At 41.6% G+C, this 57671-nt stretch carries 52 protein-coding genes and 2 pseudogenes (1 of these 54 cut by a window edge); 19 read left to right on the top strand and 35 right to left on the bottom strand.

What is annotated here, in order from left to right; genetic code table 11:
* A protein-coding gene (locus R7Q46_RS13250; protein ID WP_025634163.1) for a hypothetical protein crosses the window boundary here: on the top strand, positions 1-15 show its end. 303 nt of this gene lie to the left of the window's left edge; 15 of the gene's 318 nt are visible here — the last part of the coding sequence; its start codon lies off the left edge, out of view; its stop codon occupies positions 13-15.
* Positions 8-451 (top strand): hypothetical protein, encoded by a 444-nt coding sequence (locus R7Q46_RS13255; RefSeq protein ID WP_025634162.1) that lies wholly within the window; start codon positions 8-10, stop codon positions 449-451. Before R7Q46_RS13250 ends, R7Q46_RS13255 begins: the two co-directional genes overlap by 8 nt.
* Positions 452-517: 66 nt before the next feature.
* On the opposite strand, the gene R7Q46_RS13260 is transcribed toward R7Q46_RS13255, so the two are convergent.
* From R7Q46_RS13260 to R7Q46_RS13285, 6 genes are read right to left on the bottom strand one after another with little or no spacing between them, the layout of a single operon-like run.
* Entirely contained in the window at positions 518-1294 is a 777-nt protein-coding gene (locus R7Q46_RS13260) for a prepilin peptidase (RefSeq protein ID WP_213899637.1), read from the bottom strand.
* 2 nt (positions 1295-1296) lie between these two features.
* Positions 1297-7461: a hypothetical protein gene (locus R7Q46_RS13265; protein WP_025634159.1), complete on the bottom strand. Its 6165-nt coding sequence runs from the start codon at positions 7459-7461 to the stop codon at positions 1297-1299.
* 9 nt (positions 7462-7470) lie between these two features.
* On the bottom strand, positions 7471-8955 hold the full coding sequence (locus tag R7Q46_RS13270; RefSeq protein ID WP_025767006.1) for a hypothetical protein: 1485 nt from the start codon (positions 8953-8955) through the stop codon (positions 7471-7473).
* A 2-nt stretch (positions 8956-8957) separates the two neighbouring features.
* The gene (locus tag R7Q46_RS13275) at positions 8958-10079 is read right to left on the bottom strand and encodes a hypothetical protein (protein WP_025634156.1); all 1122 of its coding nucleotides are present in this window, start codon (positions 10077-10079) and stop codon (positions 8958-8960) included.
* Entirely contained in the window at positions 10069-11094 is a 1026-nt protein-coding gene (locus R7Q46_RS13280; RefSeq protein ID WP_025767007.1) for a hypothetical protein, read from the bottom strand. The genes R7Q46_RS13275 and R7Q46_RS13280 overlap by 11 nt, the downstream gene beginning before the upstream one ends.
* Positions 11091-11720, bottom strand: a complete 630-nt coding sequence (locus R7Q46_RS13285; RefSeq protein ID WP_025767008.1) for a hypothetical protein — start codon at positions 11718-11720, stop codon at positions 11091-11093. Before R7Q46_RS13285 ends, R7Q46_RS13280 begins: the two co-directional genes overlap by 4 nt.
* 72 nt (positions 11721-11792) lie before the next feature.
* On the opposite strand from R7Q46_RS13285, the gene R7Q46_RS13290 reads away from it, so the two are divergent.
* Positions 11793-12299: a hypothetical protein gene (locus R7Q46_RS13290; RefSeq protein WP_025634152.1), complete on the top strand. Its 507-nt coding sequence runs from the start codon at positions 11793-11795 to the stop codon at positions 12297-12299.
* 90 nt (positions 12300-12389) lie between these two features.
* Here the strand turns inward: R7Q46_RS13290 and R7Q46_RS13295 are convergent, their stop codons facing one another.
* From R7Q46_RS13295 to R7Q46_RS13310, 4 genes are read right to left on the bottom strand one after another with little or no spacing between them, the layout of a single operon-like run.
* Positions 12390-13697, bottom strand: a complete 1308-nt coding sequence (locus tag R7Q46_RS13295; RefSeq protein ID WP_025767009.1) for a hypothetical protein — start codon at positions 13695-13697, stop codon at positions 12390-12392.
* Between the two features lie 2 nt (positions 13698-13699).
* Positions 13700-15019 carry a toprim domain-containing protein gene (locus R7Q46_RS13300; protein WP_213899638.1) on the bottom strand — a complete coding sequence of 440 codons (1320 nt, stop codon included), beginning with the start codon at positions 15017-15019 and terminating at the stop codon, positions 13700-13702.
* A 1-nt stretch (position 15020) separates the two neighbouring features.
* Positions 15021-15812 (bottom strand): hypothetical protein, encoded by a 792-nt coding sequence (locus R7Q46_RS13305; RefSeq protein ID WP_025634147.1) that lies wholly within the window; start codon positions 15810-15812, stop codon positions 15021-15023.
* Complete coding sequence (locus R7Q46_RS13310) at positions 15805-16323, bottom strand: hypothetical protein (RefSeq protein ID WP_025767011.1); 519 nt, start codon at positions 16321-16323, stop codon at positions 15805-15807. Before R7Q46_RS13310 ends, R7Q46_RS13305 begins: the two co-directional genes overlap by 8 nt.
* Positions 16324-16398: 75 nt before the next feature.
* Between R7Q46_RS13310 and R7Q46_RS13315 the strand changes: the two genes are divergently transcribed.
* The 8 genes from R7Q46_RS13315 to R7Q46_RS13350 all read left to right on the top strand — a co-directional run bounded on the left by R7Q46_RS13315 (position 16399) and on the right by R7Q46_RS13350 (position 23927).
* On the top strand, positions 16399-16722 hold the full coding sequence (locus R7Q46_RS13315; protein WP_025634145.1) for a hypothetical protein: 324 nt from the start codon (positions 16399-16401) through the stop codon (positions 16720-16722).
* A gap of 11 nt (positions 16723-16733) precedes the next feature.
* Entirely contained in the window at positions 16734-17882 is a 1149-nt protein-coding gene (locus R7Q46_RS13320) for a hypothetical protein (RefSeq protein ID WP_025767012.1), read from the top strand.
* Between the two features lie 2 nt (positions 17883-17884).
* Positions 17885-18505, top strand: coding sequence for a hypothetical protein (locus tag R7Q46_RS13325; protein ID WP_025767013.1), 621 nt, complete (start codon positions 17885-17887; stop codon positions 18503-18505).
* Between the two features lie 8 nt (positions 18506-18513).
* The gene (locus R7Q46_RS13330; protein WP_086484014.1) at positions 18514-21072 is read left to right on the top strand and encodes a DotA/TraY family protein; all 2559 of its coding nucleotides are present in this window, start codon (positions 18514-18516) and stop codon (positions 21070-21072) included.
* A 13-nt stretch (positions 21073-21085) separates the two neighbouring features.
* Complete coding sequence (locus R7Q46_RS13335) at positions 21086-22084, top strand: hypothetical protein (protein WP_083123145.1); 999 nt, start codon at positions 21086-21088, stop codon at positions 22082-22084.
* A complete protein-coding gene (rdgC, locus tag R7Q46_RS13340) occupies positions 22077-23090 on the top strand; it encodes a recombination-associated protein RdgC (protein ID WP_025767016.1) in 1014 nt (337 codons plus the stop codon). The genes R7Q46_RS13335 and rdgC overlap by 8 nt, the downstream gene beginning before the upstream one ends.
* 80 nt (positions 23091-23170) lie before the next feature.
* Complete coding sequence (locus R7Q46_RS13345) at positions 23171-23566, top strand: hypothetical protein (RefSeq protein ID WP_213899640.1); 396 nt, start codon at positions 23171-23173, stop codon at positions 23564-23566.
* 10 nt (positions 23567-23576) lie between these two features.
* A complete protein-coding gene (locus R7Q46_RS13350) occupies positions 23577-23927 on the top strand; it encodes a hypothetical protein (protein WP_042776347.1) in 351 nt (116 codons plus the stop codon).
* Positions 23928-24466: 539 nt separating this feature from the next.
* Here the strand turns inward: R7Q46_RS13350 and R7Q46_RS13355 are convergent.
* From R7Q46_RS13355 to R7Q46_RS13415, 13 genes are all read right to left on the bottom strand, one after another.
* A complete protein-coding gene (locus R7Q46_RS13355; RefSeq protein ID WP_025634132.1) occupies positions 24467-24964 on the bottom strand; it encodes a hypothetical protein in 498 nt (165 codons plus the stop codon).
* A 64-nt stretch (positions 24965-25028) separates the two neighbouring features.
* Positions 25029-26531, bottom strand: coding sequence for a hypothetical protein (locus R7Q46_RS13360; RefSeq protein WP_025767017.1), 1503 nt, complete (start codon positions 26529-26531; stop codon positions 25029-25031).
* A gap of 24 nt (positions 26532-26555) precedes the next feature.
* Positions 26556-27140 (bottom strand): hypothetical protein, encoded by a 585-nt coding sequence (locus R7Q46_RS13365; protein WP_025767018.1) that lies wholly within the window; start codon positions 27138-27140, stop codon positions 26556-26558.
* A gap of 102 nt (positions 27141-27242) precedes the next feature.
* Positions 27243-28331 (bottom strand): hypothetical protein, encoded by a 1089-nt coding sequence (locus tag R7Q46_RS13370; RefSeq protein ID WP_025767019.1) that lies wholly within the window; start codon positions 28329-28331, stop codon positions 27243-27245.
* A 3-nt stretch (positions 28332-28334) separates the two neighbouring features.
* Positions 28335-30158 (bottom strand): GspE/PulE family protein, encoded by a 1824-nt coding sequence (locus R7Q46_RS13375; protein ID WP_025767020.1) that lies wholly within the window; start codon positions 30156-30158, stop codon positions 28335-28337.
* A 7-nt stretch (positions 30159-30165) separates the two neighbouring features.
* Complete coding sequence (locus R7Q46_RS13380; protein WP_069489435.1) at positions 30166-30906, bottom strand: hypothetical protein; 741 nt, start codon at positions 30904-30906, stop codon at positions 30166-30168.
* Positions 30896-32458: a hypothetical protein gene (locus tag R7Q46_RS13385; protein ID WP_025767022.1), complete on the bottom strand. Its 1563-nt coding sequence runs from the start codon at positions 32456-32458 to the stop codon at positions 30896-30898. The genes R7Q46_RS13380 and R7Q46_RS13385 overlap by 11 nt, the downstream gene beginning before the upstream one ends.
* A 17-nt stretch (positions 32459-32475) precedes the next feature.
* Positions 32476-34101: a hypothetical protein gene (locus R7Q46_RS13390; protein WP_318077548.1), complete on the bottom strand. Its 1626-nt coding sequence runs from the start codon at positions 34099-34101 to the stop codon at positions 32476-32478.
* Positions 34102-34112: 11 nt separating this feature from the next.
* Positions 34113-34760 carry a hypothetical protein gene (locus R7Q46_RS13395; RefSeq protein WP_025634121.1) on the bottom strand — a complete coding sequence of 216 codons (648 nt, stop codon included), beginning with the start codon at positions 34758-34760 and terminating at the stop codon, positions 34113-34115.
* Positions 34761-35136: 376 nt separating this feature from the next.
* Positions 35137-36279 carry an ATPase, T2SS/T4P/T4SS family gene (locus R7Q46_RS13400; RefSeq protein ID WP_025634117.1) on the bottom strand — a complete coding sequence of 381 codons (1143 nt, stop codon included), beginning with the start codon at positions 36277-36279 and terminating at the stop codon, positions 35137-35139.
* Between the two features lie 8 nt (positions 36280-36287).
* Entirely contained in the window at positions 36288-37217 is a 930-nt protein-coding gene (locus R7Q46_RS13405; protein WP_025634116.1) for a type IV secretory system conjugative DNA transfer family protein, read from the bottom strand.
* The gene (locus R7Q46_RS13410; RefSeq protein ID WP_025634114.1) at positions 37214-37738 is read right to left on the bottom strand and encodes a DotD/TraH family lipoprotein; all 525 of its coding nucleotides are present in this window, start codon (positions 37736-37738) and stop codon (positions 37214-37216) included. The genes R7Q46_RS13405 and R7Q46_RS13410 overlap by 4 nt, the downstream gene beginning before the upstream one ends.
* Positions 37725-38279 (bottom strand): J domain-containing protein, encoded by a 555-nt coding sequence (locus R7Q46_RS13415; RefSeq protein ID WP_025767024.1) that lies wholly within the window; start codon positions 38277-38279, stop codon positions 37725-37727. Before R7Q46_RS13415 ends, R7Q46_RS13410 begins: the two co-directional genes overlap by 14 nt.
* A gap of 314 nt (positions 38280-38593) precedes the next feature.
* On the opposite strand from R7Q46_RS13415, the gene R7Q46_RS13420 reads away from it, so the two are divergent.
* A complete protein-coding gene (locus R7Q46_RS13420; RefSeq protein ID WP_213899642.1) occupies positions 38594-39085 on the top strand; it encodes a hypothetical protein in 492 nt (163 codons plus the stop codon).
* On the opposite strand, the gene R7Q46_RS13425 is transcribed toward R7Q46_RS13420, so the two are convergent.
* Positions 39082-39519 carry a hypothetical protein gene (locus R7Q46_RS13425; RefSeq protein WP_025634110.1) on the bottom strand — a complete coding sequence of 146 codons (438 nt, stop codon included), beginning with the start codon at positions 39517-39519 and terminating at the stop codon, positions 39082-39084. The two genes, R7Q46_RS13420 and R7Q46_RS13425, sit on opposite strands and share 4 nt — an antisense overlap.
* A gap of 3 nt (positions 39520-39522) precedes the next feature.
* Entirely contained in the window at positions 39523-39885 is a 363-nt protein-coding gene (locus R7Q46_RS13430) for a hypothetical protein (RefSeq protein ID WP_025634109.1), read from the bottom strand.
* Between the two features lie 178 nt (positions 39886-40063).
* On the opposite strand from R7Q46_RS13430, the gene R7Q46_RS13435 reads away from it, so the two are divergent.
* Positions 40064-40786, top strand: a complete 723-nt coding sequence (locus R7Q46_RS13435) for a hypothetical protein (protein ID WP_213899643.1) — start codon at positions 40064-40066, stop codon at positions 40784-40786.
* On the opposite strand, the gene R7Q46_RS13440 is transcribed toward R7Q46_RS13435, so the two are convergent.
* From R7Q46_RS13440 to R7Q46_RS13470, 7 genes are all read right to left on the bottom strand, one after another.
* Positions 40783-41940, bottom strand: a complete 1158-nt coding sequence (locus R7Q46_RS13440; protein ID WP_213899644.1) for a tyrosine-type recombinase/integrase — start codon at positions 41938-41940, stop codon at positions 40783-40785. The two genes, R7Q46_RS13435 and R7Q46_RS13440, sit on opposite strands and share 4 nt — an antisense overlap.
* 308 nt (positions 41941-42248) lie before the next feature.
* Positions 42249-42665, bottom strand: a complete 417-nt coding sequence (locus R7Q46_RS13445) for a hypothetical protein (RefSeq protein WP_025634104.1) — start codon at positions 42663-42665, stop codon at positions 42249-42251.
* Between the two features lie 245 nt (positions 42666-42910).
* Positions 42911-43558: a hypothetical protein gene (locus R7Q46_RS13450; protein WP_042776360.1), complete on the bottom strand. Its 648-nt coding sequence runs from the start codon at positions 43556-43558 to the stop codon at positions 42911-42913.
* Between the two features lie 260 nt (positions 43559-43818).
* Complete coding sequence (locus R7Q46_RS13455; protein ID WP_025634101.1) at positions 43819-44136, bottom strand: hypothetical protein; 318 nt, start codon at positions 44134-44136, stop codon at positions 43819-43821.
* Between the two features lie 105 nt (positions 44137-44241).
* On the bottom strand, positions 44242-45579 hold the full coding sequence (locus tag R7Q46_RS13460) for a hypothetical protein (RefSeq protein WP_025634099.1): 1338 nt from the start codon (positions 45577-45579) through the stop codon (positions 44242-44244).
* 11 nt (positions 45580-45590) lie between these two features.
* Positions 45591-45929 carry a hypothetical protein gene (locus tag R7Q46_RS13465; protein ID WP_025634098.1) on the bottom strand — a complete coding sequence of 113 codons (339 nt, stop codon included), beginning with the start codon at positions 45927-45929 and terminating at the stop codon, positions 45591-45593.
* 11 nt (positions 45930-45940) lie between these two features.
* On the bottom strand, positions 45941-46489 hold the full coding sequence (locus R7Q46_RS13470; RefSeq protein WP_025634097.1) for a hypothetical protein: 549 nt from the start codon (positions 46487-46489) through the stop codon (positions 45941-45943).
* A gap of 753 nt (positions 46490-47242) precedes the next feature.
* On the opposite strand from R7Q46_RS13470, the gene R7Q46_RS13475 reads away from it, so the two are divergent.
* Positions 47243-47527 (top strand): hypothetical protein, encoded by a 285-nt coding sequence (locus R7Q46_RS13475; RefSeq protein ID WP_138058896.1) that lies wholly within the window; start codon positions 47243-47245, stop codon positions 47525-47527.
* A gap of 86 nt (positions 47528-47613) precedes the next feature.
* Entirely contained in the window at positions 47614-47976 is a 363-nt protein-coding gene (locus tag R7Q46_RS13480; RefSeq protein WP_025634091.1) for a hypothetical protein, read from the top strand.
* Between the two features lie 894 nt (positions 47977-48870).
* On the opposite strand, the gene R7Q46_RS13485 is transcribed toward R7Q46_RS13480, so the two are convergent.
* A complete protein-coding gene (locus R7Q46_RS13485) occupies positions 48871-49383 on the bottom strand; it encodes a hypothetical protein (protein WP_025634090.1) in 513 nt (170 codons plus the stop codon).
* Positions 49384-49622: 239 nt separating this feature from the next.
* On the opposite strand from R7Q46_RS13485, the gene R7Q46_RS13490 reads away from it, so the two are divergent.
* Together R7Q46_RS13490 and R7Q46_RS13500 are read left to right on the top strand one after the other, a co-directional pair.
* Positions 49623-52640 (top strand): Tn3-like element IS3000 family transposase, encoded by a 3018-nt coding sequence (locus tag R7Q46_RS13490; RefSeq protein WP_213899645.1) that lies wholly within the window; start codon positions 49623-49625, stop codon positions 52638-52640.
* Between the two features lie 450 nt (positions 52641-53090).
* Positions 53091-53540 (top strand): annotated as a pseudogene (locus R7Q46_RS13500) (helix-turn-helix domain-containing protein); the annotation flags it as partial.
* Positions 53541-53968: 428 nt separating this feature from the next.
* Here the strand turns inward: R7Q46_RS13500 and R7Q46_RS13505 are convergent.
* Positions 53969-54625: a quinolone resistance pentapeptide repeat protein QnrVC1 gene (locus tag R7Q46_RS13505; protein WP_000415714.1), complete on the bottom strand. Its 657-nt coding sequence runs from the start codon at positions 54623-54625 to the stop codon at positions 53969-53971.
* Between the two features lie 325 nt (positions 54626-54950).
* Between R7Q46_RS13505 and R7Q46_RS13510 the strand changes: the two are divergent.
* Together R7Q46_RS13510 and R7Q46_RS13515 are read left to right on the top strand one after the other, a co-directional pair.
* Positions 54951-56183 (top strand): annotated as a pseudogene (locus tag R7Q46_RS13510) (transposase); the annotation flags it as partial.
* 2 nt (positions 56184-56185) lie between these two features.
* Complete coding sequence (locus R7Q46_RS13515; RefSeq protein ID WP_001381192.1) at positions 56186-57178, top strand: TniB family NTP-binding protein; 993 nt, start codon at positions 56186-56188, stop codon at positions 57176-57178.
* On the opposite strand, the gene R7Q46_RS13520 is transcribed toward R7Q46_RS13515, so the two are convergent.
* The gene (locus R7Q46_RS13520) at positions 57147-57647 is read right to left on the bottom strand and encodes a GNAT family N-acetyltransferase (RefSeq protein WP_000376623.1); all 501 of its coding nucleotides are present in this window, start codon (positions 57645-57647) and stop codon (positions 57147-57149) included. The genes R7Q46_RS13515 and R7Q46_RS13520 overlap by 32 nt on opposite strands.
* Positions 57648-57671 lie beyond the last annotated feature (24 nt).

A 57671-nucleotide genomic window follows, 5' to 3' on the forward strand; every position in this document is an offset into this window, starting at 1 on the left:
GATACTCATGTCTAATTCATTAAGCAAAAAAGTTAACATACGTGGGCCAAATAACTACCAGTTTTTAAAGTGGATTCTGGATGCTAACGATAATTTTTTGGCACTTAACCACTGCAATGACCCGGATGGTTTTCGTACAACATCTAAAGCAATTCAATCTCAGCTTAATAAAATTGATGAAACGGATGTACAGAAGATTCGGTCTACTTTCATGCAATTATTGGTTTTCTTTCCAGAGTCTAGAGTAGATAAGTTCGTCGGTTTGTTTCATGCTGCGAAATCTCGTGATAAAACTTCAACAACCACAATGGCACTGTCTAAGCTTACCAAAAAAAGGTTTGATTCCTTATGTAAGAGAGTAGCTAAGTCTTCAACGAATGATGAGTTTTTAAATCTGCTACTCGATTTAGCGGAGACAGAATATGGGTTGGATGAAAGTAACATGAGGTAGTGGTTTGGTAGGGCCCATATTACTATTCATATTAGAAAATAAAGCAGCTACGATAGCTGCTTTAATTTAAAAATTAATAGTTAAAAAACTGGGATTGTTGACTATGAATGCTATGTAAGAGCTTATCACTATATATGGCCCCAGTGGATACTGCCCTCTCGTTCCTCTTATATATGTTATGACGATGAACACAAACATAAAGAGTATTGTGAGCATTGTTATCTCTACGCCAGCCCAAGCCCCTATACCAGCCCCCAGCCTTAAATCACCATTTGCCATTCCAATATTTTTGTAAAGCACTTTATGCATAGTATTGAAAAGGTAAAGAAGCCCATACCCTAATAAAGCACCGCTAAGCGATTCTTCGGAAGATAGATAGCCATACTCTGTACAAGCCAGAACCAAACCAGACCATAAAATGAAATTTGTTAGTTTTTCTGGTAGAAATTGACTCGCTAGGTCAACCAAAAACGCCATTGCTGTTAGGCAAAAGAAAATGAGCATTAAAAGAAACTGCTCAAATGAAGTTGCTATTTGGTATAGAGTCACCGTTGAAGCGGCTACGGTAATTTCTAATACAAATACCTCTTTATAAGTTTGGTTGTTTCCCTTCAGGCCACCAGCAATGCAGGAGAAAGGTACCCAGTATCCAACACTTTTGCATAAGCTAGTGAAGTCAAACCGTCCTTCACGGTTACTTGGTTCTAAAGAGTATTCAGGATAATAGGTGATGAGATCATTTCTGATCTCATCTTCTTCAATTTGTGGCAGAAATCCAGCTATGACATAAGTGATCTTTGCAATGAGACTACCAGTAATTACCAGGAACAGATAAGAAATCATTGTTATCTTGTAATCTCCATAGTTTCTTGCTCTTTGGAGTTCATATCAGAACGCGAACCATCACCTCTTCGCAATGTTGCTCTCCATGGCTTATCTAAATCAATCTCCGTTTTTAAAGGAGTACTAATTTCAGTTAGATTCTCAAATGCTTTAGCTACGAAGTAGCTGTATGGCTCACGTTGATTCTTCTTCGCTGTTCGAGGCATTTCTTTTGCAGCTTGTATTTCACGTTCTGCTACCAAACCAGCTGCTGCAGATTTTAAACTTGAAATCTTTAAGGACTTTTGTGTCCCATCTAGTGGGTCTTCATACAGTAGATTTTGTCTACTACTAGGGTCATTCTCAATAATACCTTTCTCTTTAAGATCGTTAACTACCTTCCTTACTCCAGTTTCGTGCAGTCTGGTAGCAACTTTGTTGTAGTATTTAGATAGTTCACCTGTATTACCCACAGGGCTATTCCATATGCCGAAAAGAGCTTGCCTAAGCGTATCCTCAGGTATTTGACGTTTTTCAATAGCGTCCTTTAGACAAATTCGACTAAAGTATATAGGGTCATTAGCGCCCTTAATTGGGCTTGAAGGCGTGGTAAGATATTCATGTACCTTTGCGTGTAGCTTTTTATCAAGAGCAGAAAATTTCGTCACGTAGCCTTGCTCATTGCGTGTAGATTCGATCATCATCCCCACTCTAGCTTCAGTCGCCAACCAATTGCCTATTTCACTAGCTTTAGATGCATATTCTTGTTTAGCTAAGTTGTCTTCAGGTTTTTTTATTGATACCAATACTTCAAGTGCTTTTTGAGTTAGCTCTTTGGTATCTGATTCTGGAGATGTCTTTGATGCGTATAGGAAGGCTGCTTTCTTTTGTATAGCTGACTGTCCTTTGTCGCCTACAAGTTCATTAGCAAGTTTCACATAAGCTTTTACATCAGGATTATCATCGAAGTCGAAGTCATTAATATTGACCTTTGTTGTCTCCGAGAATGTTTTGGTTACAACCTGGATAGGCTCCTCTGATTGGTTAGTCACTTCTACTTTATGTGGTGTCTCAATTCTACTTGTAACGTCATGGACGTCTATGGCATTTTTGGCTGCACTCTCAGCTATGTTTGTAAGTAGTCCAGTAAGATGGGCCACACTCTCCTTATCTGAGGATTTGAGTGACTGAAGTACTTTTAAAAGTTCCTTTTCTATCTCACTTTGGTGTTGTCCATTTCTGGATTCATCCTTTATCTCGTTTGCAGGAGCTGTATTTTCTATGTCAGGGCTTGTTGTGTCTTTTGACGGTATCGCATCTGAGGATGTCTGTTCACTATTAGGGTTATAGGAAGAGGAAGTACCATCAAGGTCTGGTGCAACATCTAGGTTCGCATTAAAGTTTTGGTTCTCAGAAAGCGCAATTTCCTCAAACATTTCGACTTGCGCCTGGATTGAGTTTGCGGCTCGTTGTTCATTCCAAGCTTTCTGCTTAGATTTATCGAATATAGACGTTAATTGTTCTGTTGTTGGCACATTAACATCTGGAGCTTCTACGTCTACTAAAGGTAAATCGATTTCACTTCTAACATTCAAAGTAGAGGCTTCTACAGTGGTTGTTGATTTCCAATATTTCGAACTATCGGCCCAGGCACCTACCGTCGTAAAGCTTGAAATTCCAACAAAAGTATCTTTTGGTGTGAACTGGTCACTAAAGTTAATACTTGTAGCATTTAGTTCATCTAACACTAGCTGACTTAATGATTTTGCCCCAGTATTAGTTTTTATTACTTGTTCATCGCTGTTTGGTGGTCTTGTTGTAGAGTTGACAAGCACATCTGTCGTTCTATCAATCTTCTCCATAGATTGCTCAGCCAAGGAACGCTCGCCTACCCCTGTAGTTTTCTGATGCTTAAGATCCAGTCCATCGGACTTGGGGTCAACTTGACCCAATTCAATACTTACGTCATTGATTGTCGTATCTATACTGTGTCTTTCTGCTTGACTTACAGATGATGGCTGTTCGTTAGATACGGATTGGACTTCCACTTCTTGGTCAGCTAACTCAAACAAATCTATTGTGCCCTGGTTTTCAACATGTTCTGAGCCAGCAACACTAATGGTTTGCTCTTCCTCATCTATGCCGAAATCATCAAGACCCCATTCAACGTCTTCCATACCTGAAAAATCAGGCATATCGCTCTCTAATGGGTCGATTGTTGAGGGTTTAAACGATGGGGCGTCAAGTTCAGATAATTCATCCAACCAGTCATCTGCATTATCGAGTAATTCTGGGCTATCCGTTTCTGCCTCAACCTCAATGCTCTCTTCCAGGTTATGATTGCCGTGAGTGAGTTCATCGGACCAAGCGTCAGGGTTAGTCAGTTCTTGCTCGTGGTTTACAGGCTCGTTGTCTGTTTCTAGGTCAATAGCATCAACTATATTTTCTTTGAGCTGTTCTAACTGGGCTCCCTCTATTTCAGGTTCCAGTTCATTCATGTCAAGGTTAGCTAATGTGTCAATATCAAAGTTGAAATCATCGACAATGGGTTCTATTTCATGTGTGGTTTCAATAAGATCATGGTCCAAGCCTGTATATTGTTCTCTGAAATCAATATCGAAGCCACCATCGGCAGCAAGCTCTGCGAAGTTGGTACTATCTAAGGTTAATTCATTATCGTTATCTAAACCTTCTGTATGGGCGTTTTCGATGTTGTATAGCTCAATTAAGCTAAGAGTCTTTGTCGGCTCTCCAGTTGATGCATTAACCCAGCTACCCTCTTGGTTCAACATTATCGGGGTATCATTTGATATTGGGAGTTCGTACGTCCCCCAATCTGTTGAATCAATTTGTACTAAGCAGGTTTCTAGTTCTCGAGAAAGTTGACCAGGTTCCTCTTGCAGTGGTGCTTTTGGCTGCAATAGCGGTAAATCCACAGGGTCGATTGTTGTTGATATAGGCGTTTCACCATGCTTTGAAATATAGTAAACGGTTGTAGGTATGGTGAATTTAGTGCCATTCAATGCGTCAATTTTATTCTCTGCAAGAGCCAATGAATCGAACTCATAGTTACCGTTTACAGCTCCATTAGGTGCAAATGATTTAACTGTGTAAGGTTTTGACTGCCGCTCAGCGGGTTCGATATAGAAGTTTTGATCTGCACTAGAAAAAGCAGATGTATCGATATCAATAATGTTTGGTTGAGAGCTGATTCTGTCAAGCTCATAAGCAACTTCATTACTGTCAATTTCTAATTCAGTTACTGGTTCAAGTTCGTTTGTCGTCGTACAATTTATTTTGATTGTCTGATTTGAGTTTTCGAGCTTTGCTTGTATCGACCTTGGGTCCACTAATGTAGACATTACTTCCGATACGCTGAGGCCGAATTCTTCCTCAAATGTCCTTGAAGTAGTTCTGTCTGGCTTACCATCTGCATCAATATCTCGTAATACAAAGTTTTGATCAGTAAGCCACTGATAATTATTGTTACTAAAATATATTGATTCGACTACAGCGTTGATGTCTTGTGCAAGGTCTGCTCTGCTGTTGTATCTCGGTTGTTTCAGCCCTTTACTACCTCCGATAACAAGCTCACCATCTTCAGAAACTCTTATTGGTCTAGCAAATGTTCCCGTTTCATTCTCAACAAGCAAAACGACATCATGGGCCAATTGAATATCCCTAATATCGTTGTATGTATCTGCGGAAGTAAAAGGTACTTTTGATTCCTCGTCAAAGCATCTGTATGTTGAACCAACATATTCGAGAGCTTTGGTGTAAGCACTATCAAGGTTTTTTTCAGCTTGAGAAAACTTCTCATAAGCTATCTGAACTGCGTGTCCCTTTTCAATTTCTAGGTTTATTAAAATTTCTTTAGCGGTGTCTGCTTTCTCAATAGTTTGCCAATCTCCGTCGATGTGACGTTGTAGCGAATATGACACTATTCGTTCTATATTATGTTCATTAGGAGCTACGTTAGCTTCTTGAACAGGTAGCTCAGAGACTCGGTGATCTATTCGCTCTTGTTCTACGGATACTGCTTTTGGAGTTTCGAATTGCATTCCAACGGGAAAGCTAGTGGTTAGTAGGGTCCCATCGATGCCATATGCATCAAAGATATCAGTGAATTTATCTCTTTCTGCATCCAGAAATTTCCTGGGAGCGACATACTCTTTTGATGGTGTAGTATTGTTGCTTATTACCAGCTCTAACTGGTCTCCCATAACTTCTATAGCTTTATCATATTCAAAAATATCGAATAAATTATTGTAGTCTGTAGCCTTAATTGCAGTGGCTTCTGGAAGTACATCTAACTTTTCCCAATCAACGCTAAAGCTTTTTACCCCAAATTCGTCGTAAGCTTGAAGAGCGACCTTCGCGCCTGTATTCAAATTAAGAGCTCTAATCGAGTGTTCACTCGTAGGGGCTTTTAAAAAACAGTCATTATCTGAGGCGTTTAATAGGGGGTTGTTAGGGTAGTCCTGGCTGTACCGCTTTATTGCGTGAGAGATATTATTAGCAAACATCGCACAAACAACAGCAACATCTAAACCACGTTCCTTAGCGGCGATAAACAAAGACCCTCCATTAGCAAAGCCTTCACTCGTTATGATCGTTGTCTTAGGTGTAATATTGCCGAGTTGAACAAAATTGTTTTTCATGTCGTCATTCATGACTTCAAACATTTTGTTAGTGGGATTTTCTTTGTTCCAGGGAGAGCCATTATGGGCTAAGAACTGTAACCCTCTAGTCTCCTCCACATTAGGGCCCATTTGAATGCTAACCGCTGGTTGGTCGTATAAAGATGTTAGTCTCATCAGACCATGGAGTTCTGGATAGTTTAGTAAGGCCTCCAAATGTTTTTTTTGGATATAAGTGCCTTTTACGGAATCTTTAGTGAGTTCTGGTTTTTCGAAATTGGCATCAATTAAGGTTTTAACCTCGATCTCACGTTTAGCGTTAGCTTCAGCTATCTCTTGCATCTTCTGTTGATGCTTAAGCTCTGCTTCTTTTGCGGAGGCAGCTATTTTATCCGCTAGTTCTTTTTGACGAGTTTCGTGAGCAAGACGAGCTTGCTCAGCTGTTAGGTTTGCCTCGTTACCCAAAGGGGCACAAGGTAGACGTTCGCACCAGCCTTTGAAGTCAGGTTTAAAACTGATAAATGTAGAGTCTCGACCTATAAGCGAAATACCGACGGCAAGTGAGACCGTTGGCGTTATGTCACTCGGATTTTTGTCGTTGTAAAAAACCCTAATCCCAGCAGCAACCGACCATTCTGACTTTTTACCGCCTTTGTGGTGGAATTCCTTAGCGATACCTCCGACTTTTGCACCATTTTCACCAATAGTTGGAGAGTCAGCGTATGAGTTTAGGTCAATGTCAAAATCAACGCGCTTACCACTAGAGCTTGTGTACTTTTGACTATCTGCGTAACTTTGTATCTCACTTAAGTGCTCTTGAAACATATTTTTACCAAGAAGCTGCAGTGATTTAGTGTCTGCTTGATACGTTTCGCTCAACATTAGCTCATAAAGTTCAGCTTTGTGTTGATACATTTGAGCAGGATTAGCTAGTTCATTTTCATGAACCCCGTTATTTAGAGACTTTATGTTTTCTCTAACTAGCTTCTCTAATCTAAAAAGTGAAGAATGATCTATGTACCCAAGTTTAACTGCTTGGCTAGAGAACTCACTTAAAAGTGAATCTTGAGCTTTGTGAGTTTTATCTAAGATTGATGCTGAGTTGTGTTCTGGACTAAACCTACGTTGCCATGCTTCATATGCTTTGTTTTTAGCGGCCACATACTCAGGATTTTTATATACATCGTCTCCGGTAGCCCTGAGCTCACTTGCAATTTTTCCGAGCTTTTTACGCTCTTCAAAGAATTCAGAAATACCATTTTTTGAATAGACTTCAAATCCAGATGTTAGATGGATGGCCAATGCAGCGGCTTTAGCCCAATGAACTTCTGCAAATTCCCTCGAATAAGTTTCATTGAGACTTTTTGACTTTCCATTCACGTAATCGGAAAGCTTTAAACTAGCACCCATTGAGTTCTTGGAGCGTCCGAATGGATGTCCATAATCTCTCAAAATAGTTTTGTTACGGTCTTTTTTAGTGGCATAGACCGTGCCTCGGAGACTTGCTTCTAGTCTTTCTACAATGTTACTAGGTGTATTGTGATTCATAGTTCCCCCCTACTCGCTAGTTTCATGTTCAATTTGGATAGGTCTAACGAGTTGCCCAAGTGCATGAGGTTCGCTTTGTCTATAAATAGATTGTTTATACGTGAATTTTTTTAGTGCGCCTGACTCTGTGGCCGAATAAACCCATCCGAACACCATAAAGCCATTTTGTGCTGCAATCAGTGCAGTATTGGCAATGAATTCGCTAGAGATTTCTCCAATTATTAGGAACTGCATACCTGAAGAAGCGTACTGTGAGAGTAAACTATTGATATCACCTGAAAGGTTTGTGTGAACAAGATCTGTTAAGTAGATAGGAAATGAATCTTCATACGCTAGAAATGTATCTCCATTTTCTTCATTCAAATGCTCTCGTACGCTATTGATCATTCCACCAAGTGGATCTTGTTTAATACTCCCGAAGCTTAACTGAACAATTCCCTCTTGAATTTCAGGAGTGCTTGTCTGATTTGTCTCTATCTCAAACTCAGATGTGTACATCATGTCCAAAATTAGGGTATAGCCGCCAGGGATAGGGATTGAGTTTATTTTAATGCCGCATTCAAAGCTTTCATCAGTATGTTCTGATGTAAGCATTTCTATAACCGTGAAACCTGAATACGGGGTTTCATTTAAAGCTTTGGTAGGTATGCCGGATTCTTGCAAAAATAGCTTTAACCCCTGATACATACCTAGAGAAGTCCAATCAAAAGATTCAGTAACCATTTGATTTAGACAGACGACTCTATTGATAGAGTTATCTATAATATTGAAGTGGATCTTGTGTATCAGGTGCTTTTCCGCAAAAGAAAGAAATTCAATACACCCTTCGGCCTGATGTGGTAATTGGTCTTCATATAGCTTTTCATTAACTTTCGAGAATACACTGGAGTCTATCCTAGAAAGGTTACGAACAATCTCACTTTCAGGTGCTATGGCTATATAGTAGTTATTTGCCATGACTTGTTCTTGTATGGCGATCCCTGTACCGGGAGCCGATGATTCGGTGTCTGTTGTAGGTAATAAGCCAGCGCAATCAAGCCAAAAAACGATTTCGTTAGAGTGGTTTTTGCTACTAATATCGAGCTGTAGTTGATAGTAATCATTTTCGCTAGGCAAAAATATTATGGGTTTATTGTTTAGGTTTAGAACAATTGATTTACCATCAGTGCAATAGTCATAGAGGTCCTTATACTTGTAGGCTTCTTTGTTTATTTCTAGTTGATACAAGCCATTGAAGTAAGGTACTCCTGATTTCAAGATAGATAACTTTTCTTTACTCATATTTAGGTGAGGAAACTGAATGCATAGTTCTTCAAGCGTCATATTGTTAAGCAAACCTAAGTCAACGCTATCTTCAATGTATTGATCTAGTAAACCAATGTGCTTTGCGATTCCGAAGTGCGAAAGCTTGCTGGTCTCTTGATGGAATCCTAGAAGAAATTTAAAGTTTGTTGGTACGTTTTCACTTTCCATTAACTCAATAAAATTGCTCATCGTTAACCTCTTCCTAACCCAAGCATGTTGATGGTTGTGTTAATTGTATTTGTAATGTTTTCAACAGTTTTGTGCATGTTTTCCGCAGCTTTCTGGACAATCTTGCTAGTCTGCATACCTACTTCCTGAACGTTTTCTCCAGAAAGTAATTTAGTTGCAGTTTCAAGTGATTTTTTACATTGGGATAGCTTGTCTTGGCCTACGGCTTTGCCTAGTTGGTCAATCGCATTAGGACCAAGGTTGTCCAATCCCTTTTGAACTTTTGAAACACTTTTATTTAGGTCACTAGCTATCTTCTCGAAGTTTTTCTCAGCTTTTTTAAGTGTTGAAGCTGGTGCTCCTTCTGCAATCAGTCCTTTTAGGTCCAGGTAGGACTGTTGAAGATCTCTTGACCTATCAATGACACTGTTGATTTGTTTCAACCCTGGCTGTTCTCCTTTTAATTTGTTGTAGGAGTTTGTTAAGAAAGAAGGCCCACCTTGAGCTTTGGAGCCGTTATGGTTGAGGTTAAATAGGCCATAAGAGTTCCTATTTGTATTTATGTTTTGGTTGTACTGGTCGACCTTCTTGTTTTCTTTATTTTGTACACTATCCTGCTCCCTTCCGTTTTCCTTACTTGGTGGGGTAGTTTTTTTTCTATTATTTGGTTTCTCTTCATCCTGTTTAGGAACGTTTTCATTCTCAACATTACGTTCAATAGTTGCTGGTTGGTCTGGGGATGCAGTTTTTTGTTCTGGGGGTTCTTCTTTTGTTTTTATATGCTTTTCCTCAGCAGGTTCAGTATGCTTCAATACATGCTCTTCAGTTGAAGGTGATCCTTTTCCTACGGAGTGCTCAATAGCTGAATTTTTTAAGCTCGCAGCTACATTTGTAATACCACCAGCATCGATACCAGTACTTTCAATGTTAACGGTAGGTGAAAATGAATACCGTTTTATTGGTGTGTCAGGTGTTATTTCTGATATTGGAGTGAAGTTGATAGTTTCTGGTAAATTGGGAGCTACAGAAGAAGTGCTTAAGCTCTGTCCTTGGCTTGCGAATTCAAAGTCAGGTGTTTCAAGCCTAATAGACTCTAGCGGGATGCTGTTAATAAGGTCTGTTATTGAGTGTTTGTTATAGTCCATTTTCTGCTAACTCCGCTAAAATTTGAGTCTTAAGAGCAAGGTTGGCTTCTCTTGTAAGTAGTGATTCGTAGTAGGCCAAAAGGTATCTTGCTAATCGTGCTGATTGAATTGCATTCATCCGAGCAACACTTTCGCTGGTCGGCCTAGGAGACAGCCCATTAACTGTCTCTACAGGCATTCCTAAGGATTTCATATCGCTAAGCTCTTCCGTTCTGCCTTGCCATATATCTGACTGAATAGAGTTCATATCGCTCAATTGGGAGCGTTTTATATAACTCGATTTCATAGTGGCAATCGCTAAGTCACTTCGAAGGTATCTATTCAGTTTTCTAGTTAATCTGAGTTCATCGTCAGAACCTTTCATGTCTTTTGGGTGAGGGATCGTAGATTGATTTTGAGTTGTTAACAGACCAACTAACTGATCCATAGCTAAACGGTCTTCGTGCGATAACTCACTCAATACTGCTTGCCCAAAGGTGTCATTTAGAAGGATTGTGTATTCTTCGTGAAGGTTAGGTGCGCCAATAGGAGTTCTATGAGATATGCTGGACTTAAGTTTATCAAAAGTTTCTTCAGCTAGTTTTCCAGGAAGTACCTTCTCCCCCTCAATTACTAGTGAACTAGTTAGGCCATCATCATCAAAGAATAGACAGCCTTGTTCATCAAAATTAGCTACATACGCCCTCTCAACAAATTCACAAAGGCCTGGTGTAACTTCCATCTTTGATTGCATTAGCAAATTGTGTGTTTCAGAGTGACTACCTGATACAGTAGCTGTATGGAAAGCTTTGAGGTTGTCGTCGTTTTGGAATGATTTAATCGCGTTATTGATCTCGTTTGCCATTTCTTGAGACTTAGTCAGCGCTCTTTCAGCTGCTGTCATACCATCAGTGGCTGTTTGACTAGCTTTTTGACCTGTTTTGGCTGGATCTACAATCGTCCAAGCTAAGAATGCATGGCTTGTGTACGGAATGAATGCAACAATAGCCACCCCAATTGTAAAGAATTTCTTCATCTTTCCACCCCAATAGCATTGTCTAACGCTGGGTTAACCACTATTTCGTTATCTGGAATTAGATTGTGCTTGTAGGTTGTCTGGTTGATTATCTGGTTTTCAACACGATTACTTAGCATTGATTGCGTGTTAGGTACGGCCAATCCTGACGAAGGTTCGAAGAGATAGTCTGTTCTATCTAATAACAACGGAATCTGATGGGCATTCGGTGCATTGCTACTACGATGGTGTTCAACGGATCGCTTAATAACACTATGTAGTTCATTCAGCTGTGCAACTCTTAGCCATGTTTTAAAGTTTTCACTAGGTTCACTTTTATCAAGACGAATACCGTGCATCTCTATTATGGATAGAAGGGACTGTTGCTTTGGCTTGCTCCAATCAATTTCATGGGGGAGTTCGAGCGATGTTATATCCCCATCTTCATCAATAGAAACAATAGGAAGCTGGCAGTTAAACGTAGATGTTCCGTTAAGAGCATTAGCAGCCATGTAAGACGAAAGCATCAACTCATTCGTGTTCCAGTTAACTGCAAATTGAAGGTGTTGCTTTTCATTGATAGTTAGACCTAATGACCTACTAATTGAATCAAAAACATGGTCTTGTAGGCTATCTTCGAACCTCATGTTTGCCTCGTTGCGCGGGGGGTAATAGTTGTATAATATAGGACATTCATCAATTAAAAACAATGGTGTAAAATGGGTGACTATGAGGGAAATGCAGCCTGGATTGCTGCAGTTAGTGGGCGAGCAGACATAGAGCTATACTCTATCTTCAGCCTAGAAATTAAAGAAGTGTCGGAAGGTAGAATAGGACTTTCAAGGAGTATGTCTTCTATGATTGCTTATTCTATTGATTCAAAACACAACCACTATTTAGGTTGGCCACTAGGTGAAGTTTGGGATGCTGTAAAGAAAATTGAGTTTACCGGGTTCAAAGTAGAACCAACACCACTCTCTTTATCAAGTAGTCACGAATTGCAATTGCATTATGAAGTCGAAACGGAGGTGATTGTTTCTGAACGATCTCGCAGAGGGGTTCATAACATGACAAAGAGTGAGAATCGTCAACTTCATATGTGCCTACCTGTTACAGCAAGCGTTGGTAACAAGTTAGAATCTGCCTCTCTAATTACTCTAGTGCCATATGACGGTAATCATGAATCTGATGATGCGGATGCAATAGTAGTAACTCCCATAGATTAGACTTTTATTATATTGAATAAAAATTTGGCCCAAGATGGGCCAAATAAAGTTTCAGGGTTTGGGATGATATCTAAAGTTATTATCTAGTTACTAACTTTCCTTTCGTTTTAGTAGATCGAAAATTGTTCTATCACTTCTCATAACTCCGCGAATATAACCCCTTTCACTTGCTGGAGTGTCTTCGTCTCCCCAAACTAGGTAGGGAGTTCCACCTGCGAACATTAAATCGCCCAAAATCTTGAATTCCCTCATTTTAGTTTCACAACTCTTCGAAATGTTACTTGGAAAGTCTCTTAAGCTCTTAGTTGAAAAGAGTTCATTGTAAGCGGCTTTATTATCATCAGAGCAGTATCCATTAAGCACTAACTCACCAAAGCTATTAAGGGGCTCTTGGTGAGTACGATATATATACTGATCGACTGTAAAGTTATTCTCGAATGGGTAATCAATAATCCGTTTTCTAGGATAAGGCATGTAACGTACCTTTACACCCTCAGCATTTAAAGAAGGAATTAGAGTATGTAGCTGTTTACATACTGGACAACTAAAATCGGTAGCAACTGTCAAAGTTCCCTTATAAGGGACATCTGCATCATTTTCATAAACAATAAAGCTATCATCATCTATTGCTGGAAGAAGCATCGGAGCGTATGTAGGTCCTAACTTTTGACGCATATGAGGCTCGATGTTCTTTAATTCATCCATGATTGTGTTAGATGTTTTTTCGGAGCTTACGCTTGGAATAGATGACTGGGTTACGGGTTGTTGTTTGCTAGAATCAGAACTTTCTTGATGCTCAAGCTGTTCTTGTTTCGCCTCCATGGCCAACTTTCTTTTGATTAACGCCTGAACTCCTGGAGATTTACGTAAAATCTCGTTAATCTTTTCTTCATGAGAGCTGTTTAAGTTGGTGTTATGTTCAGAAGGTTCAGCTGGAATTGGTTGAGGCTTGGGCTTGGTGTCGCTCAATTTGACTGAAGCTTTATGACTGCTATCGGTGAAAGCAACTATTGCCTTCTCTTTGGTGATTATTGACTGTATCTCATCCTTATGTGCGCCGAATATACGACCAAGGATGTTATCGCCATTGGACAGATCAATCATTTTCCCCTTAATTGCAAAGTTAACATCGCTATCAACAATGAATGTCCCTTTATTTGTGAAGGCGGCATAAAGGTTAGTGTCTTCCATGATTTTAATTATTTTGTATGTGGTTACACTCATTTTTTCTTCAACGAGGTGTTCAATTGGCAAAGTACTCGATCCACTAACATAAACCTCACTTGTCGGATTACTTTTTATAGGTGCTTTATCAGTTTTATACTCAGCAAAAGCGTAGAAACTGGCTAAGGCCATTAATGATAGTGCTAAACCTTTCTTTTTATGGAATTTGATCATGATTACCTACTCATCGTTAAATTATCAAACAAGGTGTTGGCCATGTTGTTAGTGATAGTTAGTTCCGTCCCATCTACTTTATGGTTTACTTGTTGGGTGATTGGATTTTGACGCATCTCTATATGTTCTAAGAGAGAAGGGAAAAGACGCTTAGTGATAGAAAACTGAAACTTTAGAGCTTCTTTGTTCAGTTGTGAGTTAATGTAAAAAGCTGAGCTAAGGGAACTACAAAGAGTTGGGCTGGTAGAAGGCTTATATAGGCCAAGTTCATTTAAGCTTTGTAAGATCTGGATATCTGGGGAGCTGCGTTTTAAACCAGGCTGAACTAGTTCTTCAGTTGACAAAATAGGTCCACCAGCATCAGCTAGATACGTCTTTTTATCGCTCAAGCCCAAAGCACTTTTTGTAAATTCAGTTACCATTTCTACTTCTGAATGTTTGCTGTACACGGAACGATGATCAACGACATAAATAGCTGAGTGGGCTTGGTTTCTTTCTGTTAATGCCGCAAATCTTTCCATGTCTATAGCTACACAAAGCTCGCTTAGGGTATCTTCTACGGAGTTCTCTGCACTTGGATACCAATAATTCTCGGTCACACGCCCGTATGAAAGCTTTCCAGATTGATATAAGTCTTGAAGATTATTTGCGATATCACAGACAGGCGTATCGTAGTGTATTGCTACGTTCTGGTAGATGTTTAAGGTTGATGGCGGTTTCGTTGGAACTTCAACTAATTCAGACTCGGCTGACTTTAGAGAAGTGTTGTAAGTTAGGGCTTTAACGGAACTTTCATCATCTAAGAATGTAGCTACATTAAGAGTAGGTGTATCCATTAAATGGCTTGCAACCATTAACTTATGAATACTCGTTGGTCCAATACCCTGATTGATACCATAATTGGCTACTTTAAGATTTAATAGTCGTTCTGTATGTGCTTGTGCTACAACGTCTAGGTTTATTGGCCTAACCTTACTCAGTGCTGTTTTTATGCCTAAAGGTGATAACTCACTCAGATCGGCTTTCACAAGTGAACGACCATATTGATTTGCTATGGTTTGCAATTGGTAGGCGATGTACTCTCCTTGTTCGTCAGCATCTGTCATAGCGATAACATTGTCTGAGCGTTGAATTTGAGTAGACATATACTGGTATACGTCAGAGTTCCTTGGGGACCACTTTAGAGAAGGGTCTCCGACCTTAAAATCGAAAACTCTCCCCATAGTAAATCCGCAAGTAAACTCTTCTTGAATACCTAGTGCACCTAGAGCCAAGTTAACTTGCTTCGATTTAAGGCTGCTTTCAACAAGTATTAAATTCACATTACCACCCTTTTTTCACATCCCATTTTGGTTTGGTAGATTGGTTGGTATCTCTTGATGAACTAGGAAGGTTTTGTTCAGATTGAGGGTAAACGGCTTGTCTGCTTGTACCGTTTCTACAAGGTATTAAGTTACCTTCAGAGTCAAAGAAACTGTCTAACTCTGAGCATATTGGCAAAGTTGGGTCTTTCTCAGGGTCATAAGGTTCTGGGTCTGGTTCAGTTACCTCTCCTTCATCATCCTTACAGTATGTAATTCCATTTTGTGTATAACATTCTCTGTCTCCATGATCAGGGTCTTCTATGTCTATAATGTCACCGCCACCATTCCCATCAGACGCACATTCGTACGAAACCAGTTTTCCCTTGTCGTCATAGACAGGGCAAAACTTACTTTGCATCTCAATTTGATCATCGAAGATGCCTTCCATCAAATTATCTAGGTCGAGGTCTACACTATCTGGAATCGCATCAAGTACAGGGCCAAGTGCGTCGTCAATGCCTTGCTGCCCAATATCCTGAATGGTATCGCATAGAGCTCCTTGTAAACCATCGAGGCTAAACGAAGGTAGACCTGGCAAACTAAAAGAGAAATCACACCCTTGTGTCGGGTCTATATAAGCAAATGGGTTTCCCATCTTAGGATTGCTAGTATCTACGTCACATATACCAGCTGAAGGTGCTGGCAATGAGACTTTTTGTCGACATACCCTTGCTGCTTCACTCTTAAAGGGAGTGACAGTTGCAATGACTGAAGCTAGAAGTGCAAAACGAATAATTTTATTATTATCCATCCTTAGTATTCTCCTGAATTAATCTTTTGTGAGTTGCCAGTGCCAATCGAGTTGCATCGTCACTCAAATATTGCTTGTCGAATTCGATTAGAAAATTGAAGAGGTTTAATCTTGTGTGAAGAATTTTGGCAAACTTATACCGGTTTCGGTTTTCTATCCTTTGACTCGATAGAGTTTGGTTCGCGTGGATAGAGACGATGTAATTCCATTTGTGATCGTTTTGACTGAAAGCCCCCAGCCAACCAAAAGCAGCTAAAGACGTTTTTAGCGGTAAGCACCCCAAGATTACGAGTAATCGATCGGCTTGCTCTTGCACATCCTGATTCAATGGGAAATTTGCTAATTGAGGTAGGTTTTCAGCAATGCGATTAAGTTCTCTTAATGATGGAGACTGATCCTCAACAACCCAGCTTTCTCTGGCCTCAAAGGATGAAATGCTGCTCATTACTTTTGGCTCAACCTCTTGCCAGTATTCATCTATCCATTTTTTATCGAACGTTAGTCTAATCATAGGTGACTTTTGGGTTTTGCTGATGTTGTTTTTTATTGTAATATGACATTAGTTTCGAGTCTATTAGAGGTTGAAATGAAATTCAATAACTCAATTATCGGCCCATTGGTCGACCCACAAATGCATATCTTAAGAAACCACCCTGCCTCGAATCGCGAGGTTGGACTAAACGATGCAAAGTTTGAACATATGTGTCTGCAAATTGGTGTTTCAGAATACGCATTGAATACGGATAGGGCGTTGAAGACTGGTCATTCTATTGAACATACACAAGTGCCTGAACTCGACTTCTCCGAACTATTCAACGAAGCAACTCCATCTAAACCATCAAATGATGGAAACTCACCGTCTCAACCAACTCAAGACCTATCATTTGATATTGGTGGGTTTGATTTATAGAGAGCACGCTAATGTTTAAGAAAACGTTATTAAGTTTATCCCTCGCGGTCTTATTGCCAGGGAAAGCAAACGCCGTAATCTGTACAGACCCAACAGGCTTAGGTCAGATAATCAGCCAAAGTGCTCAAGATGCGATGTTATGGGCTGAAGAAAAGGGGTTAAAGATTTCTGAAATGACAATGACAGAACTAATGGAGGAATGGAAAGCATCTCAAGATACGATGCGCGAACTCGCATCAACACAGGCCATTTCTAACAGTGTTTCGGAAACTTCTAACCTTGAGCTTCAAGCAAAGATGGAACCCTCACCATTGATGTGTGATGGCATAGCAGCGGTGTCTGCACTTTATGAAGCTACAGATGACTTTTATTGCGAAGCCCAGACAAATAGCCTTGATTTTGCTGTGCAGCTTTCAGATGAAATTGAATGTGAAGGAGATAGATGTGAAACAGGGCTGCAATCATTAGCAGATGAGTCTGTATCACTTTTAGAGGGCGTTACGCATGGAGATACTGTTGAACTCGATTTATTAAATATAAAAGGTGTTTTACCCGGCATGGGTGAAGGTGGCTACTCCAAATCGACTGATGAGAAAGAGCGCACTGACACTATGCTTAAAGTACTTTTTAGCTCCGGTGAAATAAATAAAATGCCCCGCGGTGAGAATAACCAAGTTATCAATGAAAGCTCGGGTGCAGATGCAAAGATGGCTTACAACCGATGGCTTAAACGTCATCTAAGAACAACAGCTGGATTTAATACAGCTCTTAGAGTTAACGGGCTCACCAACCCTCGTGATGAAAATGGGCGCCCTATTCAATCTATTCTTGAGCAAATAAAGGCTGATATTGATTTCTATAACTCTCCTGAGCAAATAAAGCTCTACGGAAATGGTGGTGACAAGTCTTGTTATTCACGTAAAGCCGCAATGGTAAATACCCAGCGTGAAATGGATGATTGGTTAAACACGCCAGCTGGTCAAGCTTGCAAGGCTAATTTTACCACTGTGGAACAAGTCCAAAGAATGAACGCTCAAATTGATGCAAGGGTCCTTGCTCTGCTGGGTCATATACTGGATTCCCAGCTATCAAGCGAATTCAATTTAGGCTTACAAACTCAACTGCTAAATGAAATAGCTGGAAATGCAAGGAAATACTAATTATGGCTGTAGAGGTCACTGACGTTCTAGAGCGGTTTCTGACGCATGAATTTGTCATTTTAGTTGATGGAATAATCTTAGTAGCTCAGGGGCTGGGTTTATATCTATTTGTCCATGGTGTCTTTTTATGGCTTTCCCTCATGAGGATAAGAACGTCGTCCCCCATGGTGAGTCAAATGTATGGAAGCCCTCCCTCACCTAAATTGATAATGGCAGTTTTTATCGCTTCAGCATTTATGTGGAAATTTGGAGAAGGAATAGCTGCTTGGGGGAGTCTATTTTGGCATGGTTCAGGATTAGACTTTAGCACTCCCTATTCAGCGGCAATGTTTGATGACATAAGTCAGCGAGCTACTAACCTAGTCAATGTTTCTACCGTAGGAACGGGGATGCAAACTCGTTCTATTGCTATACGAGCTTGTTTTGCGGTCATGTCTATTTACGGAGTTATATCTTACTTCAGAGGTGTGATGGGAATAACTCTCTTAGCCAATCCACAGATGTCAGGACAAATTAAGTTTAGTCATATTGTTGTTCATATGGGGTTCGGAATTTTCCTTGTGTACATCGATTTCTTCTATCAATCACTGAGCAACACTATCACAGCTGCAACCATGAACTGAGGTCCCCTATGGCAACTTGTGCAGATTTTACTCTTACTTGTATAGAGGCTCATGTTCAGACAGGGTCGACAACAAACTTTTTAGCAATTTTATTCGGTGGTTGGGTACATCACCTTTTTGGTAATCAGAGTGTAGAAGCGACATTGACGCCTTTAATGGTCATGTTGGGGGGGCTCAATTTCTTAGCCCTACTCTATGGATCAATAAATGTCATATATAACTCTGGTCACATCATGATGAATGCTGCTGCTACAGGTCATGTCTTTGGGAAAATGTCACCATACGTTCCATTAAGAATTGCAATAGCGTTGGGGTCATTGGCACCTATGATTCATGCTGCTGGTTCTTTTGTATCGGTAGGACAAGCTTCTGGGATGTATGTAATCGTCCATGGTGCGGGAGCAGCTGATGTATCCTGGAAAGCTGGAGTAAATGATTATGTGAATCATACTGGAGCGCAAATAGCGTCTACGAATGTAGGAGAAGTGTTCTCAGTTGGAGAAACTATGGTTTCTATGCTTTCTTGTGCTGAGTTGTTTGAAAGCTCAAATGATAGAAAATTCACTTTAAAATCGATTAATTCAAATGGGACATCTAGCATATTCCCAACCGACTCATTTCCATCATTTTCACGAATCAGCTCAATGTACCCTAATTCAAGCGGGTCTTCTTCTCTTAATTATGTCGATGAGCCTATAGGAAAGAATGGGGCTGAAAATACTGGCGCTATTTTAGAATTTCGTGGAGGAGCCTGTGGTTCAATCAGGTTTGATTTCGCCCGTAAACCTACTGCTAGCTCATCAGTGGAGCAAAAGCTTGCATATTACTCGAACTACTATGGTACAGAGGCTACGTTCACTTTCATGTCAGAATTACACACGCTTGTATCGAGTATGTTATCGCGGCTGAAGAACGCAGATTTATCAAAATATGTAACGGCAATGCGAAGAAGTGATGACTCTTATTATCGTGAATATTTACTCAATGAATTAGGCTCTAAAGAGTTAGCTGAAAACCTATTCAAAGCGCACGTTGATTTAGCAATGTGTAAGTCTAAAGTTGTAGAGCGCGGTTATATGGGGGAGTTATCTCAGTCTTGGCAGGGTCAATATGAAGCAAGTCGCTGCGGTAGTTCTAAAGCGAATATCAGCATATCAGGCTCATCCTCGCTGGTCGAAGAGTTAACAGAAGGGGGCTGGATGATGGCTCCTCTAGCGTTTAGCCGTATGAATGGAATGATGCAATTAGCTTCATCTGGAGTAGGTTTTTCATTAGACAATGTAATGAGTACAAATATACCTGAAAGAACTAGTTTCTGCCGTTCTGTATTCTCATGGATTCCAAGTATAAACCTTTTCGATTCCTCTCTTGATGATGAAATAGATGAAGCAAACGAATGTAAGACGTATTGGCTGGCAAGCAATTTTCCAAAGTTCACTTGGAACTTAACTGAACAACTTGCAATGAGTGGAGACATAAAATCAGATTGGCCTGAGGCGCAGAAGTTGAATAACTGGTCCGCACTAATGGCCGTTCACTCGACAAATGAAAACGCAAAAGCAGCGGCGACTGGCAACGAGTCTGCAATAGTATCTGTTGCTTCCGGAATATTAAGCTCAGCTCTAAGCCTTGGTAATTATAATGGTAATCTGGCATCTGCAATAGAAACGCCAGGGATGAGCGGCATTGACTATGATGGAGCTCTATTCGACGTTACAGGGTCTACAAATGCTTTGGCGTTATTATCTACGTTAGGTGAAGCGCTTAAGAACATTTGGTACATCGTTGTATTGGCAACTGAAGGCGCAGATGTAATCAAAGGTGCCCTCGAGAGTTCTGCTTTGTCAGCTCCATTCGCTATACCTTTGGCCTTCTTCGTTAAAACAGTAGCCCCATTGGTTGTATCAAGCCTTCTAGGTGCTTTTATATTAGGAAATGTATTGCCCATGGTGCCAATAATTACATTCCTATTTGTTGTTACCGCTTTTTTCATCATTTGTGCCGAAGCTCTGGCAGGCATTGCCCTGGGCAGTGCTTTATTAGCTTCTGCTGCAGGTGAAGGGCTAATGGCTGTTCATGGTCTAAGAATGGCCGCTCTCTACGGAGCAATATTCCTGAGGCCGACTCTTCATGTAATTGGACTAATGCTGGGGTTTGCAATGTGTAACCTCAGCTTAGCTTTCCTTAATAGCGTTTGGTGGAAGTCAATTGGAGTTAATCTACCTTCCTCTTGGGACCTTTTTGATTTAGTTATGCTTACAGGAGGATATCCTATCGTTCTATTTGGTTTACTTACTTATTGTCTGAAAGCTCCGAACTTATTAGCCAACAATTTAATGTCTTGGGTTGCTACGGATGCTATTGGTCAATTTGGTGATTCTGAACAGTACCTATCAGCAACCAATGGTACCTTCAACAAAATGTCTGATGCTTTTAATGGTTCACTTCAGAAACAACAACCTCAACAGGATCAGCAAGGCAATGAAAATAATGGCAGTGGTAATAACGGAAATGGCACCAAAGGAAATGGTGAAAAGTCTGAACGACCACCAAGTGCAAGCAAATAGGACTATGTAATCTATGATACTTTCAACTGTTTTTAAAAGCGCTACAAGCAAAAAACCTAATGATTGGACATGGAATATGTTTAGACTGAGGTTTTGGACTGAGTGGGTTCATATAACCCCTATAGATAGAGCACTGGAGAGTATTCATAATGAATACAGGCTCCCTGGAGGCCTACTTAATGAAATAAAGTCTGCAAGAGATTATCAGCAATCTTTTGACCCTTTAACGTCCCTGCCTTATCTAGACTCATACACCGAAGTCAATAGAGAGTATCTACTGAAACATGGTTATAGCTTGGTTGAATCGAGTGTGCTTTCAGAGGCTAATGGAGGTATTCCTGATTTGCAGAAAGACAGAAATCGTTTGTTGGTTCTAAAACACGAGGAGCGTCCCAGTGATTCCAATGAGCAGCTAGCAAACGATATGCTTGAAATTAACCCTCATCTACCTCAGTTGACTGCCTCTGAATCAGCGAACCGTTTGATTTTAAAAAAAGGGGAAGATGGACGGTATGATTTAACCATTCAGCGTACCGAAGAGAAGCCAACTACGTACATGGAACTTGTTAGAGCTGTCCCGGCCCATATGAAAATGGTTCCGTTCATGGAGACCCCCGTACACTTCAATCTTGTACCTTTTGATGAGGTTGTTAAAGCTGGTTTCGACATGAATGATGAACAGGTTGAAGGCAAAGCCAGAAACCTACAGCTGTCTATTTGGCTAACGCTATTTTTTGTATTGGCTTTTTGCTTCTTTGCTGTAAACAGTGTTGCCAAATTCATTATTGTAACGATAGTAACCTCGGAGGTTCAATTTAGTTACCTAATGACATCCATGTATTTGACCTTGCTAAGTGCATTTACTTCCTTTATCTATTTTCATTACCTGCATTTATATTGGCAATATGACACCAATCGCTTTGGTTCTGTGTATTCATTTTTAGTTGCCATCAAAAAAGATCCTATGCGGTTACTGCCACTTTCCAATAAAGCCGAGGTAAATAATGTTTAAAACCTTTGTGATTTACAAGTTACCTGAAGACTTCAACTTGGAGCCAAATCTGCACTCTGAAATGTTTGAAAGGTTGAAGGCTAAACCTTTGACTGGTGCGATTAAGACTAAATATGGCTGGGCTGAGTTACTGCAATCAAATAAACCTTACATTAAGCTGGAAAACGATTATATTTTTCGTATAGAAAAGCGCTTTAGGTCTGTTGCATCTAGTACATTGGATGAAGCTGTCAGGCAGAAAATGATTCAGCTTGCACAAGATTCCCCCAGGACATGGGGAGTAAATGCCAAGGTTTCTTCACAAGATGTCAAGAATTTACGTGAAATGTGTGAAAACCTTCTTATACCGAAATCGCTTACACGTTTCAAAGATATCATTGTTTGGTTTAATACTGAGCTAAAGTTTCTTTTTATCGGTTCAAGTGGAAAAAAAGAAGTTGAAGCGATTATTGATTTATTCAGGCTTACATTCAAAACATTTCCTGCGAGCCCGCTAACAGTTAATAATGATGTTTCGAGTGTATTTACTAGTTGGCTTAGCAGCCTGGAGTTACCGCCTACGTTGGCAATTAAAAATGGTGATATTGCATTTGAGAATAGAGCGAACGGTGCGAACAAGGTGAGATACAGTAACCAGGATATTGAGTCAGATGAAATCAATGCTAATTTACTAGCGCAAAAGCGCCCACTTCAACTATCTTGCGAATGGAACGCCACTTTAGGGTTTACTGTTAATAACGAATTAAAGTTTTCTAAGATCAAGCAACTAGGGCTGTTAAAAGAGAAAATAAAAACGGCCAATAAGGAAATGGAGATCAATAATCCCGCCCAGGAGATGGAAGCAAAAAGAGTTAAAGATATGACCTCCTACACTTTAACTCGACTGTCAATATTGAACCTTATAAAAGAAATCTTACCTTCATTAAATAGCTCAACTGGATTCGCTGGTGGTGCGCAATCGAATACATCCGAGCTAATAGAGGGATTTGTTGAAAGCATTGATTGATGTATAAGGGCCATGATCTCGTGTTTATCGTGAAGAACGCCACGTAGATGAGCTGAAAACATTAAAGGGAAATGATGAAATTGAAAAGCATATTAACATTAGCTATCGCACTGCCTCTTTTGAGTGCTTGTGACCTTGTAGATGATTATAACGAAATGGTCAGTGAGCAAATGGCTGATATTACTATCTACATCTCACCTGTAGCTGAGCTACAGATTGATGATAGTGAAATTGGTTATGTTCATGGATTCGAAGAGTGCCCCTACGAGTCCGTAAATTGGTTGTTTGGGTACTCTCAATCAGTGGGAGGCAATAATTGCATCAAAATAGGTCCTGAAACAGAAAACATCCAAGTGCGAGTTATAAACGACCAAGTTAACTTAATTGAAACATGGAATGTATCTAGGGTTGGTGATGCCGTTTCACTAACTAGACCAAACGGCTTCAAAGTCCGTGAACCATCTAACCAGTCGTAGGGGGAGAAGGATGCCTAAGCCTCGCGGTAGGTTTATCGGCCACAAGCAGTTTGCAGTCGATCCCAATTGGGTTAAAAGCCAACAAGAGATTCGAGCTCTCAAAGAGCGAAAGCGTTTTGTTGAGTGGTCGAAAAACTGGATTACGGTAACTCGACTAAAAACAGAACGATTGTGGACTGATTCAGCTATCAAGAAGTGGCTTGGCGAGCCAAAAAAACAAGCAAAATACAAAGTATTTGCTGTGGAAGATGTTAGAAAAGCTGAACGGAAAAAAGCGTTTAAAGAGTGGTTAGCACCTCGACTAGATAAAAAGCTGGCAACTAATCCACACTTTAAAATCAAGAAGATTGGAACTGTATAACAACCAAGGGGAAAATATGGTTATGTATAGCACTCAAGCTATAGAGAACATTAGAAATGCTGTTTGCAGACTAAGTTCGCATAAGCTCAATCAGAGTATCAATGGCCTACGCGAAAAATTGCAGGATAAGTCAGCATAGTTTTGCAAGATAAGTTGACAAAAAAACCATTGAAACACTAGATGTTGTACGCACTGGTAATAGAATTAGCACATATAGGTTTTATGTCGTTAATTCTGCAATTTATGCAAACTATTACTGCAAAAATTAAGAAAGTCATTACTATCGGAGGACAATAGACTTTGATCGGAAATGTGCCTTTTCAAGCGATTCTTAGACTGTAAAAAGCAAAGGTTTGATCATTTTTGAGGCGTATTGGTACCAGAAACACTGTGGAAATGACAATAAAGATTGATCAATCTCTAGCAAACTATTGGAAAGAACTGATTAAGGGCAACCTGTCAGACCTAGTCACATCGAGATAAAGAAACTCACAGATTGCATTCAGACTAATTCAGATAATGGCTCTTTTTTCATTGTCTTAATCGAGGTTCATTGTCTTCAAAAGCCTGTTTACTGCATAGTAGATGTAAAGCCCTAGTTGACTCCCTAAAAAGAACCACCACCAGACCAAGTACAAATCAATTACATCGAATTTACCAAACAATACCTGCTCGAAATCTAACATTGATTCTGTAAGTGGTCTTTGTGCACCCGGCAAGCCTAGCCTATCAAATGGTACATCACTAAACTCAAGATAACTTAGTAACCAAACGGGCATATATAGAAACACTTCTGTATCAGCAATTGAAACTGCTATAGCACGTAGATACTCATATCCTTTGTATAGTATTAGAAGGCCACCAAGGCCGATTAGATAGTGATTGGGTTTAAGGAGTTTCTCTGTTACGTATGATAAAGGGATTAGGACCGTCCTTACGAGCTTGCCCATTACGTAGTGAACGACTCCTGTAGTTACATAAAAAAGTAGAGCCGGAGTACGAAGAATTCCAAAGAAGATAGCAAGAAGTAGGTTCATAGGGCATACCTTAAGCTTAGTCTATAATATATTATAGTTTGGTATGCCCTGGAAGGGAAGATATTTAAGGGTAATAGCAATAGATAGTTGCTAGTGCTCGGTTTTCTCTAGGTGTTTCCCAAAGTTTAGTTTTGAAATTATACGAGTAAAGGCGGACAAGAAATTGTGAGCCAGATGCATTTTTTGTAACACCGATTCGGTTTAATGAATAGTCAGATACGACTACACCGTTCGCTGAGTGGTAACGCTTACTATCTTGCCAGTCTACAACAATTCTATTTGCCGCATAACCTGCACCATCACCACAATTTACACCTTTAATTGCACCAACTCCGTTTATTGTAGCGGAACCTTGGTGAACATATTTACTTGTTAGGTTTGAGAGAGCTACACCCCCTCTCGATGTCAAACGAATGTCTCTTGTTCGAGAAACGCCATTTGGGTCAAAAAACATTGAGGGGTCATTGAAATCAACAACGGCTCCAGGGACATAAAGAGAGCCATTCTCGAGAGTTGATATGTTTGAACCAGTACCGATTGCCAAGCCCCCTGCGAAATTATTCATTTGCGATGAATTGGTTTGGTTGATTCTATTCCGTACTGTAGCTTGGTCTATTGTTGCTGAGCCTATACTAGCTGTATTTATATCGCCGTTATTGATGTCAGCTCTATTAATATCAGCACGATCAATGTCAGCGTTATCGTAATCAAGGTCAGTGCCGCGAACACTAGTTAAGTTTGCCGAATTGGAGCGTAACGTGTCAATAGTTCCGGAGTTCGCGTCTATGGAATTGACGTTGATGTTGTTGAGGTTGCTGGTTCCATTCAAATCGAGTCTAAATACAGGGTTTTCTCGGTCCACAATGCTAGATACTTCAAGGCGGTCCATATTATCGACATCCTGTCCATTCCAGTCGATTGTAGCTAACGGTGAGTTTGTACCATGGATACTCAGGTCATCAGAGAAGCTTGTGCCCCAAGTGATATCCATAGTAATGATACCTGTATCAAAGTCGCAATCCACTTGCGAGATAGAGGTGCCTGAATTTAGGTTTGCCAAACCTCCACCAGCAATCCGGGCTATAGTACATGAACGTTTGACTCCGTTTTCACCAGAGAAGTCAAATCCCCGAGTTTCAGCAGTATTTGAGACAGTTAATTTGAGTTCGACCTGGGTTCCATCATTTGTAACTTCAGTTTTGTATTGCATGTTATCCCCAATTCTAGGGGAATCTTCGAAGTCACAGAATAGGAACTCAGATGTTTGGGTACCACCACAGGTGTTTGGCTTCAACCACATTGTTCCAATGTGCTCAGCACCGTTTTGGAAGGGTTGGCCCGGCTGATTCCATTGGGCTAATGCGCCACTTTGTCTTGAGGCATTCTTGATAGCATGAAGCAGCGTTGCTATACGCTGCCCTTGAAGTTGGTCTACTTGAGATTCGTATTGATCACTTTTCATCATGAGGTAAGTGGACATGATGATACTTAAAGCGACAGTAGAGGCCAATATGCCAAGTTGAAGGAAAAAGCCTCTTTGTCTTTTGATTGAGGTTCTAGGCAGCATATTGGCCACTCTTAGTAATAATGATTAACGGTTGATGAATGTGATTGCTACTTCATCGCCAGATGCACACTGTGTTTTAAGAGTGTCATTGCCATCAATTCGCGTACCTTCAACCTGGATCTCAACGAAATTTTGGAATACACGGCCAACCAGGAGGTTGCACTGATCTGTTTCTACGTTAGAGAATGTGAAAGTGTAGAACTTCCCTGTACCTGTGGACGTAATGCCATCACGGTTAGTAGCAGTATCAACGCTTCCACAGGTCAAACCGTTGTCAGAGAATGGAGTTGTAAATTCATCTTGAGTTGCACTTAACCAACTGGATGGCCAGATGTTCTTGTCGTAACAATCTGTATTGTCAACAGATGCGTAAGAACCGAAACCACCGACTGTTCGTCTAAGTTCGTCTGAAGCTTGTAGTAAAGCTTTCTCTGCATCATCGACAAGTTTTTCAGCCCCGGAGTCTCCCATGGTAGTTGCATAACCAACAACCATTACCCCCAAGAATGCCAAAACAAGCTGGAGTTCTGTAGATAGAAATACACCACGTCGCTTTGCGTGAATACGGTTAAGTTTATTTGGATTATTACGTTTAGGTTTGAATAACATAGCTATTTTTCCTTGTTAAAAGCTATTGGATTTTATACATGATTGATATATATCAATCAAGTGGAATATCAGTGTTACAACTTGTTAATAGAACTATCAAGGTTAATTAAGGTTTTGGCCAATTGTAGAAATGGAGAGACCTACTATCGCGTTTACACTTAACACAGCCATCATGCAGCCTAGCATGATCCCTGTCGTAAGCTTTTTCACGAGCGTTTCAGTGTTAGCAAATACTTCTTCGGTGATATCGTCTAGTTTATTTGTAAAGTCTGAGGTTGTAGCATATGACTCAATCTCAATTCTTGGTTCTCTACTAAAGAAATCACAAGCGAGAGCTTGCCCCTCACTCTTTCCTCCAATCATGCTTAGACGCATTTTTTGACACCAATGTTTTACATATGGCGTTGAGTGGGAACCTACCAGCTTTAGTGCCTCTGAAGAAGGCATCCCCACTTTCAAAAGGGCGTTGAATGTTTGCAGAGTTATAGCAGAGTTAATCGCGTCAACAACATTCCAAGGTGGTAATTTAGTTAATCTCCGATGTATTTGATTGGGTAAACTCCAAACTACCCATACTCCGTAAATTACAAGAAATGCAGTAACAAATGGGCTTATCTCGTATACAGTTTTTGTAAACTCTCTTGCAAAACTCATCATTGGAGTTGGTTTTATATTTAGTCCTTTGAACAACACTGCATAGATGTATAAATGAGCAAGGCTACAAATAAGCATGATTAAACCAACACCTATGATAGGACCGACTATCCCTAAAAAACCAGCCCCCCTCATCTGTTGTTTACGCTGCAGCTGACTGACACAAATACGTATTACCTTATAGGCAGCTGTTTTTTTCTCAATTGCGTAGGCAACACCAATCGTAGTTTTATCAAAGAATGGAGCGAGCATATAAGAGATAACTGGTTTGTACCTATACCGGTCAGCCAGGTATTTCACAAATTTTGTTTCTGGAGATTTTGGTTGTTGGGATTTATAGGCCTCATAGAGGGAGTCCAATACATTTAAGATGGAATCACCATCTGCTAAACGTGATGCAATTTTCTCTAGAAGTTGAGACTTTCTCTTTGAGCCCACACGATAGTTTGTAGACTTTAGCTTTAAGGTATCAATGAAGTCATCACTAAGGTATTGACTCTTTATTTTGAGCAATTTTTGGTTAATATCGTTTTCCATTAATTAAACCTCTGGGTGGTAGAGAGAAACATTTAGCTCTTCACGAACCAATCGAGAGACCGCAAGTTGATCGATTTCACGTTCTATCATCTCAGGGTCCAATATCCCTTTGCACATTTTATAAATCGCGTGCTCTAACTTAGTAAAACCACCAGTGTTTAGCCAATGAGCTTTAGCCAAATCATCTTCGTTTTTAGCCCATAGGTTTCTGATTGTTTGATCTGGCGCCAAGACTTCAGCTACAGGTGTTCGTCCAACACGGCCATCTACAGAATAATTACACTCTTTACACCCACCTTGCTTTGCGAAACGTATGTTCGGCAGGTACTCAAGTAACTCTAGGGAAGATAAGCTTTGTATTAATGAATAAACTAATGGAGAGTTATTCGGAAGCTCATCATAACTTCGACTACAGGACGGGCACACGGTTCGTACTAAAGACTGAGCAATGATGACAGTTAGGGTGTTTGATGATTGATAGACTGATCTAGCTACACCGAAACCGTCCAAGCGACCTGGTACATCACAAGAAGATGCGGCATGTATTGTTGAGAAACATACATGGCCAGTTCGGGCAGATTCAATTGCAAATTTTGCTGAATTGTAGCAACGTATTTCTCCTGTACCCATGATATCTGGGTCTAGTCGCATGAAGCTTTCGGAAATTCGTTCAAACTGCTTGGTTAATGTGTTCATTTCATTATCAGAAGCGCTAGAGTTATCTTCTAAGTTAACTTGTGAAACGCCCTCTAAGTTCATCTCGATAGGGTTTTCGGCAGTAACAAACTTCCGAGTAGATTTGTACAGGTCTTGTAAGTAATCGATAACTGAATACATGGACTGGGTCTTACCAGAACCTGTAACACCAGCAAACAGTATATTTCCTTGTTTTTTACTGGAGTGTTTTTTAATCAACAGCGTTTGAACTGGGTGATATCCAGCTTTATCTAGCTTTCTTATAGAGGATTTCTCCCCTTTACTGGTAATCCTGCATACTAGATCTCCACCGCCCTCAGTTTCTCTTGGTGCAAATTCAACACGCATTTCAATTTGAGTATCGTTATACGTGTAGATAAATTTACCAGATTGAGGTTCTTTCCAGCTTAGGTTATTACCTTGGATGCTAGAGCCGGATGCTTCATCCCCACCGATGATGTTGTAAGCAACATCAACAGTCTCGTAAAGCCTATCGTATGTATATTCTTTGAAATCAATTAAATCGCCATCTACACGTATACGTACTAACGTGTTGCCAGGTATATTAGATACTTCAAAGTGAATGTCTGACGTTGCAGGGTGTGATTCTAAAACAGACGCAGTGATCGCTTTAAAACTTCTGCCCTCATCATCTTTAGATTGGTTTTCTTCAGAGCCCATGAAGATGACATCAGCAAGTAATAGGATTAGGTCTTCTGAGCACTTAAGATTAATGACTTTTGTATGAGTATGATCGGTATATCCCAAATCATCTCTGATAGTCGCTCGAACTTGTGTGATTGACTTTGAAAAGTCTTCTGTCATTAATACGGTAAGGTAGTTGTATCCTTCTTCCACACCTTGAATATGGCCATCCGAAATAAGGAATTTTTTACCATAAGCTGGATGTAACACTTTGTGCTTGTCAATGATACCACCTAAGGCCCAAGGAAGTTGTTCTCTAGTGTCGTATGTTAAGTCGTTAAAGAAGTGTGAACTAGAGCTACTACGACTACCAAAGTACTTTATTAAATCACCAGAAATTGAATCTGACAAAATGTCGTATTCGTTTGCGCTGGATTCTACAATGCTGGTTGCAGGTCTATACTCTGCTAAGTTAGTACTAGTCATGAAATTCTCACTTGAACATTAAACCTTGAGAGGGAGAGTCATTAATTAATGTAGGCGCCGGGGCTCCAAACATACTTGATTCTGAAAGCTCCCCAATCTTCTGCTCGATAATACGGTCTCGGAATGTTTGCGCTTTCTTAAAGCGGTCAATTGCTTCGTCAGAGGTTTTAACCGTGATATGTCGTGCTCTTGATTTGTCCATTTTGTGAGTTGAATAATCGAAAGGCATGACTACAGCGCCTTGAAATGACAGTGAATCTACATACCAGTCCCCAAAGCTCTCCCCTTCTTTTAAAGTTTGGATAGCCCCCTTATGCCAAAACTCACCTTTCAACTGACCAGCTATCTCATAAATATCTGTAACGAAGATTTGTTTTTCCATTTCGTTTAGCAGAGCATTAACTTCAGCTTCTCGTTGAGCTCTACGTTTTGTCCTAGTCTCCTCCTGGAATTTTGCTAAACGCTCTTCATCCGATGCCTTCTCTTTTTTCGGTTCAGACCCACCGTTTAGTAATTTGTTATTTTCTATCAAAAGCTGCTGATACTGATTGTCAAGCATTAACATCTTATTAGCATGCTCTTTTTGGGCTCGTATCAACTCATTTTGCGAGAGTGATTTGTTTTCCTCTATAGAGAGGCTTCGTTGTTTTTGGATGTCTTGGTAAGTCTGCCCGGATTGATCATTTGCAAAAGTTGTAAAGCTCAACAATTGGGTCGCGATGCATAGGGTAATAGTATTAATTTTCACGTAATGAAACCTCTTTGTCTTGTTGATTAAGAATGCTACTTTCGTGTATGTACTGCATCTTAAGAACGATCTCTTCTGTTTCCAGATTTATCGAAATGCTCTGTATAATCATGCTTTTAAATTTGTCGATATCGTTAGCTAGTTGGTCCAAATAGTTAAATGCCCAACCAAACCCACTTAACGAAAGTTGTACATTCACAACGGTGTAATCTATTTGTGGGTTTCTTACTTCAGTGGAATATGTTTCGTTTTTAAAAGGGATCTCCCTTTCTGTTTTGCGGTTTGCTGAAATCGCTCCGTACAGTCTTCCATGTGTCTTCTCTGCTTGTTGCTGAATGAAGGTTAGTAAGTCTAGGTAGTGGCCGTGAGTTTCCTTTATGAAGATAAAAGCGTCACTTTCATCAAAATAATGGTCTGGTTTAGGAAGCGGTACTATTTGAGACGTAGTAATCTCTTCTCCAGAGAGTGAATAAGTGATAGTTCCATCGAATTCGATGTTGTCTCTAAAATTGGCAACCGTTGTCCCTCCGTTTTTCCACAAAACGGTCGTCTCATGAAAAAACTCTTGGTCTGCTGGTTTGTCTACTGTTGATGAGTCTCTAGTAATGATTCCTTTGGTAACGAGATCGACAGTCATTGGGAACCATCCACCAACATCAACAGGAAGAGAGTTAATATAGGCTTTAAGGTTCAAAATGACCTTTTTAGGATCTGATGCGGTTAAACGTTGAGTAAGCCATTTTGCTTCCTCTTTAGTTGCATTTGCCTTGTCTATTCTCTCGATTTTTTTATGATTCAAATCGTTTTCAGCTTGCTTAGCTAGAGTACTGCTTGATGCTTTCTTCACCATTGAATCTATGTCAGGAATTACATACTCTTGCTTGGAGTTAGATTTAAATATCTGCACACCTATCAAAAATATAATTCCAAGAGCCACAAATACGATGTGGGATGGTTTTATCTTTGATAGAGGGTTTGTGTTGAGTAGCTGCTCAATTGTTTGAATTTGAGCGAACTTTTCATTAGGTACAGCTTCACATATGACGTCATATGAGTGCTGTTGGTACTCTGAACGTGACTCTTCAAATAGTTCTGAGATATTTTCTGTTATCTCATTAGGGACTACATAGCGTAATTTTACGTGATGAAGATCGTACATTTGATAATGGTCGAAGATCTGTTGGATAACTTCTTCCACCGTTTCAAATACCAAATCATTCTCACCACCAGCTGGGCACTTATCAATTACCAAAAGATACCAATATTTACCGGATGGTAGCTTTTGTATGAAGAAAGCATTCGGGTGATCGACACAAATAGCGCGAGCGACGATTGCCGCCGCGCTGTAGTATTTTGTCGTTATGCTTTGAGCGAAACCGATTGTTGATTTTGGTGCATCATCAATTGTTGACCCTTCAACAATTACTGCATTTGTAGCGTCGTATTTGTTAACCAGATTTTTGATATGGATGGTCTTATCGGATTCTGAAACCTCGTACCAATCTAAACCGATGTAGTGCCTATCAAATCCAAGTTCTTCTAGTGACTGCATAAAAGGACCTAATTGGGTTAAACTTTTTCGATATGAGGCGTGATAATTACTAGCATCACTGAGCGTGTTTTAGCATTAGAGTCATTGCCACCAAACATCCATAGCAAATCGCCTAGAACTGACTGGTTTTGGCCATTGTCAATCACTTGCTCGAACCCAGTCATAACCATTGTTTCGCCTGAACGGATATTTCTAGCGCTAACCATGGCAGTAACAGTTCTGTCTGTTAGTTGAAGTTGTGTATTACCAACTTCTAGTGGGTCAATTGCATTTAAGGTACTTACATCAGTTACGATACGGACAGCAATTGTTCCATCTGAGTTAACACGTGGTGAAGCTAAGAAAACAATACCGTTTGTTGTTGTATCTGTGCTTGCAGATTGTGTTACAACATCACCAGATACACTTTGGTCGATTTTATCCGCATATTTCTTTTCATTTACGAACTGGACTGGAATAACATCATTGTTTGGTACAGTTGTCGTAATTGACTTTTTAAGCGAAAGAGATTTAGTCCCCTGAAGAGCCTTCAATGCCATTTCAGTGCCTTTGAAGCTACCATCACCGATACTCAGCCCTAAACCACCTAACTTAGCTGCATCACCAACTGGAACTCCATCGATTTTAAGTTCGAAGTCATTCTTAGCGTATTTAATAGATTGCTCAATGCCGTAATTTGATTCGTCTGTAGTGATCAGTTCCCATAGCTCTATATCGAGCCTGATCATCTTTCCAGCAGTAGAATTTGACTCATCAATAAAGTTCTCAACAATTCGCAGCTTTCGAGGTGTGTCAGTTACAGCAACCATACTTAGTGCAGGTAACACTTCTACTTTTGCATCTTCAGAAGCAATGGATTTAATCCCCTTGAGGAGTTGGTCCATTGGTTTCCCTAGGTCACGGTCAAATGAATATGAGTGAGAACTCGAAGTTTGAGAGCTTGTCCCCTCGCCTTGCTGACCACCGCTAGTAGACGAATTGATACTTGATTTTAAAGTTGTACTACCAGCATATTGGTCGATCCGAAAGTGTCTAGTTTCTTGTCGGTAAAAGGATACACGACCATCAGATTGGTATTTCCACCATAGGTTGGTTTTTGCTGCGATAGCATCCAACACTTGCTTTAAAGCAACGTGCTTTTCAAAGTTCAGGGAAATAGACACTTTTGCGCCATCTAATAGTGACCCTTTGTTCGTATCTGTATAAAGTGCCGAAACGTCTAAATCATCACCAGTAGAATCACTTGTACCACCGCTTGCTTTGGAACTTCCAGAGTCTTGGTTAAGATACTTGATAGCGTCGCTAGTAAAGCTAATGTAAACCCCATACGAGGCATACTTATTGTTCAAATAGTCAATCGTGTCGCTAAGGGGTTTAGAGCGATATGACATGAATTTACTCGGGGTAAGAAAAATCTCTGGAAGGTCTTGCCTTTCTTTTAACTTGAAAGGTTCCCCAAGAATAACGTAATTATTGTCTTCGCTGTAGACGCTCTGATCTATACCGGGTTTAAGTCTGTGTTTTTGAATCGTCTCAGTGGCAGCGTCTGCCTGTGCTGTCGCAACTCTATTGGCATCTTTACCAGGAGTACTACAACCACTGACAAGCGCGATAATGGTTAGTGTGAGAGCTTTAAGTTTCAATGTGTTGTTCATTACTGGTAAGTCCCTTTTTCAGTAGAACCGCCTTTTAGGATATGAGCAGCACCAATTTCAGGGCTGTAACTAATCCACAATGGTTCTTTTGTTTTTAACGTCTCCTTAAGCACTCTATCTAAGACTCCGTCTCTTCCTGTTAGGTCACCAATCAATACCGAACGTGATTTAACAGGGAAGTCGTATTTAGAGCCCCAAATAATGTCGATATTGGACTTTGTATTCCAAACCTCAAAGTTCTCTTTAAGTGACAGTTTAGGGTCTAATGTCCAGAGTTTTGGTGTTCGTGTCTGAAGGTACGTAAGGTGTTCACGATTTTTGGATGCAGCCAACACTCGTTCTTGTTCATTTAGAACAATATAAATACCGGAATTTAGTTCCTGTATCTTAGCAACAGCACTGCGCCAATTAGGTGAAGGTACCCAGGCTAATTGGTGGGAAGAGATGCCTGGTCCAATATTTACCCGCCAACCAGCTGGTGCTAAAGCATTCAGTATTTCGTGAGCAGGTAATTTATTTTGGTAACCGACTTTAGATTGGATGTCGTTTAAACCATAAGCTGTATCTGACTCGTATTCAGTAAATACAACCCCCGCTTGCGCGCTACTCATCACGAGTAAAGGTAAAATTAATCTTAATTTCATCATAGTAACCCCTATTATTTTGATAAATATACGTCATTTTCGGATAACAAACAATAAACGAAGCTGTAAGGTAACCTACGAATAAGAACAATTTCTTATCGGTTATCTGGCTTCCAAATTTCGTTTTTTCGATATGGCAAGTTGTTGCCTTGGTTGTATTTTGACAGGAGGTGTATAAAAAACTCTAATGGTGTCCTTTTGGTAAGAGAGATTAAAGACATTAATACATAGAAAACACACATGGCTTTAAGGTAGTTCCAGCTGAACATTATTGGCAATGTCAAAACCGGGACGATTGTAGACCCGTCCATAAGTAGGAAAAGTGGTCTTTTCATCGCATTTTGTACCGCTTTTCTATCCAGCTTCGGTTTATATTCCATTATTCTGATTCCATAAGGAGATATTCTGGCCCAATTTCACTGTTGTGATATAGGTTTGCGATTTGTTGAGAAAAGGTAAGCTCTTGTTCCTTTAGGTGCCTTCTTACTACTACAGATATCTCTGTGTCAGATTTACACTTCAGCATTTCTTCTCTGATTTCTTCAGTTAGATATAGGGTTTCTCTAACAGCAATCCTTTCACCGTCGAGAGTTCTAACTAGTATCTGAGCGACAATGCCAGAGAGTTGACTAATAAAACCAGCTAATACAGCCAGCTTATTTTCTCCATCTATCATATTGTAGATGCGGCTCATCGCTGTCTCGCAAGAGTTTGCATGTATTGTAGCCATCAAGAAGTTGCCAGTGTTAGAAGCGTTAAATGCGTTTTCGATTGATTCTTTACTTCGTATTTCGCCCTGAACGATGATATCTGGACGAAGACGAAGAGCAGCTTCAAGGCCTTGATTAAAACTTTGAACATCGGAGTCTGTTTCAACTGAACCTACTTCATGAACTGAAATACTGTTACCAGGAGCAATCTTTACTCCCTCATAATTAATTTCAGGTGGGTCCTCAAAAACTAAGATATGCTTACCAAGGCTGGGAGTTTTTAGCACTGAAGTTACAATTCCGGCCATAGTAGTTGTTTTGCCTGTGCCTACCCCTCCCACAAACATAAGAATACCTTTACGGTTATGCTTTACAAGATTGACTAGCTCCGGCTCTATACCCAAAGATTCTGCGTCCTTTGGTGTTTTAGGGTTCAACCTACCAACCATCTTATAGGTCTTTCCATATTCAAGTGACCTTGAGGTAATAGCTGCAATGCGGAAACTCCTAATCTGAGATTGATCATTGGGGTTTTTGGTAACGAATGCAAAAAACGTAGGAGTAGCTGCATTAACATTGTTAATCAGCGATTTTTTGGTGCCGAGCATATATTCAAGAATATTACGGCATGCGTTAGGTTGCATTTGTTTATCAGTGATTTCCCTGATTTGCCCGTTTACATCGATTCTGATTCGATAGTTACAGTCTATTAAAATGTCTGAAGCACCGTACTCAATTGCTTTCCATATGACAGTTTCGATATCTACTTGTGTCATTTCGCTTGAAACAGGTATTAATGGAATATCATTCATGGTAGGTGTCACTCTTCAACGAGAATGGATTTAATTTGGTCGTGAGTAAGGCCTTCAGTTTCTACTTTAGAAACAGCATCCCTACGTACAGAGCCCCTAGGGTCTTTTATTACTGGTGAAGAATAGAGATCAGAGTTTGTCTGCCAAACTGCCTCACCACTCAAAGATATGAACTGAGTGCCTAAACCTAATTGGTCTCCTTGTACCGTAATTCCTACATTTTCAATAATCATATCTGGCTTTTCTATATATCCGGACTCAACTAAATTCACGTAACGGATCATGGCTGTTGCGTCAATAAAAGCATTAATTACACGAGTTCTCATCTCAGCAATTGCTTGTTCTGAGCCCATGGCCCATCCCTCATCAAGAGCTGAGTTGAAGATCTCCAATTCTTCTGAATTTCTAGGTAAAAGTTCGTCAATTAATGTGGTCGGCGTAAGTGAATTTTTGTCGTAGAGATAGTCAGACCAATGCGGTTTCCTCAACACAGGCTTAGGTTGTTCTCTCAATCGATAGACAAGATTATCGGTCCTGATAATCGTAGCTTTTGTGTCTCGCGTTATCGCGGCATGAGCTTCTACTTTGTCTACCATACCTGGACGAAGGTACTTGGCTTCACCTGAACTTAGATTTGCAGAAGCGTTAATGAGATGCTCGAAAGGTAGCAAGCGGTCAAAGAGGTGAGACTTGCTATCCACTACATCTGTTAAGCGCTCCATCGTAGCTATATAACCATTCGCACTGCCAACTTCTTCAGCTCTTTCGCGGATCGACTCAATTCTGAGTGCCTCTTCACCATCGCTTACTAGTTGTTGTCTAACCTTTACATCTTTTAGTTCACTTAAGCTGTAATAGGTGCGCTTAGATTCATCTGCCAAAGTGGTAACACTGAAAAATAGACTAGCAATTAAACAAATAGCAGTATTGGTTCTCACGCTTTTGTCTCCAAGTATTTAACGACAATCGTCTTAAGTCGGTTATCGACCATGATGTCTACCTGGGCACCCTTTTCAGAGTCAATAATCTTTATTGCGTCGTTTATTGGTTGATCCTTCAGTTTAATACTTACAAACACGCCACCAGGTGGTTTTTGGCCATAAGTAAATACTCGATCAGAACCATAACCTACTGTCTCAGCAATACCTTTTACGGCAGTTTCGACTTCACAATCACAATTCCAGTCAACAACCTTTTCAAAACCAGGTAACACCATTGTAGAGAGCATGCGCTCCTGCCTTCTCTGCTCAGGGCCTTTAAGTGCTTGTGCATGTGCACTTCTCGTTTTTGCTAACAATCGGAGCTCGTCAAGCATTTCAACTGCATATGGCTCAAGATCGCCAAAAGCCCTTTCTTCAGGGCTCTTTTCTAAGTGCCTTAAATCTTTGACTTCATTAGTTGCGCACCCAAGAAGTAGAGTAGAAGCGAATGCTATGCTAGAAAGCTTAAAGACGTTCATTTTGTTTCCTCTTCGTTGCATTGATGCAAAGTGTTTTAGCTGTATTCAGATTTGAAACAGTGATGATTGATTCATCCGTACTGATGTTTTGGTTAATGTCTGGGTGGTAATACCTAACTTTTTGATGGAAGGCTTTCTTGATTTCAGAAATATTGAGGGACGTAATAGGTAGCCCTAATAATTTGAAAGCCTGAACTTCTTCTTCAGAGAAGTTAAATGGGTTTTGTTCATTCAGAGTCGGAGAACTGTGAGATCTACTGGCATTAGAGGGTCTTTCTATCTGAGAGGAAATTGAGTTTGTATAACCAAACCCACGTATCTTCGCTTGTGCTTCCTTTCTTCTAACCGATTGTTGTTGTTGCCGTTGCATAAAGTACAAATATGCGATGCCAAATAAGGCACTCGTGAAAACACCGAATGTATAACTCGCGGACAAATAATATGTAGCAGCGAAAGAAGTGATGAGTATGGAAGCCAAACCCAATATTTTTTCTTTAATTAGTTCGAACACAATAAGATGTCTAATAGCAAATAATAGCATAAATCTATGCCATTTTTGTCTAAAATACAATAGCGAAAGCTGCTAGCATAGGCTTATTATTGAGTCAAATGTTAGTTTAAATTTGCTAGTCTCAGAAGTGATATCGGTTCAATAGACTAATTACTCAACAAATTGTAGAAATATTTGCGTAATGCGACCTACAAATAGGGATATAGCTCACACATATGCAACAAATGATGAAAATTTATTTAAGTTTCACTCTTCATGGGTGAAAATTAGACATAACGGCAGTTAATGTTTAGATACAAGTCACATGATTATTTGCGTCTATTCTCAAAAATAAGAAAGTATTAATGGATAAGAATCATTACAGCGAACTGTTCTCCGACATATTCGCTACAAAACAGAATGAAGGTGGTGCGGCATATTTAATCAATCGTGAGGCTAATCTTGAATTAGTTTCACGGTTAGGTATTAATCATCGTGACGTTAGGCTTAATTCAAAAGAAAGCTATGTTTCAGACCCTAGCGCTAGGCTTTTAGAGAAAAAGTTAAAGGTAGCTCGAGGTTGGCTAGACGCAGAACATGAAATTATTAGCCAAACTCAACTTCTAACAATTAGAGCCAACAATGTTTCGGCGCTTATTGTTTCTCCTGGCTTTACTAAACAGTCAAAGCACTTTCTCTCTAAGATAGTTTCATCTACACCTATGAGCGGATATCAATTTTTGTTTGATGAAATCACTTTCGAAGAGCAGTCCTATTACTTACGTAAAATGGAAGAGTTCTTGGAAATTGAAAGAGCATGTCTTGATGATGAGGCATTTATGGAAGGGCTCTACTAGCGAGAAAAGTCGAAGTCATTATCAGGACGCTGTTGTTTGATACCAATGGCGTCCTTTTCATTTACTGGTCCAGTTATACAAGATTCTAGCCTCTGATTTATTGTTTGTTGACTAGGTTCAAGTACATTAGCTTTCTCAACACTCTTCAAGCTAATATGGTCAAATCTCCTGCCAAACTTTGTCTCAAATTCATTCAGAAAGAAATTGATATCTTGTACAGCATTTGGATTAACTTGCCATTTTGTTAGCAAACTTGGCAAATTTGTAAAACTGGTATTATCGAATTCACTTCTTCGAGCTGGTGGTATTGCACTTAGTCTGATTTGTAGAATGGTGCCGATCATTCTATTTTGTAGTTGGAGAATATCTTGTTGTTTTTGAAAGTTCTGACTTGAGAACTTTTCAACTGACACTTTGAGTTTTTCTAAATCCATTTTTTAGCCTAACTCAAGCTGTGCAAAGGCAAGTGGTCTAACAGATGACTGAAGAATAGCCTTCTTGAACCAGGTCATTGTCATATGATAGTCATAGTTACAAGACACGATTTTTTCAGCGTAGTGGTCATGAGGATAATTCATAGCGATTGACTTAAGGATTTCATAGTCAAATATTTCTAACTTTAGATCTTCAAATCGTTGATCTAAAGAGTTTTTAATTTCAGGTAGAGGTAGCTCATCACCGCTTTGAATTTTCTTTATGATTTTCTTGTCATTTTCAAGAACATTTAAGAGCAAGTACTCTGAAATAGAAAGCACATAGCTTGTAAAATTTGGTAATGTCTTTAGAGAGATTGGGTTCATATATTTTTTGTTTTAAGCTTGTGCCCATCGGTTCTATTGATGGCAAAGGTAACTCCTCTTTGCTTCACCAGGAACCAATCCAGTCTTTATAAATCTTGCTTATGTATCAATATAAGATATACATAAACAAGGGTATTTGCCATTTTTTTGACAACTAACGTACTACTTTGGGGGCGATATGAGTGTAAATTCATGGGAATTTCAACCAGACAACGAGTTTTCTGACATAACAGATGATCTGAATCATCAGGATGTAGTATCAGAAAAAACCTCAGATCGAATTGTTAATGTACACGATAAACACCTAAGCCCACAAAGTACAACTTTGCAAAGCAATGATGTCTGTTTGAACGCCTTTAATCAACAAAAGCAGGACGTTCGTCTATCTGAAGTTGGCGGCAAGTCACAATCAGTGCAACCTTCTGCCACAAAATCAAACGCTTACTTCCACCCAAATAGTCAAATTAATCTCTATAACAAGTCATTAAATTGTGCAGCGGTGATTCGATTAGGAAACATAGCTAACAACCTAATTTCAATTGTTGTAGACATTTGCCCAGAACATAACGGTCGCTCAAGTGATTGGAACAACAAAATCTCAGTTGCCTTTTCTCACACTGAACTTATTCAAGCTTATTCCCTATTTCTTCAAAACCTTAAATGCCTTGATTTCAAGTTAAAGTTTCACCAACAACAAACTGGGCCATTGTCTATAGGATTTAAAGAGAGCTCGATTTATGTAAGCACAATCATCTCCGGTAAAACAATAAGCCTTACAGGAAACATCGCCCAAAAGATAAAGTTTATGGCCCAATTAGAAGTGGCTACAAAACACTACTTCGCTACTGCGTTTCCAGATTTGGACCAAGAACGAATTCTGCGTCAGGTAGCTTTGATTTAGTGTTTTTGTAGTTCGATATTAGAAGCTTCTAGGTGACCAGTAGCTCTCAGATATCTTTTAACAGTACCCATATTTGTCCAATCACCAATAGACATAAGGTCGACTGCATTCATCTTATGAACGACATGCCCATCAACTACCGCTCCACAACGTGCCGAATGCCCTGACCAACAACGACCATTAAATACACTTTGTCGTTCATATGCTTTTCGGAACAATCTAAGTACGGATACACCATTCATAGGTTTTAATGGGTCCTTAAGCTGTCCATTCTTCAGAATCCAACCAAAAATATAATATTCCTGATCTTCGACTGGTCTTGAAGGGGTTACATGGTTGTAAAGCTCTACTCCATTTTCTACAAGTTCAATATATTTCTTTACGATCCCTGCATACCTGCCAATGATAGACTTTTTGGGTGGCGCTGCAGATGTCTTAGATTTTGTCCTCACTATAGTGACAGTGTCACTAGAAATGATGACGTTTTTACGTTTTAAAGTAAAGATCTCTTCTTCACGAAGAGCAGTAGAGTATGCAATGGTCATGTATGCTAGGTCTTTGAAAAGCTTTGGCCCAGCTTGTTCAAGTGTCCCAACTATTTCGATCTGCCTGTTCAAATCGCTTGCTCTGAATGGTGAAGCAACTTTTTGCTCTACCTTTGATAAATCAGATTCTGCCATATCCTTTTTTACACCCCTGAAAAAGTCTTTTATAAGCTTGTCTTCAGTAACGTTGGCGAATCCTAGTTGATTCAAAAATATGGCTATGAGGTTCTTTCGGCTCATTAGTGTCGCATAAGACACTTTCTGTTCATTTTTAAGGTGTAGTATCCAGTAGTAAAACATTCTTGGATGTATAGGAAATGCGTAGGCTAATTCAATATACTCAGTAAATCTTATCCAAGAGCGAACAGCGGAAAACATGTTTTTTTGTGTTGCCTTCGAAAAACCACCACGTGTAGCCTCGAATATGGCCATGTTATCTAGAATTGTCTTTAGGTTTGGGTGATCAGGGTCAATTGCACCGTCAAGTTCAGGCAAAGGGATTTTAAATCGTGAAAGATTTTCTTTTTCTTTGTTATTGCCTAGTTCTAATGCCTTAATCTTTTCTAATCCGGATGCAGGAATTGGTAAATTTTGCTTAGTAATCTCCACGTTCACCTCCAAAAATAAAGTGTTACGCTGTCACCTGTAACGCTAACCTTAACGGCCAAAAAGTGTAATATAACTCAAATTATACTACACTTTATAATCATGTCTATTTATACAGTGCTATTTGTTTGTTGAGTTTATATGAATTATTCGAAGATTAGCTTAACGAAAACAAAGCGAGGTACTAAAGTAAAACCCACATAATAACCCATGGTTCTACATAGTCTGCTAGACTGCGTAAGGGAATATTACTTGAATATAGATAAAAAAAAGGCAACATTTAAAGTTGCCTTGTGCTGTTAGGTTTGAAATCAGTTGCTTACTGAAGTCAATTGACCATTGGATAAGTCTTCCAGTGGTGGATAATCAGGAAGTCCATAGTCAGATCGTAACCAAGTTAATTTCTGGTAGGTTTGTTCAATCCACTCTGGCTTTAGCTGTTGAACTTCTATGATCTTCTTCTTGTAACTCGGATCTGTTTTAGCTGGTAGGTATTCTAAATAGAAACTGTCGCATTTTTCCATTAAGCTAGAACGCTCTAAATCTACCACCGTCAGGCAGTCAACAAAGTCTTTGTACGCTTCGTTGTCGGAAATGCCTTGAACAACTGCTGGCCCGGTAGTTTTGAGATATTCTTTGTATAGTTTTGCACCGACGACTCCAGAGCCAGATACAGCAACGATAGCTATAATAGACCAGGGAAAGGTGCTTTTAAGTGAGTCGAACATATTATATCCGTTTTATTGTTAGTATTAGTATTAAGGTGGGGATTGTTTTGGAATATTCAATGCATGAAATACAATAATTGTATTTCATGACTAGTTATATCTAGTTTTAAATATTTATTGTTCATCAAAAAGGCTGGTTATAAAACACCCACCAGCCCTTTCAATTTGATATTTAACCTGGGTATGCTAGAACAATGTCTATGTTAAACTTAATATCTGAAAGATTTAAACGGGTCAAAATATACTCAGTCATACTCGCAAAGTCGGCTTAAAATATTTGATTTACCAAATATACAAGGCTCTTTACGGAGGTGGTAAAATTTGGGTCTCCCAGATATTTCATCATATATTTCTTCTACATTTAAAGTCTCAATTATATCAATAGAGTCTGGATTTAACACTAAATGAGAACGGCCATGATACCCACCGTCTACAAATTGGCCACTCTCAAAATCCTTTAAGATATCGATACCGTTTTCACGCAAAATATGACAACGTTTCCGTTCATTCAAATCAATTAGGTCATTGTGTATTCGATTTTCAGGTGGTTTTGCAAGTTCTGAGTACCATTCTTTACCCCTCTTAGTTGATATCCACACTGGTAATTTATCCCAATGTTGCTGTAGATATTTGGGGTGCATAGAAATGGATTTACCAATAGTTACTACTTTAGCTTGTTCCTTTATTGCGCACACATATACGGTAGGTTTACCTACCTGCCTCGCTTTATAGTCAGCGTGATAGCATGCTCCTTTCAGATTAGAAACGAAGTAAAATCCATTAGCATCATTACAGCCTTCGCCTGTACCTAGCATGCCTAACTCAAATTTATCAAACTCCTTAGCTCGTGTACCATGAAAGATGAGCTCTCTTTCCATTGTTCTTTCTAACATGCCGCTTCTCATCAGGTTATAAGTCTTAAATTGTATTATCTAAAAACTAAACAAAATTGAGCTATTACTTTTGTTGACCTCTAAACAGATCAACTAGTCCTCTCAACACAACGCCACTAATGATCAATCCTAATAGTAAACTAATTACTATTCCGTAGGGGTTTGTTGCGAAAAATGAAAAAAACTCAGGTAGTTGAGGGAAAGGTAATGCTGCAACAGTGGCCATAAATTAATCCTTCTTTAAACAGTTAGGTTATGATTTAAGGAAGCTCGAGATCTTCTTCGGTAACCCAATCCAAGTGAGTATCTTTAGATATCAATAGTGTGCCTTCAAGCCAATTTACACCTAATATCTTTTCATCATGTGAAGCGTAAAACTCCGAAAGTTTATCGACTATGTTTGTAACATTCGATATTTCTACATTTTGTAAAGGTAGCCAAAACCAGCGATTTTTTGACTCAAGTAGTGCTCTTTTCGAGTTCCAATCCAGCCCCCATAATAAATGCTCTTGATTACCATTCACGAGCCGACAGTGCATCGCTGCCTTGATCCCCAATTTTTCAAGAAAGAACAACATACTTCCTACTTTGCGTAAAAAAAAACCATATTGACACATACTAAGATGTTACCAAGTATGTATCAATTATCTTTTGTTTTTATATGGTTATGATCAAGCTTGTATCTATATGTGGCTGGCCAGCCAGGTCTTGGTAGGCACAAATTGGTCTGACACCACATTGCCATTATTTATACAGATGGGCAATACGAAGTCAGTACCACTTCCTTTTGCAAACTCCCGTACTTCTCTTAAGGTATCTTTGCTATTGCTAACTGGTACTAGTAAAGAGTGGCTAAGTTCCCTTGTTCCACGCAACTTAATATTGGGTATTGAAAAACCTCGATGTAACAGCTCCTTTGTTTTAATGATTTGCACAGAACTGAATGACTTTACGTATTGGAGTTGTGCGGTTACTAGTTCGTTATATACTGTTTTTAACTTAAACTTTGCTAGCAAATAGTCGTCTGTCAAGTTACTGAGCTGATACAAAGCCTTTTTAATAATTAATGTAATTTCTGGGTTATTCAACGATGGCATCGCCAACTCTCGGTCATAGGCGTTTATTACAGCGATTTTTGGATAATGGTCCATTTCACCGACATCTGTTTCAAACTTATCCCTATCGCTTAAAATCATGTTTGTGAGTTTATCGTGTCGCTCTGTCATACCTTTAGAGCATAAAATTAAGAATCTGTTTGATGGCTTAGTTTCGCAGCTAACTAATATTGGGAGTTCATTTTTGTGGTTTGGCACAGGGATATACACCTTTCTAATATCAGAATCCTCTAATATTTCATGTGTACCACTGCCTTCCAGAAAGCTGGCTATCTTCTTCAACATCTGGCTCACGATATCATTCCTTTGTTCAATTATTATTCTACGTTTTGACATTCGTTCATCATACTCTTCTTGTTTAGACTCGATATGCCTAGTCAATTGGTCCCTGTTTAAATATGGTAGAAAATCATTGAAAGTACATTTCACGCTCATGGTGCCAGGGCGTAGCCCTAGTTTAGTTTCAATTCTGGTTGCTAACTTTTTTCCTAGCATACGGGATTTATTGGGCCCTAAATGATTGTTCAAATGACAACCTAGCTCTGAGTTCAATTTGCTAATATTGCCATTCCCTATAAGGGTCAATAGGATCTCTAAATTCCTAGATCTGGCAAGCTTGTCAATTGGGAGGTTATCATCAATTGTTGGGTCTACATTTATGGTAGAAATGGCCTCATCAAGTTGTCCAATAGGCATACCGAGCTTTGTTTCTATGTTTCTAGCTAGTCTGTGACTGATGTTCTTCTGAGGCTTGGATCTGTGGCTGAGATAACTGGCCAAGTGAGGCATATCTAAATGTCTACATAAGTTCTGAATCTTACGGTTGTAGTCTTGGTTGACTATACGCATAAGGTTTTGGTGTCGATTCTCGTGATAGATTTCAGTAGTGTCGAATTTGATATCCATTCAATCACCAATCAATAACGTATTGTGGAAATGGTGTCTTCTATCAAATCTCGTTCTATATCGCTTTCAGCTTGATTTAAATACTTCTCGAGAATATCAATATTAAGTGTACTCAAGTGTCTTCTGTAAAGCTTGCGTCTCAATTCTTTGCGTTCAGCATAAATTGGGTATAGCCCCTGGATAAGGATACCAAGAAGAAGAATTACTATATAAAGCAGATTAAAAGACTCTAATTGAGAGAATCGCCATGCAGCTAAACCTACAATTGTTAGAGAAAATGCCAATATAACTATTCTTCTGGTGAACTGCCCCCATTCTGGTGAAAATACAGAGTCTTTGTAATGCATCATATTATTACCTCCTAGATGTATAAGAAATTGTCCATTGTCCATGTGTCTGGATGTGTTGAAGGGAGTGATTGAGATTCGAATATTGCATCAATGGTTGACCAACCTAGCTCAACTCCGTCCTCAAAATGGGTAGAAAATGCAATGTACATCCAACTTGCGACAGTAAATCGTGCTGCTGCTGTAAATTCAATCTTCAACAAATCGAGTTCGCTTGAGGTACTTACCATGTAAGTATTGGTACTTCTAACGCGATAACACCCTGATAACCTGTCAAGTAGTGGTGTTAGGTTAGGTTCTTTCTTGGCGAGCTTAATCATATCTTTCAAAGACAAAATACAATTGAGCTCTTTTAAACCAACCCTAGTCCATTCTTTAACTTTGCAAATTTGTTCAATTCTGTTTCTTTCGAAAGAGATCCAGAGAGGATCATACCTTCCCATACTTTCAATTAATTTATAGGTTGAAAGTAATTCTTCTAAACTAGCAGAGCATGCCCTTTCGATGTTCGTTGATGTATTGCGCTTAGCAGTACATCTTGTTTTAGTTACTGCGCTTTCCAATCTTGAGTCTCCTAGTTCAAATATTCTCAGTTACAACACTTTTATCGCGAGGATTTGTCTTACGCCGTTATCTGATCGCGATGTCAGTTCAATATTTTCGAATGTCGGTACTGGAAGTCTGTGTATAGCCGCCTCTATTAGTTTCAAGCCGAAAAGGTACTTACCACTAGTAATTGAGTTAATATGATGGTTTGTCATTTTTTCTAAATGACTGACTATCAAATGTTCTAGTTGATATAGAGTATCAAGCACCTGCAGATCTAGGTTTATCAGGTCGTCATAGTTCTGGAGTGTCATCAACGTGTGTCGATATGGATCTAGAGCACACCTGTACGCATGCTTTTTAAGTAGATATGGATGTATAGGTTTTGGCCACATGACGACTATCTGTTATATCTGCTTTGTACGTTCTAGCCAGCTAGCTAGTGATAGTAGACCACATACCTTGGCCACCACCTCGAAATTGTCTTTGTATGCTCCGCTATTAAAGAAAATCAGGCAAATCAAAGCAGTACAAGATAGTGCTATCAGTAAATACTTTGTTCTAAACATTAGCTTTTCCTCAACCATTCTTAGGCAGTCTAGACTAAACATTGAATAATAGATGTCATTCGCGTATAAAAAACAATACTAATGTTACCATATATTTTTATACGTATGTTAGGAAAACCTCATGCTGAGCTAGTTGATAATTTGATCAACTTAGTTTCCATATGAGCTTTGGTACAAATATTAACGAAGAGTATGATTGATATGATAAAAATTGATAAAGATGAAGTTTTGACAGTCTCCATTGTCTCGCAAAGGCTTAAAGGCATCATTCCTGAGGATTATAAATGGCCAAATGTACCGGAGGGATATCAATTGGAGTTTATTGTCCATCCCGATGGCACTTTAATCATGGATCTTTTAAATCCTGATAGAGGAATGTTTATTTCAGAAGCCGAAAATGTTCACTTTGAAACACCCCGTACAGTGAAGAACGCCCCCCTTACATGGCAAGACCTAGAAAAGGCTGGTGTTCCTTTTATGTCATGACCTAACTACAACTTGATAGAGCTTTCACAAACAACCTCGTTAAGCACCAAATCAGAATAAATCCCCCTCTATAATAGGAATACTGCATGAAATCTGCGATCCGTCTTAGTCTAAAAGTAATATTGTTTTCGATTACTGTCATAGTGTCGATAATTGGAGGACAAATTAGTCAGCACCTCGCTCATATCAAAGATTCCAGAATGCATACGATCGATACCTGGAACAGGCAACATCCTGAGAACTTACATGTCTCTAGAACATTTATTAATGAATGCCTTAATCGAAAAATGGTAAAGGATACTAGTTCGGACGAACCTTTCTTTGTAAAAGAGGTTTATGGACTGTATGAATGTGGTATTGAAGTCGGAGCGGATGACCTTGTGGAGAAAATCAAAGAGTCAGACAACTCCTTGAGTACATTTGCTTGGCCATTATCAGCTTTGACTTAATACTTCGTTTTCAAATATTGAGGTCTAAATCGGACCTCATTTGAACCACTATCGAACAAAAATTAGTCAACTATACACGGTATCCACCACACTTTAAGGTACTCATTGGTGCCTCTCCCCCACCGCTTCGCTCCATCCGCACGTGCTGTAACTATAAGGTCGGCTTCGCCGCCTCTTGAGCATTCTCCCCCCTGGGAGAACCAGCGGCTTCGCCGCTTCTTAGATTGGTAAATACTATTCATATCGATTTATTTCTATCTTTATCTATCCATATCTATGTTTGGCTACGCCAAACTTTTTTCCAGGGGGTCTTAGCAGTGGCGAAGCCACCAAGGAGTAGAAATATTTAGGGCGAAGCCCTTATTCGTTAGCGTCGAAGACGCGAAAGGGAGCTTGATTCTTTGCGAGCGAAGCTCGCTTCATTCGAGTTAAAGCGAGTGAGGTAGTTAAGGTTATTGGTGTCGTAACAGCGGCTTGTGGTGTAGTTTAGGTGGTGGATACCGTGTATATTTATGGTTTGAAGTCCCCGTAGATTTGGGAGAGAAATAAAGTTTCATACTAAATGTTCAAGTAAGCCTGTCAGTACCGTTCTAAATGTCACGCTGACATAAATAAAGATTCATACCAATTGGTACTACCATGTTTCAATCTCACAACAATTGACTATAAAAGTATCATACTGGTTGTCTGACCATCCGCTGGAACACGTATCTGGACAAAAATGTTTTAGAGCTGTGTATTAAAACGTTTTTGTCAGATTAGAAAAAGCATCTTGAAACCTTAAACGCTTGCTATTATTGCATGTGTTCGCAAGATGGTTGTGATATGCTAAGAGATGCATCATGTAGGATTAGAACATAGCTAAAAATTAGTTATTGACGCCATAGTCGTTTGTTAAAGGTCGGTTTTCGCATCTTCCAGAGCCTGTTTTTGAATATTTGCAATAACTTCCTCGGTTAACCCATACTTTGCTGCGACAGTCATTGTGATTGGGTTTAGGATGTCCTCAACCTCATTGAACAACTCTATTGATTTTTCCAACCCTGTAATCATCTTATTACGCCCAGACGCGTTCATAAAATCCATAGCTTTAGCTTGGAAATAACTATGAGCCAAGAAGTTACGTTCCTTGAGTGCCTTAGCTAGCAACGATTCTGTAGTCGCTTGAAGTACGTTTAAAGATTTTAGATGTCCTATTAGTCTACCCATCGTCTTATCACTAACTTCCTGATCAAAGCTATCAAACTTAGCCTCCCACTCCTCTTGGGTGTGCTTAGACTTTGCCTCTCTTTCGTATAAATCACAAAAGATGAGCAACTGAATAATCGATTGCTCCACACATTGAGCACGATACATCGCTAAACCGTAATATGCGTAAACTTCTTTACAATGTTCTGATTTGTCCATAATAATTTTTTTTCGTTTGGGTCATATTTTCTCCACCTAACAAGGGGTTTTGCGCCCATCCCCCCGAAAATGACCTTAGCCTTTAACTTTGGTTGATGGGGTTCTAGGGATTTTCCGTCCAAAAACGACAAAGTGCTCTGGAGGCCCCGCCGTCTGTGGCCTCCAGAGGGGTATTACTTTTTTCGAGATCCCTATTTGGGCTCTGTTTGAGTAAGATTTAGTCTTTTTGGGCTAAATCCATGGCATTCGAAGAACGTGTCCAAATCTTGTCCGAGGCAGAACAAGATGAGTTATATGGACCCCCCGCTTTCACCTCCGCCGACCAACGCTTCTTTTTCTCGCTGAACGATAAGGAACTGGCGATCGCTAAAAGCCTCCGTCATCGGGGCCAGCGTTACATGCTGGTGGTACTGCTGGGCTATTTCAAAGCCAAGCCGGTGGTGCTGAATCCCGGCTTTCATCAGATCAAGCAGGACCTCAAATACGTTTATCAAACCGTTCTACCAGGCCCAGGCTGTAGACCCTTTAATCTCACGCCAAAAGAGAAAGAACGGATTTACCAACGTGTTTTCCAGCTCTGCAACTACCAGCGCTGGAATGTCAAAGACCATGGAGCGGCGTTGAGAGATTACTTATCCCAGCAAGCCAGAGCCTGGACAGCGCCTAGGCACCTCTTCGATGCGGCCATTGAATATTGTTCGGGGCAGAAGATCGCAATCCCTGCCTACAGCACGCTGCAAAAGATCATCAGTCAGGTGGTGGGAGACGAACAGGAACACATGGCCGCGCACCTTGAGCGTGCAATGTCACGCGGTCTTAAGCAAGCACTGGCGGAGCTCGTGAACGGCACAGGTCCACTGCCGTTCCGACAGTTGCGACAATCGGCTCGTAACTTCACCGGAACCGAGTTGGAGAAAGAACTGATTGTCTATCGCCATATCCAGCATTGGATGCCGGAAGTGGATCTGCTGTTGAGCACGCTATCACTGTCGCAGAAAAATCTGCAACACCTGGCAGAGAAAGTCGACTACTACGGTGCCAAACTGAAACGTCAAACCGTAGGCAGCCAATGGCTGTATTTATTGTGCTATCTTCAAACGCGATGGCAGCAAGCGCTGGAACGTATTGCCGATGGCTTTGTGCATCATGTCAGACAGACCAAACAGAAGGCAAAGGATTATGCGCAGGAAGCGGTGTTTAAGGATTGGCAAAAAGCAGCTAAAAATGTCAGCAAGGCAGCTGAAGTACTGCACCTGTTCATTGATGACAGCATTGATCTGCAACTACCGTTTGCAACAGTAAGACAGCAAGCACTGAGCCTGCTGACCAAAAGGGATCTGGAATCTGTATGTCTCTTCCTGAACGAGCAGCGACGATCGGTCGATGAAGCCATGTGGCAGTACTGCGACGAGAAAGAAAGTCTGCGGAAAGGTTTGCTGCGAGAGTTGTTCCTATGTCTGCGCTTCGAAGGCTGCGACGGCACCCAGCACTTAGCGGCCGCCTTGGCGAAAACACAAAACGAACTCAACGGCCAGGACGCTCAGTTGCAAACTGCCGACACCAGACTCCTTTCCAAAAAATCACGTGAATTCCTGCTGGATGGTGAAGGGAATATCCTGATCGATCGTTATGAGTGGTTCCTCTATCAACAGATTCCTGATCGCCTGAATGGCCAGCTGACGCTGCCTGATATCACTAAATACCGGGCACTCGACGCCGACCTGATCGACGGGGAACATTGGCGAAAAAACAAATATACGCTGCTTCAACAGAGCCATTTTACAAAATTAGCGGAGGAGCCTGAAAAGCTGATCAAACAGATGGCCATGGAATTGGATACCCGTTTGTACGAAGTCGGCGAATATCTTGAACAGGAAGACAACCGGAATATCATCTTGCGTAATCCGCAGGGTAAACGCTTCTGGCGCCTGCCTTCGGCCAGCAAACATCATCTGGTCAACAATCCCTTCTTCCAGCAAATTCCCACAACGGGGATTGCGGATGTACTGCGCATGGTTGATCGTGACACCGGTTTCATTGACTGCTTCGCTCATGTGCTGGGTTCCCAATCCAGAAGCCGTTCCCATGAATATGACCTGTTGGCAATTCTGGTCGGCAATGCAACCAATCAAGGCATTTACGGCATGGCACAGATCTCTGATCGTACCTATGATCAGCTCAGCACTATCCAGGCGAACTATCTTCGCCTGGAAACATTGAATGCTGCTAACGACAACATCAATAACGCGACAGCCAAGCTACCCATCTTCCGGTACTACAACATCCAGGAAGATGTGATCCACGCCAGTGCCGATGGTCAAAAGTTCGAAGCCCGGCGCGAGACCTTCAAAACCCGTTATTCGTCGAAGTACTTTGGCACTCAAAAAGGTGTTTCTGCCATGACCTTGATCGCCAATCACGCTGCGATCAACGCCAGAGTGATCGGCGCCAACGAACATGAATCGCACTACATCTTTGATTTGTTGATGAGCAATACGTCAGACATCATTCCGGATGTGCTCTCAACCGATACCCATGGGGTGAACCATGTGAACTTCGCGTTACTGGATCTGTTCGGATACCAGTTTGCCCCACGCTATGCCCAGGTTGGCAAAGTGATCAATGACATGTTTGATGTCAAGGAAGACAAAGAACACCGAATTCAGCTGTGCTTAAAAAAGCCAATCAATACCCATCGTATTGCGCAGCACTGGGATACCATCCAACGGATTGCAGTATCACTTAAGCAGCGGAAAACAACGCAAGCCACCTTGGTGAGAAAGCTCTCGGAGTACAAGCGCAATCACCCGCTGCTGGAAGCCCTGACGGAATACAATCGCCTGGTGAAAGCGAATTATCTACTGTGCTACATCGATGATGCCAGTTTAAGAAACTATGTTCAGCGCGCGCTGAACCGGGGAGAGGCCTATCACCAACTGCGTCGGGCCGTGAGCAGCGTCAATGGGGATCAGTTCCGGGGCAGTTCAGACGAAGAAATCCAGCTATGGAATGAGTGCGCTCGCCTGGTCACCAATGCCATCGTTTACTTCAACTCCAGGATACTCAGCCAGCTGTTGACCAGCTTCGAATACCAAGGAGATACCAAGAGAATAGATATCGTCAAACAGGCATCCCCTGTGGCCTGGCACAACATTAACCTCAAGGGGACTTACCACTTCGAATTGAGCGAAAAATTGCCAGATCTGGAGGAGCTTATGCGCTCAATCGAGGGATATTTACCCGTCAGCGAAAAGTAATACCCCTCTGGAGGCCACGGACGGCGCGGCCTCCAGAGCACTTTGTCGTTTTTGGACGGAAAATCCCTAGAACCCCGGTATGGCTGGCCAGCTCCTTTTGGGTGATTTGGTTCGGCTGCATGAACTGCGTTTCCAGGACTTCGCCTGGCGCCTTCGGCTTGCGCTTCATGTTCATGGTTCACCTCCTGGCTGTCGCCTATCAATGCGTGTAAGTGTAACCGACTTGGTTAACCTGTCAAGATGGGGTGTTTTGATTCGCGCCGCCTTCCGGGTGCGAACTAGCGAAGTCTGTTCGTTTCTGGAAGGTGGTGTCATTTTCAGAAGACGACTGCACCAGTTGATTGGGCGTAATGGCTGTTGTGCAGCCAGCTCCTGACAGTTCAATATCAGAAGTGATCTGCACCAATCTCGACTATGCTCAATACTCGTGTGCACCAAAGCGAGGTGAGCATGGCGACGGACACCCCACGGATTCCAGAACAAGGCGTGGCCACTCTGCCTGATGAGGCTTGGGAGCGTGCGCGCCGTCGTGCGGAGATCATCAGTCCGTTGGCGCAGTCGGAGACGGTCGGGCACGAAGCGGCCGATATGGCGGCTCAGGCGCTGGGCTTGTCTCGGCGCCAGGTATACGTTCTGATCCGGCGTGCCCGGCAAGGCAGCGGCCTCGTGACGGATCTGGTGCCCGGCCAGTCCGGTGGAGGTAAAGGTAAGGGGCGCTTGCCGGAACCGGTCGAGCGCGTCATCCACGAGCTACTGCAAAAGCGGTTCCTGACCAAGCAGAAGCGCAGCCTAGCGGCCTTTCACCGCGAAGTCACTCAGGTGTGCAAGGCTCAAAAACTGCGAGTGCCGGCGCGCAATACCGTGGCCTTACGGATCGCTAGCCTTGACCCGCGCTATATCCATAGTTGGATATAGTAAATGACAAACCTCATGAGCCAACTGAAAAATCAGCTGAATATCGTCATTCTTTACTCGTTCACTTAATGAAATAGCAACTTCGTTAGTATCTGGGTAGTACGCCAAATGTGGAGAGTGGTCATTAATTTCTATACCACAATAACTCCATTGATTAACCATCTCTCCAAATAACTCTTCAGCGAGACTTATTAGCTCTTTAGCTACAGAATCTAGTTCTAGAATAATTTAACCCTCACCATAATAGATTAATTGTAATACTCTTTACTGCTAACGCCCGCTTAAGTGGTGAGCAACGCTACCACAACACTCAATTATTACACCGTAAATACAAAAGCCAATTCAAACTAAAACCGCCAAACGTTGCGAATCCGTCTTAAAGCGTTTGTTATGTGCGTAGCCGAATCTTGCGCTTAGTCAGGAACAATGATTACCCCTAATTGCTCCAGTAACTGTTCCTGTTGCCACGAGCATATTTTTACACCCGTAAGATCAATCTTTCGAGGATCTAAACCATAAAGCTCTGAATGGCTTAAATCACAGCCTTGTACTCTAAACTGTTCCCAGCAGTCTTCCGAAAAAACACCACGGCTTAAATCTGATTCTTTAAATGAAGCGCCTCGAAGATTTGCACCAATCCATCTATTTTCGAACAGGTCACATTTTTCAATAAGCTGCTGCTCAAAATTGGCATAGGATAAGTTACAACCTGTTATGTATGCAGAACAAAAGTACATTTTATTCGAAACCTGATTTACAAAACTAACTTGACTAAAATTTGCTCCTTTAAGATCACAATCTCTCAGTTCAATACCAAAGCAATTTGCCCCCTTAAAATGGGACATTGAAAGCTGACAGTTTTTAAATGAAGCATCTCGAAGATCAGCATAAGAAAAATCGCACCCTTCCAATGCCCCCTGCTCTATGAAAGTACAGTTAATGAACTGTGTATCTCGGAGGTTTGAGCGCTTAAAATTACAATGTATAAAAGTACAATTGCTAAAGATATGTTCTTGCAAGTCCTGATGTGAGAAGTTCACTTGATTATATAATTGCTTTGATTTTTCCATGCTGTGGCTCCAAAAAACATTTGATTTGAAGACTATCATTTACCTGAAAGTTCTCAACAAAAACAAAACCAATAAAAACAGAAACTTAAAACACCCCGTTTTAGCCAAAATAAGGCATCAAAACGGCATTTTAAAGGGGGCTAATTCGAAACGACCGATGCGGCCAGCCAGAAGAAAGTTTTAGTGAATCTGGCTTGCTTTAGAGAAAGCACATAACAGCGTATTAGTAGGCATGCTCGTTTTGTCGCTTTGGCTTGCTTACTAAAAATTAATGTATGACTCTGAATACTAAAGATTTAATCAAAAAAAACAAGCTAACCTTTAGGTCATCCGCCGGCGGGAAGGCCAGGATGCCGCTCGTGACCTACAAGGTGTGGGCGGCGAGCCTCCTGCCGTGACCGCGCCGCTGGAGCAGGTGCAGATAGACCATACGGTCATCGACCTGATCGTGGTCGATGACCGCGACCGGCAACCTATTGGCCGCCCGTACCTGACCCTCGCCATCGACGTGTTCACCCGCTGCGTGCTCGGCATGGTCGTCACGCTGGAAGCGCCGTCTGCCGTTTCGGTTGGCCTGTGCCTCGTGCATGTCGCCTGCGACAAGCGCCCTTGGCTGGAAGGACTGAACGTGGAAATGGATTGGCAGATGAGCGGCAAGCCCTTGCTGCTCTACCTAGACAACGCGGCCGAGTTCAAGAGCGAGGCCCTGCGCCGGGGTTGCGAGCAGCATGGCATCCGGCTGGACTATCGCCCGCTGGGACAGCCGCACTATGGCGGCATCGTGGAACGGATCATCGGCACGGCGATGCAGATGATTCACGACGAACTGCCGGGAACGACCTTCTCCAACCCTGACCAGCGCGGCGACTACGATTCCGAAAACAAGGCCGCCCTGACGCTGCGCGAGCTAGAGCGCTGGCTCACATTGGCGGTCGGCACCTACCACGGTTCGGTGCACAACGGCCTGCTCCAACCGCCGGCCGCGCGCTGGGCCGAGGCCGTGGCGCGTGTCGGCGTACCGGCCGTCGTCACACGCGCTACTTCGTTCCTGGTCGATTTTCTGCCGATCCTCCGGCGCACGCTGACCCGCACCGGCTTTGTCATCGACCACATCCACTACTACGCCGATGCGCTCAAGCCGTGGATTGCGCGGCGTGAACGCTGGCCGTCCTTTCTGATCCGGCGCGATCCGCGCGACATCAGCCGTATCTGGGTCCTGGAACCGGAGGGACAGCATTACCTGGAAATTCCCTACCGTACCTTGTCGCATCCGGCTGTCACCCTCTGGGAACAACGGCAGGCGCTGGCGAAACTGCGGCAGCAAGGGCGCGAACAGGTGGATGAGTCGGCGCTGTTCCGCATGATCGGCCAGATGCGTGAGATTGTGACCAGCGCGCAGAAGGCCACACGCAAGGCGCGGCGTGACGCGGATCGCCGCCAGCACCTCAAGACATCAGCTCGGCCGGACAAGCCCGTTCCGCCGGATACGGATATTGCCGACCCGCAGGCAGACAACTTGCCACCCGCCAAACCGTTCGACCAGATTGAGGAGTGGTAGCCGTGGACGAATATCCCATCATCGACCTGTCCCACCTGCTGCCGGCGGCCCAGGGCTTGGCCCGTCTTCCGGCGGACGAGCGCATCCAGCGCCTTCGCGCCGACCGCTGGATCGGCTATCCGCGCGCAGTCGAGGCGCTGAACCGGCTGGAAGCCCTTTATGCGTGGCCAAACAAGCAACGCATGCCCAACCTGCTGCTGGTTGGCCCGACCAACAATGGCAAGTCGATGATCGTCGAGAAGTTCCGCCGCACCCACCCGGCCAGCTCCGACGCCGACCAGGAGCACATCCCGGTGTTGGTCGTGCAGATGCCGTCCGAGCCGTCCGTGATCCGCTTCTACGTCGCGCTGCTCGCCGCGATGGGCGCGCCGCTGCGCCCACGCCCACGGTTGCCGGAAATGGAGCAACTGGCTCTGGCACTGCTGCGCAAGGTCGGCGTGCGCATGCTGGTGATCGACGAGCTGCACAACGTGCTGGCCGGCAACAGCGTCAACCGCCGGGAATTCCTCAACCTGCTGCGCTTCCTCGGCAACGAACTGCGCATCCCGTTGGTTGGGGTAGGCACGCGCGACGCCTACCTAGCCATCCGCTCCGATGACCAGTTGGAAAATCGCTTCGAGCCGATGATGCTGCCGGTATGGGAGGCCAACGACGATTGCTGCTCACTGCTGGCCAGCTTCGCCGCTTCGCTCCCGCTGCGCCGGCCTTCCCCAATTGCCACGCTGGACATGGCTCGCTACCTGCTCACACGCAGCGAGGGCACCATAGGGGAACTGGCGCACTTGCTGATGGCGGCGGCCATCGTCGCCGTGGAGAGCGGCGAGGAAGCGATCAACCATCGCACACTCAGCATGGCCTGTCGACAACCTCTCGCGCAACCAAGACATCGCGGTCGGACTGCAAGTGATCTTGAAGCCACGGGCCCGTCCCACCCCGACATGGACCTCGATGCCCGAACGGACGTTAGATTTCGAGTTCTAGGCGTTCTGCGATGAAGGTTGGATCCCAGCCGGGATTGAAAGTGTCGACGTGGGTGAATCCGAGCCGCTCGTATAGGCCACGCAGGTTCGGGTGGCAGTCGAGCCGCAGCTTGGCGCACCCCTGCGTTCGCGCGGCATGGCGGCAAGCCTCGATCAGCGCGGAGCTGACACCCCGGCCCGCATGTGTCCGTCGCACCGCGAGCTTGTGCAGATATGCGGCCTCCCCCTTGAGGGCGTCGGGCCAGAACTCGGGATCCTCGGCCGACAAGGTGCAACAGCCGACGATGCCGTCGCTGCAACTCGCGACTAGGAGCTCGGATCTCAGGACGAAGGTCTCCGCGAATGTCCGGTCGATCCGCGCGACGTCCCAGGCGGGCGTTCCCTTGGCGGACATCCACGCCGCAGCGTCGTGCATCAGCCGCACAACCTCGTCGATATCACCCGAGCAGGCGACCCGAACGTTCGGAGGCTCCTCGCTGTCCATTCGCTCCCCTGGCGCGGTATGAAC

It is taken from the genome of Vibrio sp. 811 (assembly GCF_033339195.1).

Excerpts from the sequence above, each read along its gene's own strand:
- R7Q46_RS13255 (WP_025634162.1), top strand. The coding sequence starts at position 8 with ATGTCTAATTCATTAAGCAAAAAAGTTAACATACGTGGGCCAAATAAC.
- R7Q46_RS13260 (WP_213899637.1), bottom strand. The coding sequence starts at position 1,294 with ATGATTTCTTATCTGTTCCTGGTAATTACTGGTAGTCTCATTGCAAAG.
- R7Q46_RS13265 (WP_025634159.1), bottom strand. The coding sequence starts at position 7,461 with ATGAATCACAATACACCTAGTAACATTGTAGAAAGACTAGAAGCAAGT.
- R7Q46_RS13270 (WP_025767006.1), bottom strand. The coding sequence starts at position 8,955 with ATGAGCAATTTTATTGAGTTAATGGAAAGTGAAAACGTACCAACAAAC.
- R7Q46_RS13275 (WP_025634156.1), bottom strand. The coding sequence starts at position 10,079 with ATGGACTATAACAAACACTCAATAACAGACCTTATTAACAGCATCCCG.
- R7Q46_RS13280 (WP_025767007.1), bottom strand. The coding sequence starts at position 11,094 with ATGAAGAAATTCTTTACAATTGGGGTGGCTATTGTTGCATTCATTCCG.
- R7Q46_RS13285 (WP_025767008.1), bottom strand. The coding sequence starts at position 11,720 with ATGAGGTTCGAAGATAGCCTACAAGACCATGTTTTTGATTCAATTAGT.
- R7Q46_RS13290 (WP_025634152.1), top strand. The coding sequence starts at position 11,793 with ATGGGTGACTATGAGGGAAATGCAGCCTGGATTGCTGCAGTTAGTGGG.
- R7Q46_RS13295 (WP_025767009.1), bottom strand. The coding sequence starts at position 13,697 with ATGATCAAATTCCATAAAAAGAAAGGTTTAGCACTATCATTAATGGCC.
- R7Q46_RS13305 (WP_025634147.1), bottom strand. The coding sequence starts at position 15,812 with ATGGATAATAATAAAATTATTCGTTTTGCACTTCTAGCTTCAGTCATT.
- R7Q46_RS13310 (WP_025767011.1), bottom strand. The coding sequence starts at position 16,323 with ATGATTAGACTAACGTTCGATAAAAAATGGATAGATGAATACTGGCAA.
- R7Q46_RS13315 (WP_025634145.1), top strand. The coding sequence starts at position 16,399 with ATGAAATTCAATAACTCAATTATCGGCCCATTGGTCGACCCACAAATG.
- R7Q46_RS13320 (WP_025767012.1), top strand. The coding sequence starts at position 16,734 with ATGTTTAAGAAAACGTTATTAAGTTTATCCCTCGCGGTCTTATTGCCA.
- R7Q46_RS13325 (WP_025767013.1), top strand. The coding sequence starts at position 17,885 with ATGGCTGTAGAGGTCACTGACGTTCTAGAGCGGTTTCTGACGCATGAA.
- R7Q46_RS13330 (WP_086484014.1), top strand. The coding sequence starts at position 18,514 with ATGGCAACTTGTGCAGATTTTACTCTTACTTGTATAGAGGCTCATGTT.
- R7Q46_RS13335 (WP_083123145.1), top strand. The coding sequence starts at position 21,086 with ATGATACTTTCAACTGTTTTTAAAAGCGCTACAAGCAAAAAACCTAAT.
- rdgC (WP_025767016.1), top strand. The coding sequence starts at position 22,077 with ATGTTTAAAACCTTTGTGATTTACAAGTTACCTGAAGACTTCAACTTG.
- R7Q46_RS13350 (WP_042776347.1), top strand. The coding sequence starts at position 23,577 with ATGCCTAAGCCTCGCGGTAGGTTTATCGGCCACAAGCAGTTTGCAGTC.
- R7Q46_RS13355 (WP_025634132.1), bottom strand. The coding sequence starts at position 24,964 with ATGAACCTACTTCTTGCTATCTTCTTTGGAATTCTTCGTACTCCGGCT.
- R7Q46_RS13360 (WP_025767017.1), bottom strand. The coding sequence starts at position 26,531 with ATGCTGCCTAGAACCTCAATCAAAAGACAAAGAGGCTTTTTCCTTCAA.
- R7Q46_RS13365 (WP_025767018.1), bottom strand. The coding sequence starts at position 27,140 with ATGTTATTCAAACCTAAACGTAATAATCCAAATAAACTTAACCGTATT.
- R7Q46_RS13370 (WP_025767019.1), bottom strand. The coding sequence starts at position 28,331 with ATGGAAAACGATATTAACCAAAAATTGCTCAAAATAAAGAGTCAATAC.
- R7Q46_RS13375 (WP_025767020.1), bottom strand. The coding sequence starts at position 30,158 with ATGACTAGTACTAACTTAGCAGAGTATAGACCTGCAACCAGCATTGTA.
- R7Q46_RS13385 (WP_025767022.1), bottom strand. The coding sequence starts at position 32,458 with ATGCAGTCACTAGAAGAACTTGGATTTGATAGGCACTACATCGGTTTA.
- R7Q46_RS13395 (WP_025634121.1), bottom strand. The coding sequence starts at position 34,760 with ATGATGAAATTAAGATTAATTTTACCTTTACTCGTGATGAGTAGCGCG.
- R7Q46_RS13400 (WP_025634117.1), bottom strand. The coding sequence starts at position 36,279 with ATGAATGATATTCCATTAATACCTGTTTCAAGCGAAATGACACAAGTA.
- R7Q46_RS13410 (WP_025634114.1), bottom strand. The coding sequence starts at position 37,738 with ATGAACGTCTTTAAGCTTTCTAGCATAGCATTCGCTTCTACTCTACTT.
- R7Q46_RS13415 (WP_025767024.1), bottom strand. The coding sequence starts at position 38,279 with ATGCTATTATTTGCTATTAGACATCTTATTGTGTTCGAACTAATTAAA.
- R7Q46_RS13420 (WP_213899642.1), top strand. The coding sequence starts at position 38,594 with ATGGATAAGAATCATTACAGCGAACTGTTCTCCGACATATTCGCTACA.
- R7Q46_RS13425 (WP_025634110.1), bottom strand. The coding sequence starts at position 39,519 with ATGGATTTAGAAAAACTCAAAGTGTCAGTTGAAAAGTTCTCAAGTCAG.
- R7Q46_RS13430 (WP_025634109.1), bottom strand. The coding sequence starts at position 39,885 with ATGAACCCAATCTCTCTAAAGACATTACCAAATTTTACAAGCTATGTG.
- R7Q46_RS13435 (WP_213899643.1), top strand. The coding sequence starts at position 40,064 with ATGAGTGTAAATTCATGGGAATTTCAACCAGACAACGAGTTTTCTGAC.
- R7Q46_RS13445 (WP_025634104.1), bottom strand. The coding sequence starts at position 42,665 with ATGTTCGACTCACTTAAAAGCACCTTTCCCTGGTCTATTATAGCTATC.
- R7Q46_RS13450 (WP_042776360.1), bottom strand. The coding sequence starts at position 43,558 with ATGTTAGAAAGAACAATGGAAAGAGAGCTCATCTTTCATGGTACACGA.
- R7Q46_RS13455 (WP_025634101.1), bottom strand. The coding sequence starts at position 44,136 with ATGTTGTTCTTTCTTGAAAAATTGGGGATCAAGGCAGCGATGCACTGT.
- R7Q46_RS13460 (WP_025634099.1), bottom strand. The coding sequence starts at position 45,579 with ATGGATATCAAATTCGACACTACTGAAATCTATCACGAGAATCGACAC.
- R7Q46_RS13465 (WP_025634098.1), bottom strand. The coding sequence starts at position 45,929 with ATGATGCATTACAAAGACTCTGTATTTTCACCAGAATGGGGGCAGTTC.
- R7Q46_RS13475 (WP_138058896.1), top strand. The coding sequence starts at position 47,243 with ATGATAAAAATTGATAAAGATGAAGTTTTGACAGTCTCCATTGTCTCG.
- R7Q46_RS13480 (WP_025634091.1), top strand. The coding sequence starts at position 47,614 with ATGAAATCTGCGATCCGTCTTAGTCTAAAAGTAATATTGTTTTCGATT.
- R7Q46_RS13485 (WP_025634090.1), bottom strand. The coding sequence starts at position 49,383 with ATGGACAAATCAGAACATTGTAAAGAAGTTTACGCATATTACGGTTTA.
- R7Q46_RS13490 (WP_213899645.1), top strand. The coding sequence starts at position 49,623 with ATGGCATTCGAAGAACGTGTCCAAATCTTGTCCGAGGCAGAACAAGAT.
- R7Q46_RS13505 (WP_000415714.1), bottom strand. The coding sequence starts at position 54,625 with ATGGAAAAATCAAAGCAATTATATAATCAAGTGAACTTCTCACATCAG.
- R7Q46_RS13520 (WP_000376623.1), bottom strand. The coding sequence starts at position 57,647 with ATGGACAGCGAGGAGCCTCCGAACGTTCGGGTCGCCTGCTCGGGTGAT.